Annotated in this window: 51 protein-coding genes (1 of these 51 only partly in view); 24 read left to right on the top strand and 27 right to left on the bottom strand. The window is 64.2% G+C overall.

Annotated elements, in window-relative coordinates:
- Positions 1 to 551, top strand: the 3' portion of a protein-coding gene (locus OUZ49_RS02540) for a class I SAM-dependent methyltransferase (RefSeq protein WP_323134899.1). The gene continues 115 nt to the left of window position 1, outside the view; the window shows 551 of its 666 coding nt (coding positions 116-666); the start codon falls outside the window, past its left edge; its stop codon occupies positions 549 to 551.
- A 245-nt stretch (positions 552 to 796) separates the two neighbouring features.
- Complete coding sequence (locus tag OUZ49_RS02535; RefSeq protein WP_266148359.1) at positions 797 to 2,137, top strand: DEAD/DEAH box helicase; 1,341 nt, start codon at positions 797 to 799, stop codon at positions 2,135 to 2,137.
- A 153-nt stretch (positions 2,138 to 2,290) separates the two neighbouring features.
- On the opposite strand, the gene rimJ is transcribed toward OUZ49_RS02535, so the two are convergent.
- The 3 genes from rimJ to OUZ49_RS02520 are packed head-to-tail and all read right to left on the bottom strand — an operon-like array spanning position 2,291 to position 4,482.
- Positions 2,291 to 2,842: a ribosomal protein S5-alanine N-acetyltransferase gene (gene rimJ / locus OUZ49_RS02530; protein WP_266148358.1), complete on the bottom strand. Its 552-nt coding sequence runs from the start codon at positions 2,840 to 2,842 to the stop codon at positions 2,291 to 2,293.
- A complete protein-coding gene (gene fghA / locus OUZ49_RS02525; protein ID WP_323134898.1) occupies positions 2,839 to 3,687 on the bottom strand; it encodes an S-formylglutathione hydrolase in 849 nt (282 codons plus the stop codon). Before fghA ends, rimJ begins: the two co-directional genes overlap by 4 nt.
- A gap of 45 nt (positions 3,688 to 3,732) precedes the next feature.
- Complete coding sequence (locus OUZ49_RS02520; protein WP_266148357.1) at positions 3,733 to 4,482, bottom strand: SDR family NAD(P)-dependent oxidoreductase; 750 nt, start codon at positions 4,480 to 4,482, stop codon at positions 3,733 to 3,735.
- Positions 4,483 to 4,602: 120 nt separating this feature from the next.
- On the opposite strand from OUZ49_RS02520, the gene OUZ49_RS02515 reads away from it, so the two are divergent.
- Entirely contained in the window at positions 4,603 to 6,480 is a 1,878-nt protein-coding gene (locus OUZ49_RS02515) for a DEAD/DEAH box helicase (protein ID WP_266148356.1), read from the top strand.
- Between the two features lie 153 nt (positions 6,481 to 6,633).
- Complete coding sequence (locus tag OUZ49_RS02510) at positions 6,634 to 7,443, top strand: dioxygenase family protein (RefSeq protein WP_266148355.1); 810 nt, start codon at positions 6,634 to 6,636, stop codon at positions 7,441 to 7,443.
- Here OUZ49_RS02510 and OUZ49_RS02505 read toward each other — a convergent pair.
- Both OUZ49_RS02505 and OUZ49_RS02500 read right to left on the bottom strand, forming a co-directional pair.
- Entirely contained in the window at positions 7,430 to 7,792 is a 363-nt protein-coding gene (locus tag OUZ49_RS02505) for a cupredoxin domain-containing protein (RefSeq protein ID WP_266148354.1), read from the bottom strand. The two genes, OUZ49_RS02510 and OUZ49_RS02505, sit on opposite strands and share 14 nt — an antisense overlap.
- Positions 7,789 to 8,730, bottom strand: coding sequence for a metallophosphoesterase family protein (locus OUZ49_RS02500; protein WP_266148353.1), 942 nt, complete (start codon positions 8,728 to 8,730; stop codon positions 7,789 to 7,791). The genes OUZ49_RS02505 and OUZ49_RS02500 overlap by 4 nt, the downstream gene beginning before the upstream one ends.
- A 175-nt stretch (positions 8,731 to 8,905) precedes the next feature.
- On the opposite strand from OUZ49_RS02500, the gene OUZ49_RS02495 reads away from it, so the two are divergent.
- Complete coding sequence (locus tag OUZ49_RS02495) at positions 8,906 to 9,478, top strand: sigma-70 family RNA polymerase sigma factor (protein WP_266148352.1); 573 nt, start codon at positions 8,906 to 8,908, stop codon at positions 9,476 to 9,478.
- Entirely contained in the window at positions 9,465 to 10,244 is a 780-nt protein-coding gene (locus OUZ49_RS02490; RefSeq protein ID WP_266148351.1) for an anti-sigma factor family protein, read from the top strand. The genes OUZ49_RS02495 and OUZ49_RS02490 overlap by 14 nt, the downstream gene beginning before the upstream one ends.
- 29 nt (positions 10,245 to 10,273) lie before the next feature.
- Here OUZ49_RS02490 and OUZ49_RS02485 read toward each other — a convergent pair whose 3' ends face one another.
- On the bottom strand, positions 10,274 to 10,642 hold the full coding sequence (locus OUZ49_RS02485) for a YkgJ family cysteine cluster protein (protein WP_266148350.1): 369 nt from the start codon (positions 10,640 to 10,642) through the stop codon (positions 10,274 to 10,276).
- A 103-nt stretch (positions 10,643 to 10,745) separates the two neighbouring features.
- Positions 10,746 to 11,606, bottom strand: a complete 861-nt coding sequence (gene ypfJ / locus OUZ49_RS02480) for a KPN_02809 family neutral zinc metallopeptidase (RefSeq protein WP_266148349.1) — start codon at positions 11,604 to 11,606, stop codon at positions 10,746 to 10,748.
- A gap of 116 nt (positions 11,607 to 11,722) precedes the next feature.
- On the opposite strand from ypfJ, the gene OUZ49_RS02475 reads away from it, so the two are divergent.
- The gene (locus OUZ49_RS02475; protein ID WP_266148348.1) at positions 11,723 to 12,118 is read left to right on the top strand and encodes an MAPEG family protein; all 396 of its coding nucleotides are present in this window, start codon (positions 11,723 to 11,725) and stop codon (positions 12,116 to 12,118) included.
- A gap of 712 nt (positions 12,119 to 12,830) precedes the next feature.
- Here OUZ49_RS02475 and OUZ49_RS02470 read toward each other — a convergent pair.
- Entirely contained in the window at positions 12,831 to 14,387 is a 1,557-nt protein-coding gene (locus tag OUZ49_RS02470) for a hemolysin family protein (protein ID WP_266148347.1), read from the bottom strand.
- 210 nt (positions 14,388 to 14,597) lie between these two features.
- On the opposite strand from OUZ49_RS02470, the gene OUZ49_RS02465 reads away from it, so the two are divergent.
- Complete coding sequence (locus OUZ49_RS02465; RefSeq protein WP_266148346.1) at positions 14,598 to 15,416, top strand: CPBP family intramembrane glutamic endopeptidase; 819 nt, start codon at positions 14,598 to 14,600, stop codon at positions 15,414 to 15,416.
- Here the strand turns inward: OUZ49_RS02465 and OUZ49_RS02460 are convergent.
- The 8 genes from OUZ49_RS02460 to OUZ49_RS02425 all read right to left on the bottom strand — a co-directional run bounded on the left by OUZ49_RS02460 (position 15,413) and on the right by OUZ49_RS02425 (position 21,395).
- Positions 15,413 to 15,982, bottom strand: a complete 570-nt coding sequence (locus OUZ49_RS02460; RefSeq protein ID WP_266148345.1) for a Maf family protein — start codon at positions 15,980 to 15,982, stop codon at positions 15,413 to 15,415. The genes OUZ49_RS02465 and OUZ49_RS02460 overlap by 4 nt on opposite strands.
- 32 nt (positions 15,983 to 16,014) lie before the next feature.
- A complete protein-coding gene (scpC, locus tag OUZ49_RS02455; RefSeq protein ID WP_380004871.1) occupies positions 16,015 to 17,529 on the bottom strand; it encodes a succinyl-CoA:acetate CoA-transferase ScpC in 1,515 nt (504 codons plus the stop codon).
- Between the two features lie 92 nt (positions 17,530 to 17,621).
- The gene (locus OUZ49_RS02450) at positions 17,622 to 18,071 is read right to left on the bottom strand and encodes a GNAT family N-acetyltransferase (RefSeq protein ID WP_266148344.1); all 450 of its coding nucleotides are present in this window, start codon (positions 18,069 to 18,071) and stop codon (positions 17,622 to 17,624) included.
- A gap of 63 nt (positions 18,072 to 18,134) precedes the next feature.
- On the bottom strand, positions 18,135 to 18,605 hold the full coding sequence (gene rlmH / locus OUZ49_RS02445; protein ID WP_266148343.1) for a 23S rRNA (pseudouridine(1915)-N(3))-methyltransferase RlmH: 471 nt from the start codon (positions 18,603 to 18,605) through the stop codon (positions 18,135 to 18,137).
- A gap of 85 nt (positions 18,606 to 18,690) precedes the next feature.
- The gene (gene rsfS / locus OUZ49_RS02440; protein WP_266148342.1) at positions 18,691 to 19,083 is read right to left on the bottom strand and encodes a ribosome silencing factor; all 393 of its coding nucleotides are present in this window, start codon (positions 19,081 to 19,083) and stop codon (positions 18,691 to 18,693) included.
- Between the two features lie 307 nt (positions 19,084 to 19,390).
- Positions 19,391 to 19,693, bottom strand: coding sequence for a hypothetical protein (locus OUZ49_RS02435; RefSeq protein ID WP_266148341.1), 303 nt, complete (start codon positions 19,691 to 19,693; stop codon positions 19,391 to 19,393).
- A gap of 512 nt (positions 19,694 to 20,205) precedes the next feature.
- On the bottom strand, positions 20,206 to 20,865 hold the full coding sequence (locus OUZ49_RS02430) for an NrsF family protein (protein WP_266148340.1): 660 nt from the start codon (positions 20,863 to 20,865) through the stop codon (positions 20,206 to 20,208).
- A gap of 5 nt (positions 20,866 to 20,870) precedes the next feature.
- Positions 20,871 to 21,395 (bottom strand): RNA polymerase sigma factor, encoded by a 525-nt coding sequence (locus OUZ49_RS02425; RefSeq protein ID WP_266148636.1) that lies wholly within the window; start codon positions 21,393 to 21,395, stop codon positions 20,871 to 20,873.
- 331 nt (positions 21,396 to 21,726) lie between these two features.
- Here OUZ49_RS02425 and OUZ49_RS02420 point away from each other — a divergent pair, with 331 nt between their 5' ends.
- Both OUZ49_RS02420 and msrB read left to right on the top strand, forming a co-directional pair.
- Entirely contained in the window at positions 21,727 to 23,448 is a 1,722-nt protein-coding gene (locus OUZ49_RS02420) for a cytochrome c biogenesis protein DipZ (RefSeq protein ID WP_266148339.1), read from the top strand.
- A gap of 29 nt (positions 23,449 to 23,477) precedes the next feature.
- The gene (gene msrB / locus OUZ49_RS02415) at positions 23,478 to 24,101 is read left to right on the top strand and encodes a peptide-methionine (R)-S-oxide reductase MsrB (protein WP_266148338.1); all 624 of its coding nucleotides are present in this window, start codon (positions 23,478 to 23,480) and stop codon (positions 24,099 to 24,101) included.
- Positions 24,102 to 24,187: 86 nt separating this feature from the next.
- Here the strand turns inward: msrB and nadD are convergent, their stop codons facing one another.
- The 8 genes from nadD to OUZ49_RS02375 all read right to left on the bottom strand — a co-directional run bounded on the left by nadD (position 24,188) and on the right by OUZ49_RS02375 (position 32,996).
- Positions 24,188 to 24,835 carry a nicotinate-nucleotide adenylyltransferase gene (nadD, locus tag OUZ49_RS02410; RefSeq protein WP_266148337.1) on the bottom strand — a complete coding sequence of 216 codons (648 nt, stop codon included), beginning with the start codon at positions 24,833 to 24,835 and terminating at the stop codon, positions 24,188 to 24,190.
- A 160-nt stretch (positions 24,836 to 24,995) separates the two neighbouring features.
- Positions 24,996 to 26,006, bottom strand: a complete 1,011-nt coding sequence (holA, locus tag OUZ49_RS02405) for a DNA polymerase III subunit delta (RefSeq protein ID WP_266148336.1) — start codon at positions 26,004 to 26,006, stop codon at positions 24,996 to 24,998.
- Between the two features lie 15 nt (positions 26,007 to 26,021).
- Positions 26,022 to 26,582 (bottom strand): LPS-assembly lipoprotein LptE, encoded by a 561-nt coding sequence (locus tag OUZ49_RS02400; protein ID WP_266148335.1) that lies wholly within the window; start codon positions 26,580 to 26,582, stop codon positions 26,022 to 26,024.
- 10 nt (positions 26,583 to 26,592) lie between these two features.
- On the bottom strand, positions 26,593 to 29,352 hold the full coding sequence (gene leuS, locus OUZ49_RS02395; protein WP_266148334.1) for a leucine--tRNA ligase: 2,760 nt from the start codon (positions 29,350 to 29,352) through the stop codon (positions 26,593 to 26,595).
- A gap of 84 nt (positions 29,353 to 29,436) precedes the next feature.
- On the bottom strand, positions 29,437 to 30,060 hold the full coding sequence (locus OUZ49_RS02390; protein WP_266148333.1) for a PqiC family protein: 624 nt from the start codon (positions 30,058 to 30,060) through the stop codon (positions 29,437 to 29,439).
- Entirely contained in the window at positions 30,057 to 31,742 is a 1,686-nt protein-coding gene (locus OUZ49_RS02385) for a PqiB family protein (protein WP_266148332.1), read from the bottom strand. Before OUZ49_RS02385 ends, OUZ49_RS02390 begins: the two co-directional genes overlap by 4 nt.
- Positions 31,735 to 32,358 (bottom strand): paraquat-inducible protein A, encoded by a 624-nt coding sequence (locus tag OUZ49_RS02380; protein ID WP_266148331.1) that lies wholly within the window; start codon positions 32,356 to 32,358, stop codon positions 31,735 to 31,737. The genes OUZ49_RS02385 and OUZ49_RS02380 overlap by 8 nt, the downstream gene beginning before the upstream one ends.
- Positions 32,355 to 32,996, bottom strand: a complete 642-nt coding sequence (locus OUZ49_RS02375; RefSeq protein ID WP_266148330.1) for a paraquat-inducible protein A — start codon at positions 32,994 to 32,996, stop codon at positions 32,355 to 32,357. The genes OUZ49_RS02380 and OUZ49_RS02375 overlap by 4 nt, the downstream gene beginning before the upstream one ends.
- Before the next feature lie 155 nt (positions 32,997 to 33,151).
- On the opposite strand from OUZ49_RS02375, the gene trxA reads away from it, so the two are divergent.
- Positions 33,152 to 34,024, top strand: a complete 873-nt coding sequence (trxA, locus tag OUZ49_RS02370; RefSeq protein WP_266148329.1) for a thioredoxin — start codon at positions 33,152 to 33,154, stop codon at positions 34,022 to 34,024.
- Between the two features lie 72 nt (positions 34,025 to 34,096).
- Here trxA and OUZ49_RS02365 read toward each other — a convergent pair whose 3' ends face one another.
- On the bottom strand, positions 34,097 to 36,088 hold the full coding sequence (locus OUZ49_RS02365; protein ID WP_266148328.1) for an alpha/beta hydrolase family protein: 1,992 nt from the start codon (positions 36,086 to 36,088) through the stop codon (positions 34,097 to 34,099).
- 212 nt (positions 36,089 to 36,300) lie between these two features.
- Between OUZ49_RS02365 and OUZ49_RS02360 the strand changes: the two genes are divergently transcribed.
- Complete coding sequence (locus OUZ49_RS02360) at positions 36,301 to 36,753, top strand: DUF4442 domain-containing protein (RefSeq protein WP_266148327.1); 453 nt, start codon at positions 36,301 to 36,303, stop codon at positions 36,751 to 36,753.
- Positions 36,754 to 36,771: 18 nt separating this feature from the next.
- Here the strand turns inward: OUZ49_RS02360 and OUZ49_RS02355 are convergent, their stop codons facing one another.
- Positions 36,772 to 36,927, bottom strand: coding sequence for a hypothetical protein (locus OUZ49_RS02355; RefSeq protein WP_266148326.1), 156 nt, complete (start codon positions 36,925 to 36,927; stop codon positions 36,772 to 36,774).
- Positions 36,928 to 37,219: 292 nt separating this feature from the next.
- Between OUZ49_RS02355 and OUZ49_RS02350 the strand changes: the two genes are divergently transcribed.
- From OUZ49_RS02350 to OUZ49_RS02330, 5 genes are all read left to right on the top strand, one after another.
- A complete protein-coding gene (locus OUZ49_RS02350) occupies positions 37,220 to 38,962 on the top strand; it encodes a phospholipase C (protein ID WP_266148325.1) in 1,743 nt (580 codons plus the stop codon).
- A 208-nt stretch (positions 38,963 to 39,170) separates the two neighbouring features.
- Complete coding sequence (locus OUZ49_RS02345) at positions 39,171 to 40,493, top strand: cytochrome-c peroxidase (protein WP_266148635.1); 1,323 nt, start codon at positions 39,171 to 39,173, stop codon at positions 40,491 to 40,493.
- 180 nt (positions 40,494 to 40,673) lie between these two features.
- A complete protein-coding gene (locus OUZ49_RS02340) occupies positions 40,674 to 41,351 on the top strand; it encodes a DUF502 domain-containing protein (RefSeq protein ID WP_266148324.1) in 678 nt (225 codons plus the stop codon).
- A gap of 330 nt (positions 41,352 to 41,681) precedes the next feature.
- Positions 41,682 to 42,017: a hypothetical protein gene (locus OUZ49_RS02335; RefSeq protein ID WP_266148323.1), complete on the top strand. Its 336-nt coding sequence runs from the start codon at positions 41,682 to 41,684 to the stop codon at positions 42,015 to 42,017.
- Positions 42,018 to 42,700: 683 nt separating this feature from the next.
- A complete protein-coding gene (locus OUZ49_RS02330) occupies positions 42,701 to 44,836 on the top strand; it encodes a M13 family metallopeptidase (protein WP_266148322.1) in 2,136 nt (711 codons plus the stop codon).
- A 272-nt stretch (positions 44,837 to 45,108) separates the two neighbouring features.
- On the opposite strand, the gene panE is transcribed toward OUZ49_RS02330, so the two are convergent.
- Positions 45,109 to 46,041, bottom strand: coding sequence for a 2-dehydropantoate 2-reductase (gene panE, locus OUZ49_RS02325; RefSeq protein ID WP_266148321.1), 933 nt, complete (start codon positions 46,039 to 46,041; stop codon positions 45,109 to 45,111).
- A gap of 403 nt (positions 46,042 to 46,444) precedes the next feature.
- Between panE and pilV the strand changes: the two genes are divergently transcribed.
- The 7 genes from pilV to rapA all read left to right on the top strand — a co-directional run bounded on the left by pilV (position 46,445) and on the right by rapA (position 57,499).
- Complete coding sequence (pilV, locus tag OUZ49_RS02320; protein WP_266148320.1) at positions 46,445 to 46,972, top strand: type IV pilus modification protein PilV; 528 nt, start codon at positions 46,445 to 46,447, stop codon at positions 46,970 to 46,972.
- Positions 46,969 to 48,321, top strand: coding sequence for a PilW family protein (locus OUZ49_RS02315; protein ID WP_266148319.1), 1,353 nt, complete (start codon positions 46,969 to 46,971; stop codon positions 48,319 to 48,321). Before pilV ends, OUZ49_RS02315 begins: the two co-directional genes overlap by 4 nt.
- A gap of 121 nt (positions 48,322 to 48,442) precedes the next feature.
- Complete coding sequence (locus tag OUZ49_RS02310) at positions 48,443 to 49,102, top strand: pilus assembly PilX family protein (protein WP_266148318.1); 660 nt, start codon at positions 48,443 to 48,445, stop codon at positions 49,100 to 49,102.
- A gap of 17 nt (positions 49,103 to 49,119) precedes the next feature.
- Positions 49,120 to 53,499: a pilus assembly protein gene (locus OUZ49_RS02305; RefSeq protein WP_266148317.1), complete on the top strand. Its 4,380-nt coding sequence runs from the start codon at positions 49,120 to 49,122 to the stop codon at positions 53,497 to 53,499.
- On the top strand, positions 53,496 to 53,924 hold the full coding sequence (locus OUZ49_RS02300; RefSeq protein ID WP_266148316.1) for a type IV pilin protein: 429 nt from the start codon (positions 53,496 to 53,498) through the stop codon (positions 53,922 to 53,924). The genes OUZ49_RS02305 and OUZ49_RS02300 overlap by 4 nt, the downstream gene beginning before the upstream one ends.
- A 5-nt stretch (positions 53,925 to 53,929) precedes the next feature.
- Positions 53,930 to 54,532, top strand: a complete 603-nt coding sequence (locus tag OUZ49_RS02295) for a GspH/FimT family pseudopilin (RefSeq protein ID WP_266148315.1) — start codon at positions 53,930 to 53,932, stop codon at positions 54,530 to 54,532.
- Between the two features lie 126 nt (positions 54,533 to 54,658).
- Positions 54,659 to 57,499: an RNA polymerase-associated protein RapA gene (rapA, locus tag OUZ49_RS02290; RefSeq protein WP_266148314.1), complete on the top strand. Its 2,841-nt coding sequence runs from the start codon at positions 54,659 to 54,661 to the stop codon at positions 57,497 to 57,499.
- The last annotated feature ends 172 nt before the right edge of the window (positions 57,500 to 57,671 follow it).

Below are 57,671 nucleotides of genomic sequence, written 5' to 3'. Positions count from 1 at the left end.
CCGCACTGATTGCCGAGCACCCGCTGCCGTTGCTGGACATCGGTTGCGGCATCGGGCTGCTGGGTCAGTATCTGCACGCCCAAGGCTGCGTGCCGGCGTACGTCGGCATTGATCACGACCCGCGCAAGATCGACGCCGGGCTGCGTGCGCTGCGTCGAGCCGGCCTCGATCAATCGCTGCAATTGCGCTGCGCCGACGGCACGACGGCGCAAACCCTGCGGGGACATGTCGCCTTGCTCGACGTGTTGCATTACCTGCCCGAAGAGCGCCAGCGCGCCGTGATCGAGCATGCCGTTCGCCAACTCGCCCCTGACGGCCTGTTGATCGTGCGCAGCGTGCTGCGCGAACCCAATTGGCGCTACCAGGTCACACGGGTGTCGGAATTCTTCCTGCGCATCAGCGGTTGGATGCGCGTCGGTGCGCAACACTATCCCAGCGCCGACGAACTGCGCGTGCCGTTGGAAGCCGCCGGCCTGCAGGTCACCATTCGTCCGTTACATGGCCATACCCCTTACAACAGCTATTTATTGGTCGCCCAGCGAAGGCTTTGAGGGCTGGGAAGACCTGATCGGAAGGGTGCGTAAGGCCTTCTCACCACCAGGCCCAGACACCCTCGAAGCGTTGCGCTGGCTCGCTTTCGGCCCTTGATCTCCAGCTCGCGTTGCTCGCTGTTCATGCATGCCGAGCGGCGTTCCTGCATTTCAGCTATACTTCGCAGCGCGGCGATCGCCGCCCATCCCTCACTGAATACTGCAACGCGGTTCGATAGAACGCTCCGGGTTGCTCTGGAGCTTCCATGTCTTTTGAATCGCTGGGCCTCGCGCCCGCGTTGTTGCGTGCGCTTGTTGAACAAGGCTACGCCCAACCCACCCCCATCCAGGCTGCGGCCATTCCGATCGTGCTCGAAGGCAGCGACCTGCTGGCCGCCGCGCAGACCGGCACCGGCAAGACCGCGGCGTTTGCGCTGCCGCTGCTGCAGCACATCGCCAACGGTCCGCCGGCCGGCACGCGCCGTCCGCGCGCCCTGGTGCTGACGCCGACGCGTGAACTCGCTGCACAGGTGCATGACAACCTGCGCGATTACGGCAAGCATATGCGCATCACCAGCACGACCATCTTTGGTGGCGTCAGCATGGGTCCGCAAATGCAGGCCCTGCGTCGCGGCGTCGACGTGGTCATCGCCACGCCGGGTCGCCTGATCGACCATATGCAGCAGCGCTCGCTCGACCTGTCGGGCGTCGAAGTGCTGGTGCTCGACGAAGCGGACCGCATGCTCGACATGGGCTTCCTGCCGGCGCTCAAGCGCATCCTGGCCGCCCTGCCGCGCCAGCGTCAGACCCTGCTGTTCTCGGCCACCTTCGCACCGCCGATCAAGGCGCTGGCCATGCAGTTCATGCATGAGCCGCGCGAAGTGTCGGTGACGCCGGCCAATACGGTCGCCACCACCGTGACGCATCACGTGCACCCGGTCGATGCCGCCAAGAAGCGTGATCTGTTGCTGCACGTACTGTCGCAGGACAGCCGTCGCCAGACACTGGTGTTCAGCCGCACCAAGCACGGCGCCGACAAGCTGGTGACGTATCTGGGAGTCGCCGGCCTGCGCGCTGCGGCCATTCATGGCAACAAGAGCCAGAATGCCCGTACGCGCGCACTCAGCGATTTCAAGACCGGCCGCGTCACCGTATTGGTGGCCACCGACATCGCCGCGCGCGGCATCGATATCGACCAGTTGCCGATCGTGATTAACTTCGACCTGCCGATGGTCGCCGAAGACTACGTGCACCGCATCGGCCGCACCGGCCGCGCCGGCGCCGACGGCATGGCCGTGTCGCTGGTGAGCCATGAGGAATCGGGCCTGCTGCGCGATATCCGCAAGCTGCTCAAGCAGGACATCGCCATCAGCGACGTACCCGGCTTCGAACCCTCGCACCCGCTGCGCACCGACGCCGGCGCACCGCGTCCGGTGCAGGGCGGCCAGGGCCAGCGCCCGCAGCGCCAGGGTCGTCCGCAAGGCGGCCGTCCGCAGGGCGGCGGCTATCGCCCGCACAATCCCGCGCATCCGCACGGCAGCAGCGAGCGTCCTGCCGAAGGCAACCGCAACCGCCAGCGCCGTCGTCGCCCGGCGGCGAAGGCCTGATCTAGCGCTTTGTCCCTCTCCCTTGCGGGGGAGAGGGTCGGGATACGCCCCAGTAGGAGCGCACCCAGTGCGCGAAAAGCCTACGAAGCGATGATGCGGCGCCACCGCGGAACCGGTCGCGCACTGGGTGCGCTCCTACATGAGCTTCCGGCGTTAGTCGTTGCGAACACGCGACGTGAGCACGTGGTCTTCCCACACGCCAGCGATTTGCAGGTAGCGCTTCGCATAACCTTCCTGCTCGAAGCCAAGATGCTGCAATAGCCGTGCGCTGCGCTCGTTGCGTGGCATGTAATTGGCCATGACCCGATGCAGGTCCAGCTCGCTGAAGGCCCAAGGCAGGGTCGCCTGCAACGACTCCCGCATCAGCCCCTGCCCTTGTCGACGTTCGGCGATGCTATAGCCGAGATGGCAGGCCTGGAACGCACCCCGCACGATATTGGCAAAGGTGAAGCAGCCCATGATTTCGCTGCCCGCCAGATCAAGCACGAAGAACGGATACGCGCGATCGCAACGCACCGCTTCACGTGAATCGGCCAGCGTCTGCGTGCAGTGCCCCAGCGTGTAGTACGCCGAATCGCGCAATGGCTCCCATGGCGCCAGATAATCGCGGTTCTGCACCCGGTAACGCAGCAGCAGCGATGCGTCCGCCGGCTCCACCACACGGATCAGCGTACGCGCCGTGGTGATGGGATGAAGCAGATTCACAGGCGGCCCAACGCCTCGGCGTGATGCCGCAGGTGATCTTCGATGAAACTGGTGATGAAGTAATAGCTGTGGTCGTAGCCCGCATGCCGGCGCAGCACCAGCGACTGCCCTCCTTCGGCACAGGCCTGGTCGAACAGTTCGGGCTTGAGCTGGCTGGTGAGGAAACCATCCGCCTCGCCCTGGTCGATCAGGATGGTGCCGTCGAAGGTCCGCCGCCGCACCAGCTCACACGCGTCGTAGTCGGCCCACGTGGCGGGGTCGTCGCCCAGATAGCGGGAAAACGCCTTGTGCCCCCACGGCACCTGACTCGGCGCGACGATCGGTGCGAACGCGGACACCGAACGGAATTGCTGCGGATGGCGCAGCGCCATGGTCAGCGCACCATGCCCGCCCATCGAGTGACCTGTGATGCCCGAACGCTCGGCATCCACCGGAAACCTTCGTTTGAGCAAGGCGGGTAATTCGCTGGCGATATAGTCGTGCATGCGAAAACGCGAAGCCCACGGTGACTGCGTAGCATCGACATAAAAGCCCGCACCTTCGCCGAATTCCCAATCGCCGATGGCACCGTCGATGCCTGTGTGGCGTGGGCTGGTATCCGGCATCACCAGGATCAGGCCCAATTCGGCGGCGACACGCTGCGCGCCGGCCTTGATCGTGGCGGTTTCCTCCGTGCAGGTGAGCCCCGCAAGAAAATACAACACCGGACACGCCTCGCGCGCTGCCTGCGGCGGTTGATAGACGGCGAAGCGCATCGGTCCGCCGCAGCTTTCCGAGTGATGGCGATAGAAACCCTGCACGCCGTCGTGGCAACGCTGCTCGGAGATCGTCTCGATCTCGCTCATGCTGGTTCTCCCTGTCCTGGCACGGGTCGCGATGATAGACGTGTTTTACCGCTCCTGATCAGTAGGCCGCATCAACACTTCGTTGATGTTCACGTGCGCAGGACGCGAGACGCAAAACACGATGGCGTCGGCGACATCGCTGCCCTGCAGCTGTCGCATGCCTTCGGCCCAGGCATTGGTGGCAGCCTGCACTTCGGCGTGACCGATATGCTCGCGCAGCTCGGTCGCCACCGCACCCGGCTCGATGACGGTGACGCGGATATTGTGCTGATAAGCCTCGCGACGCAGCGCCTCGGAGAAGGCCACCACGCCAAACTTGGTCGCCGCATAGCCAGCCGCATTGGGGTTGGCGACGCGACCTGCCGTGGACGAAATATTCACGATATGGCCATCACGACGGCTGCGCATGCCGGGCAAGGCGGCCTGGGTGGATGCGATCAGACTGAGCACGTTGAGTTCGAGCATGCGTCGCCAGCGGCCCAGATCGGCTTCAACGATCGGCTCCAGATACATCACGCCCGCATTGTTCACGAGAATATCCAGCCGACCGTAGTGCGCTTCGGTGTCGGCAACGACCCGCTGCGCCTCGGCTTCCGAGTTCAGGTCCGCCACCAGCACGAGTGGCTCGGCGCCCAGCGCCTCGAGCTTCGCGGCCAGGGCTTGCAGTCGATCGCGGCGCCTGGCCGCTATGGCCACGCGGGCGCCAGCCTCGGCCAAGGCCAGCGCGGTGGCCTCACCGATGCCGGAAGACGCTCCGGTGACCAGCGCGACGCGACCGTCAAGACGTTGAGACATGGGTTTTCCTTTGCTGATGGGGGGACAAAAGCCAGAAAAAGGCCGGCTTGGGCGGGGTAGCCTGCTACAATACCGCCATTCTCCCGCATGCCCGCGTGCATGCCATGTCGAGGTTCCCCCATGTCCTCCCCGTCTTCCGATTCCCAGCCGGCAGCCGCCGGCTTCGCTGCGCTTGGCCTTCATCCGGATGTGCTGCGCGTATTGACTGACGTCGGTTATGAATCGCCGTCGCCGATCCAGGCCGCCACCATTCCTCCGCTGATGGAAGGCCGCGATGTGCTCGGCCAGGCGCAGACCGGTACCGGCAAGACCGCCGCGTTTGCGCTGCCGTTGCTTTCGCGCATCGACCTCAAGCCCGGCAAGCCGCAGGCGCTGGTGCTGGCGCCGACGCGCGAGCTGGCGATCCAGGTTGCCGAAGCGTTCCAGCGTTACGCCGCGCATCTGCCCGGCCTGCAGGTGCTGCCGATCTACGGCGGCCAAAGCTATGGCCCGCAGTTGCACTCGCTCAAGCGTGGCGTGCACATCGTCGTCGGCACGCCCGGGCGCGTGATCGATCATCTGGATCGCGGCACGCTGGATTTGTCCGAGCTGAAATTCCTGGTGTTGGACGAGGCCGATGAAATGCTCCGCATGGGCTTCATCGACGACGTCGAGAAGGTGCTGGAAGCGACCCCGCCCACCCGCCAGGTGGCGCTGTTCTCGGCCACCATGCCGCCGCCGATCCGCAAGATCGCGCAGCGACACCTCAAGGAGCCGGTGGAAGTGACGATCAAGTCGTCCACCACCACGGCCGCCAATATCCGCCAGCGCTACTGGTTCGTCAGCGGCATGCACAAGCTCGACGCGATGACGCGCATCCTGGAAGCCGAGCCGTTCGACGCGATGATCATCTTCGCGCGCACCAAGCAGGCGACCGAGGAGCTGGCCGAAAAGCTGCAGGCGCGCGGCCTCGCCGCTGCCGCCATCAACGGCGACATCGCCCAGGCGCAGCGTGAGCGCGTGATCCAGCAGCTCAAGGAAGGCAAGCTGGACATCCTGGTGGCGACCGACGTGGCCGCGCGCGGCCTCGACGTCGAGCGCATCAGCCACGTGATGAACTACGACATTCCGTACGACACCGAAAGCTACGTGCATCGCATTGGCCGCACCGGTCGTGCCGGCCGCAGCGGCGAGGCGATCCTGTTCGTCACACCGCGCGAGAAGGGCATGCTGCGCGCGATCGAACGCGCCACGCGCCAGCCGATCGAGGAGATGAAGCTGCCGACGGTGGAAGCCGTCAACGACCAGCGCATCGCCAAGTTCAAGCAGCGCATCAGCGACACACTGGCCCTGGGCGAACTGGAACTGTTCCAGCAGCTGATCGAACAGTACGAGCAGGAACACGACATTCCGGCCATCGAGATTGCCGCCGCGCTCGCGCGCATCGCGCAAGGCAAGCAGCCGCTGCTGTTGACGCCGCCGCCCAAGCGCGAACACACCCCGCGCGAGCAGGGCACCCGCGAATACACTCGCGAGCACGCCAGCCACGATCGTGGCGAGCGCGAGCATCGCCCGCGCGATCGCGACAGCGGTCCACGCGAGTTCGTCGCCCGGCCGGTGCGCCCGCACCACACCGAGGAAGGCAAGCGCACCTATCGCGTCGAAGTCGGCCACGAACACGGCGTGAAGCCGGGCAACATCATTGGCGCCATCGCCAATGAAGCGGGGCTGGAAAGCGGCTTCATCGGTCGCCTGAGCATCCGCGGCGAATACAGCCTGATCGACCTGCCTGACGGCATGCCGGCGGAAGTGTTCCAGCATCTGCAAAAGGTGTGGGTGAGCCAGCAGCAGCTGCGCATCAAGGAATGGGACGGCAACGACACCGGCGCCGAAGAATCGGCTCCGCGCCGTCCTGGTGGCGGTTTCCGTCCGGGCGGCTTCAAGAAGCCCGGCGGCGGTGGTGGCAAGCCGCGCCCGCATGGCCATGGCGGCGGCAAGCCGCCGCGCCGCGCCAAGTAAACCTGCACGCTCGAGCTACCGTCATTCCGGCCCATGCCGGGATGACGGTCGGGTGGCGCGATCGTTCGAATCGCGTGACTCATTGTTCACCATAAGCACGCCGCAATTTCGCCCAGCGCCCCGTACCCTAGGGTGGTCCCCAAGGTGACCACCATGACCACCCTACCCAGCCTGTATATCTCCCACGGCTCCCCGATGACCGCGATCCAGCCGCGGCAGATCGGCGCACGCCTGGCCGAACTGGCGCGCAGCCTGCCGCGCCCCAGGGCCGTCGTCATCGCAACCGCGCACTGGCTCGCCAGGCAGCCGCACGTAGGTGGTGCCGCGCGGCCCGAAACCATCCACGACTTCGGCGGCTTCCCACGCGAACTGTTCGCCATCCAGTACCCGGCGCCAGGCGCTCCTGAACTTGCAGCGCAAGTCACCGAGCTGCTCGACAAGGCGGGACTGGCCACCACGCTCGACCCCACCCAGGGGCTCGACCATGGCGCCTGGGTGCCGATGCGCCTGCTTTATCCCGAGGCCGATATTCCGGTCGTGCCGATGTCCATCCAGCCTGCCCTGGGGCCGGCGCACCAGTACGCCGTGGGTCGCGCCCTGGCGCCGCTGCGTGAGCAAGGCGTGCTAGTGATCGGCTCGGGCAGCATCACGCATAACCTGCTCGACTTCCGCGCCGGCTATAGCGAGGAGCGCGAAGCTCCCTACGTGCGCCCGTTCATCGAATGGATCGAACGCAAACTGGCGGCAGGCGACGTCGACGCCCTGCTCGACTATCGCCGCCAGGCTCCGTTCGCCGAACGGGCCCACCCCACCGACGAACATCTATTGCCGCTGTTCGTGGCGCTCGGCGCGGCGGGTCCTCACGCCACCGCAGAGCGCATCGATGCCGGCATCGAATACGGCCTGCTGGCGATGGATATCTATCGCTTCGACGCAGTGAATAAGCCGATTACTGCACGATGATGGTTCCCACCATCATCGGATGAATCGAACAGTAGTACGCGTACGTCCCTGGCTTGGCAAAGGTGACCGCATAGCTGTCGCTGGTATCCAGCGCATTCGACGCAGCAAAGGTGCCGCCCGCGCTGGCAATCCGGTGTGGTTCGTCGTCCCGGTTCGTCCATACCACGCGGGTGCCGGCGCGCACGGTCAAGGTGCGCGGCGCAAAGGCAAAGTTCTTTATCTCGACCTGATCGGTCATCGCGCTCGCCGGGCTCGCTGCCTCGGCCGCGAGGGCGGGCCCGGCGAGGCCCGGACCGCAGCACAAGACACCCATCAGCAATGCGGTGACACCTTGGCGCTTCGCGTTCATGACATCGCCTCGTCGGTGACCGCAAGCGCGTGCCCACCCTTCACATGGCGCACCTCGCGGATGCCGAGATAGCCATGCAACGCATCCGGCGCAATATCCTTCAGCGGCCCCGGGGCCGGCCCCACGCCCGGCGCGGGTTGCGGATAGGCGGTGGAACGCGCCGTGTAGAACGTGATGTTGCCTTCCACCTTCTGCTGGATCTGGTGGATATGGCCATTGAGCACGCTGACCGAACCGAAGCGGCGCAGGTATCCCATGGCTTCGGCACTGTCGTCCGTGCCCCAGCCCCACGGCGGATACAAAGGCCACAGCGGCATATGCGCGAAGACCACCAGCGGCGTCTCGGCGGAACGACCGGCCAGATCCTTTTTCAGCCATGCCAGTTGCTCCGCGCCCAACGAGCCGAGCCCGCCTGCCTGGAGATTCAGCACATTGATCAGGCCGACAAAATGCACGCCGCGATGATCAAAGCTGTACCAGCCGCCGGACTGCTGCCGCTCGCCAAAGCGGCGGAAGAACTCGGCACCGTTGTCGCCGATCACGTCGTGTTCGCCAGGCACGTAGAACACCTTGTCGGTACGCGCCTCGCGCATGAGTTCCGCCAGCGTGTCGAACTCTTCCGGTTTCGACAAATGGGTGAGGTCGCCCGTGTGCAGCATGAATTCCGGCCGCTTCGGCTGGGCATTGACCATGCCCAGCGATGCGCGCAGGGTGGATGCCACATCCATGTTGGGCGCCTTGTGAAAGCCGATATGCGAATCGCTGATCTGCACGAAGCTGAAGCTGGCGTCGGCCGCTGCCGCAGCGCCTCCTTCGCCCAGGGGCTGGGCATGCAGCACGCCGCCTTTCATCAGCCATAGCGTGCCCGCACCTGCCCAGGCCATGCATTGGAGGAATTGGCGGCGGCCGCCGACTTGGTTGTCTTCTATGTCGCGCATGAGCGGAATCTCCAGGCTGGGTGGCCCTGCGGCCATTCGGAATGCGGGCGTCGATCCAAGGCGCCCCTCACCGTGCATTACCGGAAGACCCGAGGATCTATTCCCGTGTTTGCGCCGCTTGCGCCCCCACGACACCAACATGGAATAAAGTGGCGTCCATCGAGGTATTCCTCTTATGCCCATCGACGCGCCCGACGGACCACTCGGCCACGACCCAGCGAAAAGCGCTCGCTTCGAGTCGCTCGTGCTGCCGTACCTCGATGCTGCCTACAACCTCGCGCACTGGCTCGCCCGTGACGATGCGGATGCACAGGACGTCGTGCAGGAAGCCATGCTGCGGGCGCTGCGCTATTTCGACAGCTTCCATGGTGGCGATGCACGCGTGTGGCTGCTGGCGATCGTGCGCAATACGTTCTACACGCTGCGGGCGAAGGCACCGCAGGATGCGCTTCACGCAGCGCTGGATGACGATGCCCACCCATTGATCGACGAAGGCCCCTCGCCCGAGACGCTGACCTTGCTCGCAGTGGACGTGGGCGCGCTGCAAACTGCATTGGAGCACCTGCCACCACCGCTGCGCGAAGTGATCGTGCTGCGCGAACTGGAAGAGTGTTCGTACAAGGAGATCGCCGCGATTACCGAACAGAAGATCGGCACGGTCATGTCACGACTGGCGCGTGCCCGCGAACGGCTGAAGACCGAACTGACCTGTCGACCCAAGGAGGTACGTCGCCATGATGTGCGATGACGCCAGGCTGCTCCTACACGCGTATCTGGACGACGAACTCGACGCGGCCAACAGCGCGGCCGTCGCTCAGCACATGCAGGACTGCACCGCCTGCACGGCCCGCTACGGCACCTACGCCACCCTGCACAAGGCGCTCGCGCAACCCGCGCTGTACCGGCGTGCGCCGGAGGCATTGCGCCAGCGCTGGACTCAGGCCAGGCCTGCCGTTGCGGTGAAGGCGTCGCCAAGGCGCCGCCGCGCGCCGCTAGCCTTGGCCATGGCCGCCGGCTTCGCGGGTGCGCTGCTGCTCACCAGTCCGGCCTGGTTCCACGCGTGGCGGCAGCCCGCCCTGGGCGACGATCAGGTCGTGGCCGAGGTGATCTCGGGCCATCTCCGCTCGCTGCAGGAGCAGCATTTGATGGACGTGGTGTCGACCGATCAACATACGGTCAAGCCGTGGTTCGAGGGCAAGCTCGATTTCTCGCCACGCGTGAAGGATCTCGCCAGCGAAGGCTTCCCGCTGGTCGGCGGGCGGCTCGATGCCATCGACGGCCACGCTGTCGCGGCGCTGATCTTCAAGCGGCGCCTGCATGTCATCAACCTCTACCAGTGGCCAACGGAGGCCGCGGCGAACACGCAGGTGCAGACGCAACGACACGGCTTTACGGTGATTCGCTGGCGCGCCGATGGCATGCAGTACGTGGCCATCTCGGACGTCAATGAGAACGACTTGAAGCAGTTCGTGCTCGCCTTCCAGAACGAGGCGAGCACGCCCAGTACGCACTGACCCAGGCGGCTCAAGAGGCCCTGAGATGCCTACGCGGCGTCGGCGCCGCTTGCCTCAGGCCAGTCCGCCGGCGTCAGCACCGGCAATCCGTGCGCCACGCGGGCCTTGTCGCACTGCAGACTGATCACCCCGAACTCCCACGAGGGCTGCACCTCGCGGCAAACCGACGGCCGTTGCTCGTAGACACCGCAATGCGCTGCCTCACCCACCGTGCCCTGCAGGGCCACGCAACGTGGCTTCGACGCTTGCGTGCCACGCATCACCAAGCGGTGCGGATCAAGCGTTTCGGTCAGCTCTGGCGGAACCACGCCCCCCAGGGACGCGTCCGCCTCTGACCAGTGAAAGGCCACGCGGAAATAGGCGCAGCAGGCGCCGCAACGTAAACAGGGATGCAACATGCGGTCGTTCTAAGGCACACCCCAAGGCGTGCGGCGGTCTTATTTTAAAACGACGAAGGCCTGCAGGTGTCGGGCCTTCGCGCATCCGTGCCATGACATTCGTTCAGAGTGGGCCCGCAAACGTATTGCAGCTGGCCATGTCGCCGCTTTCGAAACCGGTACGGAACCAGTGCACGCGCTGCGCCGAGGTGCCATGGGTGAAGGAATCGGGCACCACCCGGCCTTGCGCCTGCTGCTGCAAGGCGTCATCGCCAATCTTGCTCGCCGCGTTGAGCGCCGACTCGATGTCGCCCGGCTGCAGCCATTGCAAGCGCTGCTGGCTGTGATTGGCCCAGACGCCAGCAAAACAGTCGGCCTGCAATTCCTGCCGTACCGACAAGCCGTCGGCGCCTTCCATGCGCGCGCCGCGACGGCGCGCCTGCTCCACCTGGTCGAACACGCCGATCAGGTTCTGCACGTGGTGGCCGACTTCATGCGCAATCACATAAGCCCGCGCGAAATCGCCCGAGGCATGGAAGCGGTTTTCCAGCTCCTGAAAGAACGCGACGTCCAGATATACCTTCTGGTCGCCAGGACAGTAGAACGGCCCGACTGCGGTCGACGCCGAACCGCAGGCGGTATTCACGCCGCCACTGAACAGGTCGAGCTTGGGATCGACGTATTGCTGGCCGTGCGCCGCAAAGATGTCGCCCCAGGTCTTTTCGGTGGAGCCGAGGATCGCACTGACGAAATCCTTGGTCTGCGGATCGACCTGGGCCGGCTCGCCGCTGGGCGCGGCTACCTGGCCGCCATTGTCCGCCTGGTTGAGCAGGGCCGTGGGGTCCTTGAAGAACACCACGCCCAGGATCGCCAGGATGATGATGCCGCCGATGCCCATGCCGCGGCCGCCACCAAAGCGGGGACCGCCGCCCCCGCCGCTATCGACTTCGACGTTCTGACTGCGCTCGCCCTTTTGCCAATCCATATGACGGCCCTCGGTCGCACACCGCAGCGGTGACCGGGTGACGATAGCGCCTCGCGCCCTCTCCCGCTACGTGTGCACGATGGCTACAGTGGGCCACCTTTTCACGAGAGTCCGTCATGGCCTTGCATCTACCCGCCGTCGTTGTGCTGCTCACCATCCTGCTGCAGGTCGGCACCATGTGGGCTACCGGCAAAGCGCGCGAGAAATTCGGCATCAAGGCACCGGCGATCAGCGGCCATCCGGGCTTCGAGCGGGCCTGGCGCGTGCAGATGAACACGCTGGAAGCCACCCTGATCTTCCTGCCCACGCTGTGGCTGGCCGTGCAGTACGGCTTCCCCCTGTGGGGCAGCATCGCCGGCCTGGTCTGGGTGTTTGGCCGCGTGTGGTATGCCGTGGCCTATCTGAACGACCCCGCCAAGCGTGGTCCCGGCTTCATGGTGGCTTCCGCCGGATGGGCGGTGATGCTGGTGCTGGGCATCTTCGGACTGGTCCGGGCCTTGCTCGCGGGCTAGGCGCCAGCCTTTTGCGGCCTGGCGCGCCGGCGACCCCGCTTCTGCTCCTTCTCCCCTCCGGGGAGAAGGTTGGGATGAGGGGCGGGTGCTCACGGTAGCGCGACAACTGGGCGTGGTGGCCAGGGTGCCGCTTACGCAGCGGGCGTTTCGACTGCCTGCCGGCAGCCGAGTCACTTTTCTTTGCTGGCCCAAAGAAAAGTAACCCAAAGAAATGGCCTCTAGAGCTGGTAGCACTCCGCTGGATAGAAGCGTTGGAAGGTCTAGGCGAGCAACTAGCTGCCGGCCCACGGCCGCTACACAGCGGCTACACCGCAACGCGCCAAAACGGTGAGGACTTAAAACAGGTCTTGCCGATGGTCGAAACGCTCGCAGTATCCGGAGGCACAGATGGTCAACTCGTCACCCACGCCTTAAGCCCTCTCCGCCTCGGCGCGTTGCGGTGTAGCCGCTGTGTAGCGGCCATGGGCCGCCACCTATCCGGCTGGCCTCGCCCGTCAGGCTCGCATCCCACGCAATGCTATGAGCTCTTCAGGCCATTTTCTTTGGGTTACTTTTCTTTTGGGCCAGCAAAAGAAAAGTGACCAGGACCGCGGCAGCGGTTCGGAACGCCCGCTGCGTAAGCGGCACCCTGGCGATACCGCTCGATTGTCGCGTCAAAGGCGAGCACCATCCCGACCTTCTCCCCGAAGGGGAGAAGGAGTCACAGCGACAGCTAACCGCCGACCGGCGTAACCTTCAGGCGCTCGATGCGCGCGCCGTCCATGGTCACCACTTCGAAGCGCAGGCCTTCGCTGGTGAAGCTGTCGCCCGCGCTGGGCAAGCGTCCCAATTGTTGCAGCACATAGCCTGCCAGCGTGGAAAAGCTGTCGTCGCCGCTAAGTTTGAAGCCGAGCATGTGCTCGACACGCCGCAGGTCCAGGCTCGCATCCAGCATCCAGCTGCCATCACCCGCCTGAACGAACGAGGGATCGCCGCTTTCGTCATCGGGAAATTCGCCGGCGATCACCTCGAGCACATCGGTAGGCGTCACCAGCCCAAGCACGCTGCCGTACTCGTCCACCACCAGCGCCACCTGCAAAGGCGAGCGGCGGAACTCTTCGATCAGCCGCAGCACGCTGAGTGACTCCAGCACGGTGAGCGGCTTGCGCACGACCGTATCGACGTCGATATGCCCGTGCTCGAGCAGGCTGGCCAGCAGATCTCGCGATGAGGCCACGCCGACCAACTGGTCGAGATCGTCACCCGCCACCGGCAGCCAGGCATGACTGGACGAGGTGACTTCGGCGCGCAGTTGTTCGGCGCTTTCGCGCGGATCGATCCAGTTGATCTCGGGGCGCGGCGTCATGATCGAACGCACCGGTCGGTGGGCCAGGTCCAGCACGCCCTGCACCATCGCCAGCTCGTCCTTGCCGAACATGGCCGCGCCGCCGTCCGTGGCCGTGGTAGCGGCATGCGAGGTGTCCTTCTCGTCATCGCCGGAACCGCCCAGCAGGTTAAGCACGGCCATCGCGGTGCGGTCACGCAAGGTGCGCGCGCTGCTGAACAGGCTGCGCTGGCGATTGCGGCGCATGGTCTGGTTGAACGCCTCGATCATGATCGAGAAGCCGATCGCCGCGTACAGGTAACCCTTCGGGATATGGAAGCCGAACGCCTCGGCCACCAGGCTGAAACCGATCATTAGCAGGAACGACAGGCACAGGATCACCACCGTCGGTCGCGCGTTGACGAAGTTGGTCAACGGCTTGCTCGCACTGATCATCAGGATCATCGCGATCACCACCGCCACCATCATCACCGACAGGTGGTCGACCATGCCGACGGCAGTAATCACCGAATCGAGCGAGAACACCGCGTCTAGCGCGACGATCTGCGCCACCACCAGCCAGAACCGGGCTGGCGCGCGTTTGGCGGCATCGTGGTCGTCATCTGCCTCCAGCCGTTCGTGCAGCTCCACGGTGGCCTTGAACAGCAGAAAGGCGCCACCCAGCAACAGGATGATGTCGCGCCACGAAAACGAGATGCCCTGCCAGGCGATGATCGGTGCGGTGAGTTTCACCAGCCACGACATCGCCCCCAGCAAGGCCAGGCGCATGATCAGGGCCAGCGTGAGGCCGAGCACGCGTGCCTTGTCGCGCTCCCGCGCCGGCAGCTTGTCGGCGAGGATCGCAATGAAGACGAGATTGTCGATGCCGAGCACGATCTCCAGCACCACCAGGGTGAGGAGTCCGGCCCAGGCAGTAGGGTCGGCCAGCCAGTCGAAAGCGAACATGGGTCGGCACCGAAGCGCCAGTTTCCTCCTTGGAACGTGCTGCAACTATACAGGGCGACTTTGTGAACGCTGCGCAAGCCATGCCAGACCATGCCAAAGGGCAGGATTGCGCCCATCCGGCGGCAGGGGCTAGCGTGGGGACGCCAGATGACGAGCGCGTTGCGTCCTGGCGAAAACCATCTGGACGCTCGCCCGCAGGACCCACCATCGATGGATGCGAACCATCCGAACTACGCTCCCATTTCGCCGCCGTCTCCCGCTCTTGCCACCTTGGCGCCCAGCGTCTGGTATGCCCTCGGCCTGATCGCCCTGTACTTCGCGCTGCAGCTCTCGGTTGCGGCCGTCATCGGTCTCGCGGCGGGCCTGGTGGCTCTCGCGCAGCACGGCGGCGATATCACTTCGATCATTACCAGTGGGCGCGCATGGCTGGCCCATTCGGACGCGAGCGCCATCGCCGTCATCGCCACCTTGCTGGTGGCAGCCGCCGTGATCCTGCACCTGGCGCGTCGCTGGTGGCCACAGCTTTGGGCCAAGGCCGAGCTCCCCGGCTTTGGCTTTGTCATGTCGACGCAGCCGGCCATGTATCTCCTCGCGATGGTGCTGGGACTGGCCACGCCCTTCGTCGGTGGCATGCTGACGCAGTGGGTGGCGCATGGCCACGAGGTCAGCCAGGACATCAAGCAGCTCGGCGCACACATCTCCCTGCCCTTGCGCATCCCGCTCGCCCTGCTGGTGGTGAGCATCGGCCCGCTGGTGGAAGAACTGCTGTTCCGCGGCGTGCTGCTGTCGTCGATCGCGCGCTACGTAGGAGGCGGCTGGGCGATCATGCTGACCGCCGTCATCTTCGCCTGCGTCCATCTGCCCGACCTGTCGTTTCTCTGGTACGCGCTACCCAACCTGGCCTTGCTGGGATTGCTGCTTGGCTGGCTGCGCGTGCAGTCCGGTTCGATCTGGCCGGCCGTCCTGGCACACGGCATGAACAACCTGCTCGCCGTGGTCTCGTGGTTCGTGATGACGCCTGCCAGTTAGGCCGTGATCAACGCGTGCGCACGCAGCAGGCGCGCCGTTTCGAAGATCGGCAGCCCCATCACCCCGGAGTGGCTGCCGTCGAGGTGCTCGATCAACTTCGCGCCGTGACCCTGGATCGCGTACGCACCCGCCTTGCCGAAGGCCTCGCCAGTCGCGATATAGGCCTTGATGGTGGCGGCATCCAGCTCGGGCATGCGCACGCGCGACACGCTGGTGTCGCTCCACTCCCCCTTATGGCTGATCAGCCATACGGTGGAAATCACCTCATGCACGCGCCCGGACAGTCGCCGCAGCATGGCAGCCGCATCGGCGGCGTCTGCCGGTTTGCCGAACACCTCGTCGTCAAGCACCACTTCCGTGTCGGCGCCAAGAACGACTGCGCCGGCGTCACTCAGCGCGGCTAACCCGGCCAGCGCTTTCTCGCGCGCCACCCGGCTTACGTACTCGCGTGGCGATTCCGCCAGGGCGCGCTGCTCGGGCACCTCCACGTCGACGGTGCGAAAGTCCACGCCAATCTGTTCGAGCAATTGGCGCCGGCGCGGTGACTGGGAAGCGAGATAGAGCATGGAGTGTCCGGTTCCGTTGGGAGATATGCAGCCTATTTTGGCCGCATATCTCCTGTTTCGAGAAATCGCTCGTGCCAGGCCAGGGCCTCGGCGAGCAGATGCGGCGTGTGCTTGCCGCGGCTGCTGTGCAACGCCCGCTCGAAGTAATCCTGCAACAGCGGCCGATACGTGGGATGCGCACAGTGTTCGATGACGACCTTTGCGCGCTGCCGTGGCGACAACCCACGCAGGTCGGCAAGGCCCTGTTCCGTCACCAGCACGGACACGTCGTGCTCGGTGTGGTCCACATGGCTGACCATCGGCACCAGGCAGGATATGGCGCCGTTTTTCGCGGTGCTCGGCGTGAGGAAGCAGGACAGGAAGCCGTTGCGCGCGAAGTCGCCGGAGCCACCGATGCCATTGATGATGCTGGTGCCCGCCACGTGCGTGGAATTGACGTTGCCGTAGATGTCGGCCTCGACCATGCCATTCATGGCGATGCAGCCGAGGCGTCGCACCAGCTCCGGGTGATTGGAAATTTCCTGCGTGCGCAGAATGATGCGCTTGCGGAAGAACTCGATGTCCGCCAGGAAACGCTCGATGCCGACCGGGCTGAGCGAGAACGAGGTCGCCGATGCAACGCTCACCACACCGTTGGCGAGCAGATCGAGCATGCAGTCCTGGATCACCTCGGTATACGCGGTCAAGCCGCTGAAACCGCCCTCCTGCAAACCGGCAAGCACGGCATTCGCGATATTGCCGACGCCGGACTGCAAGGGCAGCAGCTGCGGACTGAGACGTCCCTTCGCAATCTCATGGCGGAAGAACTCGATCAGATGGCCAGCAATGCGCTTCGATGTTTCATCGATAGGCGCAAACGCACTGTTGCGATCCGGCGCATGGGTTTCAACGACGGCGATGACCTTGTCAGGGTCGCAGCGCAGGTAAGGCTCGCCTATGCGGTCGTCCGGCTTGATCAAGGGTATCGGGCGACGGTGCGGCGGCAAGGCCGTGCCGTAATAGATATCGTGCATGCCGTCCATTTCGAGCGGCTGCCAGTGATTGACCTCGATGATGACCTTGTCGGCCAGGTCCAGCCAGGTCTTGTTGTTGCCCACCGACGAGGACGGCAACAGGCTGCCGTCCGGCAGGATGGCGGTGGCTTCGATGACGGCCAGGTCGAGTTTGCCGAAGAAACCAAACCACGCGTACTGCGCGACGTGGCTCAGGTGGATATCGAGATAATCCATTTCGCCGCGATTGATGCGCGCACGCAACTCGGGATCGGACTGATACGGCAAACGCATGTCGATGCCATCGGCACGAGCGAGCGCGCCGTCGAGCTCGGGTGCAGTGGAAGCACCGGTCAGCACGCGAACGCGGAATGGATCGCCGTGGCCTTGCGTCGCCATCATGCGATCGGCCAGCGCCTTCGGCACGGCCTTGGGATAACCGGCGCCGGTAAAGCCGCTCATGCCTATGGTCATGCCAGGGTCAATCAGCTCGGCGGCCTGCGCCGCCGTCATCACCCGGCTGGCAAGTCCTGCATGGCCAATACGCTTATCCATGATGGTTTCTCCTGCACTGATTCCATCCATGGTAACGCCCGGAGCGTCAAGCGATTGCCCTGCTTAGACAATGGTCTGATGTGGGAATCCACCTAAAATGTAAGGTTGTATTCACGGAAATGTTCATCGAGCTTCCAGCCCAGCGACTCGTACAGGCGCTGCGCCGGCAGGTTCGCATGCGCGGTGGACAAGGACATCCCCACCGCGCCGATGGCGCGCGCAAAGTCCGCCGCTTCGTGCAGGAGCGCGGCGGCGACGCCGTGACGGCGCGCTTGCGGTGCCACGAAAAGATCGTTCAAGAGATAGGTGCGCTCCGCTCGTACCGATGAAAACAGCGGATACAACTGAGTGAAGCCCATGCCCTGGCCCTGCTCGTCCAGCGCCAGGAACAGCACCGATTCATGATGCTGGCAGCGGTCATGCAGAAAGCGCCGCGCCAGCTCCAAGTCCGCGGGCTTGCCGTAGAACTGACGGTAAGCGTCGAACAACGGGGCAACGATATCGAGGTCGTGGATGGTTGCCTGGCGTACCTTGAAAGACATCTCGCGTTCCCTATGGCAGATGCGTGCTTGGGCCAACGATCACATCGCGCCGTTGTGCGGCTTTCAGGTGCGGTGGTAGGGGTGGCCGGACAACAGCGTAGTGGCACGATACAGCTGCTCGGCCAGCACCAGGCGCACCAGCATGTGCGGCAGTGTGAGCGGGCCCAGCGACCATTGCTGGTCCGCGCGGGCTATGACCTCGGGCGCGTGGCCATCGGGGCCACCGATGAGAAACGCCAGATCGCGTCCGGACATGCGCCACTTTTCGAGTTGCGCGGCGAGATCTTCACTGGACCAGGTCTTGCCACGCCCATCCAGTGCGACCACGTGGATGTCGCGCGGCAGCGCCGCAAGGATTGCCGTGCCCTCGTCCTGGATCGCGCGCGCGTCATCGCGCCCCTTGCCGCGCGTGCCGGGCTTCAGTTCGATCAACTCCAGCGGCAAGTCATGCGACAGCCGCTTGCGGTACTCGGCAAAGCCCTCGGCTACCCAGGCGGGCATGCGTTCACCGACGGCGATCAGGCGGGCGCGCATTGATTAGGCCAAAAAGGGAAAAAGCGAAACAGCACGCGCACGCTTAGGCAGCGGCGCGGCGCATGTACCGCCACCACGCGGACGATTAGCCCGCGCTGACGGCTTCGATATGGGTTTCGCGGTCACCCACGGTCCACAGCCTTTCCAAGCCATAGAACTCGCGGATACGCGGCAGCATGACGTGGACGATCACATCGCCCAGGTCGACCAGCACCCATTCGGCTTCCTGCTCGCCTTCCACGCCCAACGGCATCACGCCCGCCTTCTTGGCGAACTTGACGACTTCGTCGGCGATGGATTTGACATGGCGGGCCGAGGTGCCTGAGGCGATGACCAGCAGATCGGCGATGGAGGTTTTGCCGCGAACGTCGATTTCTCGAATGTCCTTGGCTTTCAGTTCGTCGAGGGCGTCGATGACGTGCTGACGAAGGACCGCCGTGGTGGCGGATTTGGCGCTGCGATGGGAAGTCGGACTCAAGTGCGGTTGCCTCGATGCGGGATCGACGCGCGGGATGGCGCGGGGGCAGTATAACGCCCTGGCCTGAAGGCCACGTCAAGCCAGGCGCATCGGCGCCTGGGCATGGACTGCCCTGGCAGCGCGCGCATGCAGCCTGGGGCACCGTCGGTAGCGTGCTCGCAGCTGACCACAGTGGCCGCGGGGCACGCGGGAACACCGGAAACAAAGAGGGCATGGTGTTCACGCCGCGACCTTCTGCAGCGTGTTGCACCATGCCCTCGACGGCACGCTCCTTACGACAGGAGAGCCGGTTCAATCACGGCCGACCTCAACCACCGTTGGCGGGCGGGGTGGCGGCGTCTTTCTTGGGAGCGCTGTGCTTCTTGTGATGGGTGCTCTTGGTCTCGGTGGCGGACTTTGTCTCATCCGCGGTGCTCTTCATCGCATCGCTGGACGATTTCATGGCGTCCGAGCTGGACTTCATCGCATCCGAACTGGATTTCATCGCGTCCTTGCTGGCGTCCGTGGCGGACTGCGTCGGGGTGGTGCTCTGCGCCATCACCGGCGACACGGCCAGGCCGAAGGCGACGGCGGTCGCGAGGGCAAGTACGGTGTAACGGGATACTTTCATGGGTACATATCTCCTGAATTGGTGGGGTAACCGTGCGACATCGCCGCACTTCCATGGAGCTACCGTTGCCGTCCATCCCGGGCGGCATCGGCGATCCGGTACCGAATTCGTCGGTTCCGGCCACGCCACATCAGCAGTCCTGCCCGATGCGAACAGTTCTTCCCTGATCCGTGATTCCACCTGCGCGGGGCGCGCACCGCCTGCACCTGCGCCCGTCTACGGGACAAGGTTATACCTGTGCGTGGCGTAGGGATGTGACCCGACGAGAGGGCTGTTCAGCGTCAATATCGACAGGCGCGAGGCTATGCGCAGGATTGCTGCGGTGCCCACCGAGATTGCGCGCATGCTCCCAGGCAGCATGCATTCGGCTCAGTCTCATGGTGCGTCAGACGCCAGCGCGTCGCCGCCGCTCGACGTTCACCGGACCCGACGATGTGCTTATGCTGCATCGCACCACCCTGGCCGGCGGCCCCGCCTGCCCATGTCGCCGGGCGTCTTGCCTGGCGCGGTGCTTATTTCAGCGCCGGCTGCAGCAAACGACCACCCATGGCCGCATTGGCGGCGACCACGATGGCCACTGCCAAGGCATGCATCATCAGGTCCGTCGCGGCGGCATCGAAGGCGTGACAGATCTCCAACAGGCTGGCCGAAGCCGCTGCACTGGCAAGGCCGATCATCACCGCCGTCAACACGGGCCTTAGCGGACAGGCTCGCCGCAGCAGCCAGATCAGCAACACCGACAGCGGTACCGAGAAGCTGATGATGAAGACGAGGCAGTCATTCGCTTCGTGCAGGCTGGCAATGTGGGTGGCCGGGGCTACCCATACACGCAGGCAACCGACGCCGCTCGCGCCGATCCACAGCAACAAGCCGGGTAGCGGAAGCCAGGCCCAGCGCGCAGGACGCCCTGGTACACCGAGCGAGAACGCCGCCCACGCCGCGCACACGGCGGTTATGACCGCCCCGATGCCGGCCAGGGCGATATCAGGCTGGCCGCTCCAGCGCTGAAGCATGTGGGTAATACCGTAGTGCGCCAGCAGCCACGCCGCGATCGCCGCCACTGCCAGCAACCAGCCGAGCGTGCGCAGCCACGGCGACGGCAGTCGCCGCACCGGCGTGAGCTGTTCGCCCAACGATTGGATCAGTGACTCGGTGAGTCGCGGTTCGGACATGGTACTCAGGGGTCTCCATGGAAACGGGTACGTAGCGCCTTCAAGGCGCGGTGCAAATTCACTTTGAGCGCACCGGGCTGGCGCCCCGTGTGCTCCGCCGCCTCGGCCAGGCTGTGTTCCTTCAGACCGAGCTGCTCGATCGCTTCGCGCTGCCCCGGCGGCAGCGTCGCAATGGCCTCGCGCAGGCGGCGCGCGTCCTGCTCGCGCTCGGTCGCGGCGGTGGCGTCGTCCACGTCGGGATGCAAATCCACCGCGCGCTCGTCATGAAGCTCGTGCCGCCCGCGGCGACCATGGCTGCGCAAGGCATCGATCGCACGGCGGCTGGCAATGGCACTGAGCCAGGCGTCATAGGAACGGCTGGGGTCATAGGTGTGACGAACGCGATGCACGGTCAACAAGGTTTCCTGCACCACGTCATCGACCTGGTCCAGCGCCACACCCTGGCGCCGTGCCGCCGTGCGTATCAACGGCACGGAACTCGCCAGCACGCGCTCGTAGGCGCCTTTATTGCCCTCCTGGGCCGCCGCCATCCACGCCGCGCGCTGCCGTTCCGGCGATTCGCTGGCAGTGGGGGTGTCGTCAGTCACGGCGGGATCGATCCTTGCCCAGGCGGGAAGGACGCTATCTAGACCTAACGCGCCGGCGATGGTCAAGCTGTGCTGCATGCATGTATCACTTGAGGGGCATGCTGGAACCTTCGCCACAGCCGCTTCAACGGTTACCTCGACTGACGCCCCGGTTGGCGAAAGCCGTTCACCGAGGGCTGGCTAACCGCAGCGGGTGCGGATCACTATCGACGACAGGTAACCGCAACCCCGCCTGCACCGAATAACCAGTCAAACCACCTGGAGCCACTGCCCCATGCTCGTGCTGATCCTCGCCTATCTCGGCGGCGTGCTGACCATACTCAGCCCGTGCATCCTGCCAGTCCTGCCCTTCGTGTTCGCACGGGCCGACCGGCCGTTCGCACGCAATGGCCTGCCGATGCTGCTGGGCATGGCGCTTACCTTTGCCCTGGTCGCCACCTTGGCGGCGGTCGGTGGCGGCTGGGCGATCCGGGCGAATCAATACGGCCGCATCATTGCCATGGTGGTGCTCGCCGTGCTCGGCCTGACCCTGCTTTCGAGCCATCTGGCCGAGTGGATCAGCCGGCCGTTCGTGGCGCTGGGCAACAAACTCACGCAACGCTCGGACGCCGAGGGTGATTCGGTCTGGTCGGCCGCAGGCTTGGGCGTCGCCACCGGCCTGCTGTGGGCACCCTGCGCGGGGCCGATCCTCGGCCTGCTGCTGACTGGCGCGGCGCTCAACGGCGCCAGCGTGCAGACCACCTTGCTCCTGCTCACCTATGCCGCTGGCGCAGCAACATCTCTGGCCCTGGCGCTGGTGATCGGCGGACGCGTGTTCGGGCTGATGAAGCGCTCGCTGGGCGCGGGCGAATGGGTACGACGCGGTCTCGGCGTACTCGTCCTGATCGGCGTGGCAGCCATTGCGCTGGGCATGGACACCGGCGTGCTGACGCGCGTCTCGCTGGCAAGCACGGGAGGCATCGAGCAGAAGCTGATCGATGCCGTGCGCCCGGCACCGGCCCCGCAGCCCATGGTGAAGGCCGGCGAGCCGCTACCCGTGGAAGGTGAGCTGCCTCCGCTGACGGGTGCCACGCAATGGCTCAACAGCCCGCCACTGACGGCTCCGTCGCTGCGCGGCAAGGTGGTGCTGGTCGATTTCTGGACGTATTCCTGCATCAACTGCATCCGCTCGCTGCCCTATGTGCGCGCCTGGGCGGACAAGTACAAGGATTACGGCCTGGTGGTGATCGGCGTGCATGCACCCGAATTCGCATTCGAGAAGGAACCGCAAAACGTCATCAAGGCGGTGAAGGATCTCGGCGTCGATTACCCGGTGGCGCTCGACAACAACTACGCGATCTGGAAGGGCTTCAGCAACGAGTACTGGCCCGCCCACTACTTCATCGACACGCGGGGCCAGATTCGCCATCACCACTTCGGCGAAGGCGAATACGAACAAAGCGAAGACGTGATCCGCCAGTTGCTGACCGAAGCCGGCCACAAGAACCTGCCGGGCGGCTATGTGCAGCCCGGTGCACAGGGCGCGGAAGCGGCCGGTTCGGGCGACGCAGAGCGTTCGCCGGAGACCTATGTCGGTTACTCCCGCGCGGAGAATTTTGCCGGTGGCCAGGTCGCCCATGACGATGCATGGAATTACCACGCACCCGCCAGCTTGATGGCGAACCAATGGGCGTTCGACGGACGCTGGACCGTGCGCGACGAAAACGCGCAGCTCGACCAGGCCAACGGCCGCATCGTCTATCGCTTCCGAGGTCGCGACCTGCATCTCGTGCTCGGCCCCGGCAGCGATGGCAAGCCGGTGCGCTTCCGCGTGCTGATCGACGGCAAGGCGCCGGGCGCCGATCACGGGATGGATACCGACGCCGACGGCAACGGCACGATCACGGCACAGCGCCTTTACCAGCTCGTGCGGCAAGCCAATGGCAGCGGCGAACGCACTTTTGAAATCACCTTCCTCGACCCCGGTGTACAGGCCTACGCCTTTACTTTCGGTTGATCCTTCCTGTTGATGTGATGGAGGCAGTCATGTCCCGCACTCGGGATATCGTGAAGCTGGAACGCCGTCGCTTTCTGCGGTCGGCGCTCACCGGGGGCGCCATCCTGGCGATCGGCGGCCCATTGCTGCCGCGACTGCTGGGCAGCGGCGCGGCGTCAGGTACCGCGATGGCGGCCACGCCCGCGGCGACGGGCAAGGACATGTTGCTCGAATGCTTCGCCGACGATGGCCACCATCTCGGGCCCTGCCATGTGCGCAAGCTGGTGCTCACCGATGCTCAATGGCATGAGCGCCTCTCTGACGATGCGTACTACGTGATGCGTCGCGCCGGTACGGAACGCGCATTCAGCGGAGCGCACGAGAAGCCGCCGGTGCCGGGTCTTTACCGCTGCCCGGCCTGCGATACGGCCCTGTTCGATGCCGCCACGCAGTTCGACTCGGGCACCGGTTGGCCCAGCTTCTGGCAGCCGATCGCCAAGGCCAACGTGATCGAGATACGCGACTCCAGCTTCGGCTGGGAACGCACCGCCATCAGCTGCGCCGGCTGCGACAGTCATCTTGGACATGTGTTCGATGATGGCCCGCGGCCGACGGGATTGCGCTATTGCATGAACTCGGTAGCGCTGCGCTTCATTCCACGCGGCAGCGCCTGACGCCTCACGTTCTTACTGTAGGAGCGCACCCTGTGCGCGATCACCGCATCACCGCTGCGTAGGCTTGTCGCGCACAGGGTGCGCTCCTACAACAGGGTCTGGTGACGATATGGCGCCAGCACGGCCGGGTCATCGAACAGGCCGCAGGGCAGCAGATAACGCGGATCGCGGCCGGCCGCCAGCAGTTCGCGGATGCGCGTGGCCGAAATCTCCAGCGGCGTCACGGCCAACTCGATGACCTTGCCGGCTGGCCATGCGCGCAATACGGCCGCATCGGTGACCAGGCGCGCGGCCACTTCCGCCTCTAGCTCCGCAGGCAAGGCAGCGTCCACGCCGGGTCGGCTGAGTACGCCGATGTGCGCGACCTCGAACAGCTCGCGCCAGCGGTGCCAGGTCGGCAAACCGGCAAAGGCATCGGCGCCGATCAGCAAGACCAGCGGACGATCACCCTGCTCTGCGCGCAACTCGGCCAGCGTGTCGATGGTGTAGGACGGGCCGCTGCGTTCCAGCTCGCGCGTGTCCAGGGTGAGGCGCGACTGCTCCTGCAATGCGGCGCGCAACATCGCCGCGCGTTGCGACGGATTGGCGATGGGCGCGGGTCGGTGCGGCGGCACGCTGGCCGGCATCAAGCGCACCTCGGCATCGAGCAGTTCGGCGGCTTCCCATGCGACGCTGAGATGGCCCAGGTGCACGGGATCGAAGGTACCGCCGAAGATGGCGAGGGGGCGAGTCATAGACCCCCTCTCCCCGCTGGGGAGAGGGTTGGGGTGAGGGGGCACGCTGCGTCACGGTTTCCTATCAGGAGAATCCCTCGGATAGGTGGAGCGCTCGCGAGCACCCTCCCCTCACCCCGGCCCTCTCCCCGAAGGGGAGAGGGAGAAGTGAGATGCCGCTTCATGACAATGCCTGCGCCGCGCGAGGCTCGGCGATCGCAGCAATCAGGCGTTCGGCTTCCAGCCATGGATTGCCCTGCTCACGGCCCTTGGCCATGCGGTCGATGCGCGCGGCGCGGGCCAGGCATTGCAGCCAATGCTCGCGCGGGGCGCGGCGCAGTGCCTTGCGGAACAGTTGTTCGCGTGCCGACCACAGGCGCTCGGCGCGGGCTTGCGCGGCGAAGTCGCGTGCGTTCGCCAAGCGCAGGGCAAGCTGCAGCTGATTGACCAGCCAGCCCATCAGGGCGATCAGTTCGTCGCCTTCGGCATGCAGGCCGGCGAGGATGCGCAGCGCACGGCCACCCTCGCCTGCGAATGCCGCGTCGGTCAGCTTGAAGGCGTCGTAGCGCGCGCTGTCGGCGACGAGGTTTTCCATCTCCTGCGCATCGATCTTGCCCTGGCCATGCAGCACCACCAGCTTGTCGATCTCCTGCGCGGCCGCCAGCAGGTTGCCTTCCACGCGCTCCGCCAGCAGCGCGGCGGCATCCGGCGTGGCGGAAAGACCGCGTGAAGCCAGCCGCGCGCCGATCCAGGCACCCCATTCGTTTGGACGGGGTGCATTGAACACCACCAGGGCGCCAGCAGCGTCCAGGTTCTTGGTCCAGGCGCCTTCGTGCTTGTTGCTCCAGTCGGTCGCGGTGATCAGCAGGGTGACGTCCGGCGGCGGATCGGCGCAGAACGCGTTGATGGCCTTGGCGCCCTCGGTGCCGGGCCGCCCGGTCGGCAGGCGCAGGTCCAGCAGGCGCCGCGTGGCGAACAGCGACATGCCCGCCGCCGCGCGCGCCAGGTCGTCCCAGTCGAAATGATTGCCGACGTCGAGCACTTCGCGCTCGGCATAGCCGAGTTTGCGCGCCTGGGCGCGCAGCGCGTCCGCCGCTTCCAGTACCAACAATTCCTCGCCGGCCAGCAGATAGACCGGACGCAGACTGTCCGCCGCCAGCGACTTCTGCCATTGAGCGGCATTGAGCGGCATATCAGGCAGGCCCGCTTAGTTCGTACTGGACGCCGACGCCGGCGCGGCCGCATCGGCGGCGACCTGGCCCGGGTGCTTGGTGGCGGCCTGCAGTCGGAACAGGATGGCCTGCACCATGTCGTCGTTGAGGCTGTCCTGGATCGCCTGCACCTGGGCGGTGGTACCGATGGTATTGGTCGCGTCGTAGCTGAATTCGCGCTGCATATCGATGCGCTGGCGCGGCACGAGCGGCTGGCCGGTGCCGTCGTGCACCTCAAACTCGACGTGGTAGCGCACGGTGTACTCGGTGACTCGCGCCAGGCCGCTGACCGTCAGCGTATCGGTGCTGAACGATGCCACCGGTATGTTCAGCTCGGCGATGCCGGTACCCGGCTTGTCCAGCACGGTAACGCCGGAGCCCTCAAGGGCACGCGTCATGTTCAAGCGCAGATTGCCGCCGCCATTGACCGTCAAATGGAGCTGCTGCATCGATGGCGGCAGCGCCGCGCTCTGGCGCAGATGGAACCCGCACGCTGCCAGGGAAACGGTGAACATCAACAGCAGCGAAGCTTTGAACAGGCGGGTCACTGATCTCATTGGGACGTTCTCATCCTGCGACGATGTTGACGATCTTGCCGGGAACCACGATCACTTTGCGAACGGTCTGGCCTTCCAGGAACGCGACCACCTGGGGGTGGGCACGGGCCAGTGCCTCGGCCTCTTCCTTCGAGGCATGGGCCGCCACCTCGATGGTAGCGCGCAATTTGCCATTGACCTGCACGGCCAGGGTCAGCGAGTCGCGCACCAGGGCGGCGCTGTCGGCCTGCGGCCAGGGCTGGTCTTCCAGCACCGACTCGGCATGTCCCAGCACCTGCCACAGCGTATGGCTGACATGCGGCACTACCGGGTTGAGCAACAGCACCATCGTTTCCAGCGCTTCATGGCGCACGGCGCGGCCCTGCTCGCTCTGGTCGCTGAACTTGTTCAGCGCGTTGAGCAGTTCCATCAGGGCGGCGATGGCGGTGTTGAACGAGTGACGGCGACCCAGGTCGTCGGTGACTTTCTGGATGGTCTCGTGCAGCTGGCGGCGCAGCGTCTTCTGGCCGGCATCCAGCTGCGACGGATCGACCACCGGGTGGTCTGGCATCGACGCATGCGTGGTCACCTCGCGCCAGAAGCGGCGCAGGAAGCGCGCCATGCCTTCGACACCGGCCTCGCTCCACTCCAGCGACTGTTCCGGCGGCGCCGCGAACATGGAGAACAGGCGCACCGTATCGGCACCGAACTTGTCCACCATTGCCTGCGGGTCGATGCCGTTGTTCTTGGACTTGGACATCTTCTCGGTGCCGCCGATCTTCACCGGCTGGCCGTCGCTCTTCAGCACGGCGCCGATCACGCGCGCCTTTTCGTCGCGCTGGATCTCCACGTCGGCCGGATTCAGCCAATCCTTGGAACCGTCGGCGTTGTCCCGATAGAACGTCTCCGCGATCACCATGCCCTGGCACAGCAGGTTGGTGGCCGGTTCGTCCGCTTTCACCAGACCCGCGTCGCGCATGAGCTTGTGATAGAAGCGGAAGTACAACAGGTGCAGGATGGCGTGCTCGATGCCGCCGATGTACTGGTCGACCGGCAGCCAGTAGTTGGCGCGCTCATCGACCTGATCGCTGGCACCCGGGCTGGTGTAGCGCGCGTAGTACCAGCTCGACTCCATGAAGGTGTCGAAGGTGTCGGTCTCGCGCTCGGCCGGGCCGCCGCATTGCGGGCAGCTGGTCTTGCGCCACTCGGGGTCGGCCTTGATCGGCGACTGCATGCCGGAAAACGCGACGTCCTCGGGCAGCACCACCGGCAGCTGGTCTTCCGGCACCGGCACCGCGTCGCACTTGGGGCAGTAAATCACCGGGATCGGGCAACCCCAGTAGCGCTGGCGGCTCACGCCCCAGTCGCGTAGACGCCAGTTGACGCGACGCAGGCCCGTGCCTTCGCGCTCGAAGCGCGCGGCCATGGCCTCGAAGGCCTGGGCGTAATCCATGCCGTCGAACTCGCCGGAGTTCACCAGGTAGCCGCGCTCCGTGAACGCGCTGTCCTGCTGCACGCTGGCTTCGAAATCCGCGATCAACTGCACCGCCGCCGAGGTTTCATAGGCATCGACACTGCCGCCACCCAAGGCCGCGCGCACGGGATCGGCGCCCACGCCCTTGGACAAGTCATGCTGGATGGCCGCCACGGCATCGAGCACCGCGCGGTCCACCACCACCATCTTGATCGGCAAGCTGTACTTCCGGGCGAATTCCCAGTCGCGCTGGTCGTGGCCAGGCACGGCCATCACCGCGCCGGTGCCGTAGCCCATCAGCACGAAGTTGGCCACCCACACCGGGATCTTCTCGCCGCTGATCGGATGGATCGCGCACAGGCCGGTATCCATGCCGCGCTTTTCCTGCGTCTCCAGCTCGGCTTCGGACACGCCGCCGTGCTTGAGCTCTTCCAGAAAGGACGCCAGCTTCGCGTTGCCCTTGGCCGCCTTCAGCGCCAGCGGGTGCTCACCGGCAATGGAGACGAAGGTGACGCCCAGCAAGGTGTCCGGACGCGTAGTGAACACGGTCAACGGCTCGGCGGCGTCTTCCAGCTCGAAGTGGATCTCCAGGCCTTCGCTGCGGCCGATCCAGTTGCGCTGCATGGTCTTCACCGCATCGGGCCAGCCCGGCAGCGTGTCCAGGCCGTCCAGCAGCTCCTGCGCATAATCGGTGATCTTGAGGAACCACTGCGGGATCTCGCGCTTTTCCACCAGCGCGCCGGAGCGCCAGCCGCGGCCGTCGACCACCTGCTCATTGGCCAGCACCGTCTGGTCGACCGGATCCCAGTTCACCACCGCGTTCTTGCGGTAGGCCATGCCCTTCTTCATCAGCCGGGTGAACATCAACTGTTCCCAGCGGTAGTAGTCCGGGCGGCAGGTGGCGAACTCGCGGGTCCAGTCATAGGCAAAACCCATGCGCTGCAGCTGGCCGCGCATGTGTTCGATGTTCTGGTAGGTCCACTTGGCCGGCGCGGTCTTGTTCTTGATCGCGGCGTTTTCGGCGGGCAGGCCGAACGCGTCCCAGCCCATCGGCTGCAGCACGTTCTTGCCGTTCATGCGCTGGTAGCGGCTGATCACGTCGCCGATCGTGTAGTTGCGCACATGCCCCATGTGCAGCGCGCCCGAGGGGTACGGCAGCATGGAAAGGCAGTAGAACTTGGGCCGCGAGGCGTCTTCCTTTACCTCGTAGGCGCGCTGTTCGCGCCAGTACCGCTGCGCGGCAGTTTCCACTGCCTGCGGCTGGTAACCCTGTTCGTTGCCCTGATCGTGGGAACCCTGATCTTGAATGTCCTGCATGTTTCCGGCGCCGTGTGCTTTGCTGGCAGGACCGGCCCTGGCCGATCACTGCGGGGGAACGCGGCAGACTAGCAGAATGCGGCCTCAGCCGGGCGGGCAAACCGCCTTGTTGCCAGCCGCCAGCGCCCCCGCGGCGGCGCCAATCTGGCCAGCCAAACGGGCAATCGCCCGCTGATGGCCCTGCACCAGGGCGTCGAAGCCGCTACCCACCGGCTCGCTGATATGGCTGGTGCAGGCCAGTGGATCGCCACCCTTGAGCGGGCGCACGCTCCAGGCGGCGTCGATCAGGGCATAGCTCCCCGGCATCGAGTCGAACCGGCGCACGTCCAGCTTGATCCGCACGACCGACTTGCCGCCGGAAGGCAGGCCGCTCACATCCTGCGCGTTGAAGTCGCGCGTCAGGTCTGCCGACAACGCGCTGCGCACTTCGTCGCCCAGCGGCGCGATCCAGCGTTCGCCCTGAAGCACCGCCACGCCCTGCTCGCCCTGGCGCACCACCAAGGGCGGCTGGTCGACCTGGGCCGGCACCGACACCGGCAGCAGTTCAAACTGGAACGCCGCGCCCGCGGGGCCACCCGCAGGAGCGACCTCGGTGGAGGCCGGTGCCACCAGGGTGTAGAAACGCGTGGCCGGCGCCGAGCGGCAGGCGGCAAGCGCCATGGCCAGCATGGCGACCGCCGCCAGCTGCCGATATCCCAAACGAATCATGGCTTGCTCCCTTGTGTCGGTGCGCTGGGCGGTGCGGCCTGGGCCGGCTGCGCCTGCAGCGGCTGGTCCGCACGACGGCCGCGCAACAGTGCATCCGGATGGTCGCCCAGGTAGTCGGTCAGCACGCGCAGCGAGCGCGCGGCGCGTTGCAGCTCCTGCATGCTGCCGCCCAGGTTCTGCTGCAGCTGCGAGTCAGGCGCGAACATGTTGTTCGCGTTGCCCAGGGTCTGTTGTGCCCCCTGCAAGGTGGTCTTCACCTCCGGCAGCACGCTGGTGTTGACCTGCTTGAGCGTCTGGCTGAGCTCACCCAGTGACTGGTCCAGGTTCTTGCCGATGCTGTCGAACGGGATCTTGTGGATCTTGTCCACGATTTCCGCCAGCTGCTCCTGCAACTTGTCGAAACTGCCCGGCGTGGTGGGAATCTCCAGCGGCCGGGTGGTCGGGTCGTAGGCCACCTTGGGCGCGTTCGGCAGGAAGTCCATGGCAATGTAAAGCTGCCCGGTCAACAGGTTGCCGGTGCGCGCCTGGGCGCGCAGGCCGTGCTCGATCAGCCGCCCCATCATCTGCGACATCTGTTCGTCGTCGCCGCGCGCCTTGGCCAACGCCACCAGCTTGTCATGCGCGCGCCCAAGGCGCTGCGGATAAACCACGGCGCCCACGATGGTGGGGAAGGTCTGGGTCTTTTCGTCGAAGTCGAGATTGATCGACACCACGCGGCCGAACGGCACGCCCAGGAATTCCACCGGTGCGTCCACTACCAGCCCACGTAGCGACTGGCTGAAGCGCATGCGGATGTATTTCGGCTCGCCATCCGGCGGCGCCATGGCGGTAGCGCGGTCATTGAACAAGCGATAGGTAGTGTTCTCATCGGCTGCGGTCGCGTCGTGCGGGCCTGCCGGATCCTGGAACGCCACGCCACCGGCCAGTACGGTCGCCAGCGATTGCGTATTGACCTTGAGGCCGTCGGCGCCCAGCGACACGTCGATACCACTCGCGTTCCAGAAGCGCGTCGACTTGGTCACGAACTGGTCGTTCGGCTTCTCCACGAAGATCTGCAAGGTCACGCCCTTGCCATCCTCGTCCAGATGATAGGAAGACACGCGCCCCACCTGGATGCGGCGGTAGTAGATCGGCGAGCCGATATCCAGCGAGCCCAGGTCGTCCGCCTGCAGGTCAAAGGTCTTGCCCTGGGCGCCATGTGTCACCGGCGGCGGCGACTCCAGGCCGGTGAAATCGTCCTTGTACTCCTGCGACTCGCCCACATCGGCGCCAATGAACGACCCGGACAGCAACGTATCGATACCCGACACGCCACCCAGCCCAATGCGCGGGCGCACGACCCAGAAACGGGTGTCAGCCGTGGCAAAGCCCTGCGCGCTCTTTTCCAGCGCGATCTTGGCGACCACATGGGTGCGGTCCTGGCTGAGGCGCACATTGGTGACGCGCCCGATGGTCACGTTCTTGTACTTCACCGGCGTCTTGCCGGGGTCCAGGCCTTCCGCGCTCTGGAAGCTGACGTTGATGGTCGGACCGGCCTGGGTCCAGGCGTGGATCACCAGGGACAGGCCGACCAACGCAGCCAATACGGGCACCAGCCATACCAGCGAGGCGTTGATGCGCGGTCGCTGTACCACGGGCTCGGGCAGGTCGTCGCCGGGAACCGGCTTGTTTTCATCAGTCATCGAATTCCCTGCCATCCCAGATCAACCGCGGGTCAAAACTCATGGAAGCCAACATGGTGATCACCACCGTGAGGCCAAAGAACACCACGCCAGGCAGCGGTTCCACCTGGCTGAAAAAACCAAACTGCACGAGCGCGGTGAGTAGCGCCACCACGAACACATCGAGCATCGACCAGTAGCCGATGAACTCCACCAGCCGGAACAGCTTCGCCCGCTGCCGCTGCGCCCACTGGCTGCGGCGACGCGAACTGATCAACAGCAGGCCCAGGGCGAAGAACTTCAGCACGGGCACCACGATACTGGCGGTGAAGACGATCACGGCAAGGTACGGCGAACCCTTCACCCACAGTTCGACGACACCGGTGAGTATGGTGTTGTCGTCCACATCGCCCAGGCTCACGGTGCGCGTGATCGGCAATAGATTTGCGGGCAAGTAAACCAGAAACGCCGCGATCAGCAGGGCCCAGGTCTTCGAATAGCTGGCCGACTTGCGCCTGTGCAAGGCCGAGCCGCAGCGCGGGCACGCGGCATCGGGGGCACGGATGTCCCGGCACACCAGGCCGCACACATGGCAACCGATCAGGCCCAGCTCGCTGGCGCGTGGCAGCGTGCTCATGCCGGGCGCTCCTCGGTGAGGTCCCACAACCGGCGCACGTCGATGCTGGAGAACGCGGTGATGATCAGCATCAGCACGCCATAGGCAAAGATGCCCGCGTCCGGAATCACGTCGAAATACATGTTCGCCTTGACGATGGCCACCAGGGTGCCGAGCACAAACACCTCACTCATGGTCCATGGCCCAATGCGATACAAGGTCACCATGGCCAGGCGAAAACCCGGTGCGCGCCTGCCCGTGCGGGCATACAGCAGCACCCAGCCGAGCAGCAGCATCTTGCCGATGGGAACGAAAAACAGCGTGCACGCGACGATGACGGCCACCACCTGGGTGTGCTCTCGCCACATCATCACGATACAGCCCCACAGCGTCGTGCTGATCATCTGTCCATTGAGCCCGAGGGTGACAATGGGCCAGATATTGGCCTGCACGAACGCGATCATCGCCGTCAGCACCAGCGCCAGCATGCCCCGCACGCCGATGCTGTGATGCCTGGCCAGGATGGCGTCGCAACGGGCACACCGCGCCACTTCGCCACAGGCAAGCTCGCGCCGGTGGTAAACCGTGTCGCAGTGCTCGCAGATCCACAGCGTGGGCGGAGCGATCTTGGGTTTGACGCCTTGCACTGGCATGGTCATCCGGCCATTTTCGCAAATATCGCTGCCCAGCGCAGATCGGGTTGCACCTGCCTTATGGCCTGGCAGGAGCCCCATTGGGCCGCCGGCAGCCTCCGTACCCTTGATATGCTGGGCGACGCCCTGATCTGTGGGCGATCCGTCAACGGGAGTTCCCAGTGAGTGCCACGACCGCCCAGGCGCATACCTTCGAGGTACGCGAGGACAATTTCGAAGCCGAGGTGCTGCAAGCCTCGCTGACCACGCCGATCCTGGTGGACTTCTGGGCAACCTGGTGCGGCCCGTGCAAGACGCTCGGACCCATGCTGGAGAAGCTCGCTGCCGAGTACAACGGCGCGTTCCGGCTGGGCAAGGTGGACGTGGACAAGTCCCAGCAGCTGGCGGGCATGTTCGGCATCCGCAGCATTCCCACCGTCATGCTGGTGAAGGACGGACAGATTCTCGACGGCTTCGCCGGCGCCCTGCCGGAAGGCCAGCTGCGTGAATTCCTCTCGCGCCACCAGGTCCTGCCGCTGGACGGCGCCGCGCTGGAAGACTCGACGGAAGCGCAGGCCCCGGAATCGCCGGAAGAAACCATCAACCGGCTCCAGCAGGCCATCGCCGCTGCGCCGGACCAGGCCGAGCTGAAGCTCGATCTCGCGCTGGCCCTGATGCGCGCCGGCCAGGCCGATGCCGCCCAGGCCGAACTCACCTCGCTACCCGCCAACCTGGCCACCGATGGGCGCGCCGTACGCCTGCGCAGCCAGCTCGACCTCGCCCGCGCGCTCCAAGGCGCCCCTTCCCTGCCCGAGCTGCAGCAGCGCGTGCAGGCCGACGGCACCGACTGGGCCGCCCGCGACCTGCTCGGCGTGCGCCTGTTGCTGGAAGACGATGCCGCCGCTGGCCTGGACCAGTTCCTGGCGATCCTGGAACGTGCGCGCGACTGGAACGAGGGCCAGGCCAAGAAGCGCCTGCTCGCGGCATTCGCCACGCTGGATGATGCGGAGCTGGTGGGGCGCTACCGGCGCCGGATGGCGTCGCTGGTGTTCTGAACTTGCAGCGCCAGCACGGCACCACCAGAACCTGGTGGTGCCGTGCTGAATCATCGGCTCATGGCTGGATGATCAGGGCGAGCCGACGGCCGATCCCGAACCCTGCCCGATATTGCGGTCGAGGAACTGCCTCACGCGATCGAACAGCTCGGTGACATTCGCCTCGTCATAAAACCCATGCGCTTCATTTGGCTTATAAAGCCATTCATGCGCAATGCCACGACTCTGCAATGCCGCATGCAGGCTCTGACCATGGACAGGCGGCACGCGCTCGTCCTGGCCACCTACGATGAGCATCACGTTGGCCTTGAGCTTGTCCAGCTGATTGACGGGCGAATGCGCCGCTAGTACAGCCTGGTCGTCACCCAGCGCAGCATGCAGATAGCTCTTGCCGACGACACGGTCCGAGATGTCGCCATGCGTGTACATCAAGCCGAGGTCGTAAACGCCAACGTAGCCAATCGCGCAGCGATAGAGATCCGGCTCCTTGACCGCGCCTTCAAGCGCCGCATAACCACCGTAACTGCCACCAAAAATGCAGATGTGACCCGCCGTGGTGATGCCCTGCTGGATGGCCCACTTCGTGGCGTCGGTCAGATCGTCCTGCATCTTGCCGCCCCACTCCCGGTAGCCGGCATGCATGAACGCGTTGCCATAGCCGCCCGAACCGCGGTAATTGACCTGCAGCACCGCATAGCCGTGGGTTGCCAGCATCTGTATATAGGAGTCGAACTGCCATCTGTCGCGGGGTCCAAACGGACCACCGTGCACGAACACCACCATGGGAAGATGCTTGGCCTGCTCCTTTCCGGGCGGCATGCTGAGGTAGCCGTGCAGAGTCAGTCCATCACGCGCCTTGAACTCCACCGGCTGCATCGCCGCCATCAGATCAGGCTTGATCCAGGAAGCGCGCTCCAGCAGCACCGATGCTTTGCCCGTTGAGGCGTCCCACAGGTAGAACGTGCCGGGATCCATATCCGATGAGGCCAACGCAACGGACTTGCTGCCATCGTTGGTGCTTGAAACGATACGAATGCTCTCGCCAGGGAGTTGGTGAGACATAGCCCCTATCGCCTTGATAGCGTCGGCATCGGGAACGATCGCCTCAGCGGCCGGGAAACCAGGCATTGAGTAAACGCCCACGACGTCGCGCCGATCCAGGCTTTCCACCAAGCCATCCATGCCCACGGTGGCGCTGCTCCAGACCGGCGCCTGCATGGTCTTGGTCGCTACATCCCATGGACATAGTGCGGAGACCTTGCCCGGCGCGTCGCACGACATATAAACGTGACTATCGTCGCGGCTGAACACCTGCGGATAGGGAATTTCGCGCTCCAGCGAACCTTCGAACAACAGTGTCCATGGTTTGCCGTCCGCCTCGCGGTAATACACCTGAGGGTAGAAATGGCTATCCACGCCAAAGGCAAAGCGCACCACGCCATGATGGTCGACGACAAACCCCGCATTGCGGATAGGCGCCGTCGTTACCTGGTGTTTGCTGCCATCGCGCACATCCATCAACTGGACCGACGTGAAAGCACCATCGGCTCCACTGTCCCAGGGTGTAACGCCAATCAATACATGGTTTTCGTCGTCGCGCAGGGTGGCGATGATTTCGCCGCTGGCGCGCTCGGGCTCGCGGTGCTGCACACGGGTACCACCATAATTGCCACCCGCGCGATAGCCGAACAACAATTCGGCGCCACTGCCGTCCGCATTCACGCCGAATATCTCGCCCGTTGAAAACGGTCGGTCGAAGCCGGAAACGGTAGTGCCTTCCGAATACAGCACACGGTGGTCGTTAACCCACCAGAAATCGACGACCTGGTTTCCCTCTCGCGGGCGGATCATCACACCCTTCTGATTGACCAAGTCGACCAGCGCCAACAACGGCTTGCCTTTGACTACCGTGGTCGCGGCAAGGAATTTGCCGTCTGGTGAAATCTTCACCTTGTCGTACTGGGCGTGACGCGCCAAATCCGCCGACGACACGGTGGCTGCGAATGCCGGCCATACCAACAGACAAAACACGCAGCCCACTGCGCGCCTGAGTAGCTTCTTCATGACCCCTCCCCTGTTGCCGGTGGCGCCTCATGCACCGCCGCCGGCGAGTATAGGCGCAAAGTTTTCCGGTCGTGGTGGCGCCCTTTGGCCAATCCAGGGGCACCGGCCAGGCAGCACGATGGCTGCTGCTCCACCCTCTTCGCGCGCACGGCCAATCCATACGCAAGCGTATGTTTGAGGTATGATTACGGTCCCCCCTCAACCGTCTGCTCATGCGCGCCCCCACATTTCGTCGACTGCTAAACCTGTGGCCTCCTTTTCTGTTCAACAGCATCCGGGTGCAGCAGGTTGCCGAAGATTGGTCCGAGGCAAGCGTGGTGCTGAAGCTGCGGCCCTGGAACCGCAACTACGTGCGCACCCAGTTCGGCGGCAACCTGTTCGCCATGACCGATCCGTTCTGGATGCTGCTGGCCATGCACCAGCTGGGCGACGCCTACTACGTATGGGACAAGGCGGGCGCCATCGAGTTTGTGGCGCCGGGCAAGGAGGACGTGTACGCCCATTTCAGGCTGGACCCCGCCGTGGTGGACGAATTGCGCATCGCTGCCGCCGGGGGCGAGAAAGTGCTCCGCTGGTTTGAAGTAGACGTCACTACCGCCAGCGGTGAAGTTGTGGCACGGGTACGCAAGCAGCTCTATGTCCGCTTGAAGCCCAAGGCGCGCTGAGCCAACCGGCGCTGAAGCTCAATCCCGCTCGAAGCGGGCGATCTCCTCCAGCGCCGCCTCTGCCTTCTGCACGCTTCGGCCGGCAAAGTGGTTTTCCAGCCGGGGCAACCGACCAGCGCGACGCAGCAAGGCATACACCAGCCCGACCAACACCAGCGAGACGATTCCGCTCACCCGTCGAGTCGCCCAGGCGCTGGAGGGTGCTGGATGTGGGCCCGCGTTGCGGGCGCCTCGCTCAAAGCTGAATTCCCACGCGTCACCCCGTGACCGGATCGTCGAGCGCGGCTTCTTGCGATGTCCGCGCGCACGTTCGTGCTGACCCAGAACGTTCATATATGAATGGTTCAATTCTGAGCATGCCAAGGACTGCGCCATCAGTGCGGCCCGTGGCCTGTTGTAAGGGGGAATCCGCAGAAATGGGTGCTGTACCACCCTGTGTCGTCGTACCCACTCCAGGAGTGTCCACATGTTCCGTCTTCGCACGTTCCGCCGGGCCATCTTGCCTGCGTCAATCGCCTTGATGGCATTCACGCTCGCCCATGCCCAGGTCGATCAAAGCTCGAATCAGCACGACGATTCCTCTGCGCAGTCCCCATGGCACGACGGTGGACGCTCGCCACAAGATCGGCTCCCCACGGCGACGCCGATCAAGCATCTCGTGGTGATCTTTGACGAAAACCGATCGTTCGATCACTACTTCGGCACCTATCCGGTGGCGGCGAATCCTCCGGGCGAGCCCGCGTTCAAGGCCAAGCCCTTCACGCCCCAGGTGGACGGCCTCACGCCGGCACTGCTCAACGCCAATCCGAACAAGTTCAACCCCATCAACGGCGTCAATGCGGTGAATCCATTCCGCCTGGATCGCACCCAGGCCAACACCGAAGGCCAGAACCACAGTTACACGCCGGAACAGCTCGCCTACGACAACGGCGCAGCCGACCGTTTCCCCGCCTACACGGGTAACAACACGGTGACGACCACCGGCGCGTTCGGCACCCATGGTCTCGTGATGGGTTACTACGACGGCAACACCGTGACGGCGTTTTGGAATTACGCGCAGCACTTCGCCATGAGCGACAACGCCTATACCGACACCTACGGTCCCTCGACACCGGGTGCGATTGCCGTGGTATCGGGCACGAACAACGGCGCCAAGGTGGTGCTTGGCTCGGCTTCGACCGTACCGGACAACCAGGGTGGCCTGAGCCTGATCGGCGATACCGATCCGGGTTACGACCTGTGCTCCTCAACCACCAACACGATGATGATGACATCGAAAAACATCGGCGACCTGCTCAATGCCCACCACATCACCTGGGGCGGGTTCATGGGCGGATTCGACCTGACGGCCGTGAACGAAAATGGTACGACCGGTTGCAAGCGCAGCACCTACTCGAGCGTGCTGGGAGGTGCCTCGACCGACTACTCGCCGCACCACAACTGGTTCCAGTATTACGCCAGCACCGCGAACGCGGCACACACGCGTCCTACCTCGACGGCCGAGGTCGGCTATACGGACGACAAGGACAGCACCTCCACGCCCGTGCACCACGAATACGACGTGAATGATTTCTTCAATGCCGTTTCGTCGGGCAACTACCCGTCGGTCAGCTATATCAAGGCGCCTGCAGTGGGCGATGCGCATCCGGGCAATTCCGATCCGTTGGATGAACAAGCCTTCGTGGTGAATGTGCTCAACTTCCTGCAGAAGCAGCCCGATTGGGACAGCACGGCGGTGATCATCACCTATGATGACTCGGACGGCTGGTACGACCATCGCTATGCCTCGCCCACCACCTCGTCCTTCGACTCGACCACGAAGGAAGGATCGGTTATCGGCGCCGACCAACTCAATGCTCCGGGCGTCTGCAATGCGCCGGGCGCCACGCCGGGCGTGGGTGTGAATGGTGGCAACGTTAACGGCCGCTGCGGTCCGGGTACGCGTGTGCCGTTCCTGGTGATCTCGCCATATGCGCGCGTCAACTATGTGGATCGCTCGCAAATCACGCAGGCTTCGGTGGTGCGCTTCATCGAGGACAACTGGCTGCAGGGGGAACGCATCGGCCAGGGCTCAAACGATGCCACCACCGGCAGCATCATGAAGATGTTCGACTTCGACCGTCGCCACGAAGACCAGGCACCGCGGTTGTTTCTCGATCCGAATGAGGGCACGCCGGTCAAGGACAAGCGCGACCCCTGGCATTCCTGATCGCAGGCTCGGCGGTGGATCACCACCCGATTCCGGCCTAGTTCATGGCGAATGACGCCCATCCCTGCGCCGCGACATGTCGCGGCGCAGGGATACTTACTAGAGTCGCGCCGCCTTCCATTACGCTATGGCCTTGGACATTCCTTTGACCGCGGATTCCCCTCGATCACGCAGGCAAGCACAGCGTAAGCCGTTTCGTTTGTTTCAGATGCTGCTTGGCGTGGCTTGTGCGTGCAGCTGTCTCACCAGCTACGCGTTTCTCAACCAAGCCACCAGGCCGCAAAGCGAAGCAGCTGACGACAGCGGCATTAATCCACATCCGGTCCATCTGAAATTGCCGCAGGCAAACCCGCTGAGCGCGGTTGCTCAACTGGGCAAATCATTGTTCTTCGATCCGATGCTGTCGGGCTCCGGACGGCAATCGTGCGCCTCTTGCCATAGCCCCGCCTACGGCTACAACCCGCCCAATGCACTGACCGTACAAAAGGGCGGAAAGGATCTGCACCAGGCCGGCTATCGGCCGCCGCTCTCGCTGGCGTATCTCTATCGGCAACTGCCTTTCAGCATTGGGCCGGATGCAGCCGACAACGACGTGGCACCCGACCTCAATGCGATCGCCTCATCTGTGCGCGGTGATTCGCGTGCCACCAAGCAAGCCGGCGTGGCGCCTGCCGCACCTGCCATGGTGGCGCAAGGCGGTCTGTTCTGGGATGGCCGCGCCGATTCGCTGCAGCGGCAGGCTTATTTGCCTCTGCTCAATCCCGTGGAAATGGCCAACAGCAGCATCGATGAAGTGGCACACAAACTGGCAAATAGCCGCTATCGCCCATCGTTCACCCAGTTGTTCGGACCTGGCATTGTCAATGATCCGGAGCAGCTGGTTTCCGAGGCCATGTTCGCCATCGGCCGCTTCCAGATAGAAGACCCGTCTTTTCATCCGTTCACCAGCAAGTACGACGCATGGTTGCAGGGGCAGGCGCAACTGACGCCAGCGGAACTGCGCGGACTGCGCGTTTTCAACGACCCGAAGAAAGGCAATTGTGCCGGTTGCCATATCAGTCAGCCAAGTCGTGATGGCCTGCCTCCACTTTTCACCGACACGCAGTACGAAGCACTGGGCGTACCCCGCAACGCGACATTGGTGCTCAACCGGGATCCGCATTACTACGATCTTGGCATCTGCGGCCCCTTCCGCAAGGATCTGGCACAGCAGACGCAATACTGCGGCATGTTCCTCACACCCACCCTGCGCAACGTGGACAAGCGCGCGGTGTTCTTTCACAACGGCGCCTACCACACGCTGAAGCAGGTGCTGGATTTCTACAACTTGCGCAGCGTCGCGCCGGCGAAGATTTACCCGCACGACGCCAACGGCAAGGTGGATATCTATAACGACGTACCTGCCGCCTATCAAAGCAATGTGGACACCACTGACGCGCCTTTCGACCGCCACGTTGGCGATCCGCCACCGCTCACTAGTCAGGATATCCAAGACATCATCACCTTCCTCCACACGCTGGACGATGGCTAGACACCCATCCTGGGTGACCGGGCGCGGCCGTACTACTAGCATCGGATGGCGGCCTAACCGCCGCTTTCGATGTGGGTGCATTTGTGCTGTCAGACAACGCCAATTGCATTTTCCAGTTCGCCGAATACGAAGACCAGCGTCTCGCCTACAATGCCGGCTTCCCTCCCCGGTACCCGCCCCATGCCCCGCCTGCGCTTCAAACGCTATCTGTTTACTGGCCTGCTCACCTTCATCCCCTTGTGGGTGACCTTCGTCGTGTTCAAGTTCGTGCTGGGCATGCTGGCCGATATCGGTGCACCGCTGGTCTCGGCCCTGCTCGCCTCGTATTCGTCCACCTCGCCCGAGGCGGCCGCCGCGCTCAACAGCAGCTGGATCACCTCGGTGCTGGCCCTGCTGTTGACCCTGGCCGTGCTGTACCTGCTCGGCTGGCTGGCCAACCGCATGATCGGCAAGCGTCTGCTCGACGGCTTCGACGGCCTGCTCGCACGCATTCCGCTGGTGCAGACGATTTATGGCGGCACCAAGAAGTTGATGGCCGTGCTGCAGCAGAAGCCGTCGGGCGTACAGCGCGTGGTGCTGGTCGACTTTCCCCGCCGCGGCATGAAGGTGGTCGGCTTCGTGACCCGCGTGATGGTGGAGGAAGGCACCGGCCGCGAGATGGCCGCGGTGTATATCCCCACCACGCCCAACCCCACGGGCGGCTATCTGGAAGTGGTGGCTCTCGACGAACTCACCCCGACCGACTGGACCATGGACCAGGCCATGGCCTTCATCATCTCCGGTGGCGCGGTTGCGCCCGATACCTTGCCGGCTTCGCCCGTCGCCAAGCTACGCGACGGCAACGCGGACACCGAATGAACGGTGCGCTGTTGCGGCCATTGACGCTGGTAGCCGGGTCGCCCGTCGGCGTCTTGTCGCCGTTGTTGAGGAAGTTGCCGAGTTTCTTTTAGCTCGCGCCATGGCCGAAGCGGCCGCGACCCGCTTTCGGTGTCGCGCGAACGGATGCGCCGCAACGGCGATCCCTGACAGGCGGCAACGTTTGCCTTTGCTACTTTCGGCGCGTCACTCGCGGCGTTCTCTGGTATGGGGCAACGCGAGTGACCATGGCAGCAATGTCATGAGGCGCGGGCCGCAGGTGCTAGAACACCTACGACCCGCTAACCATCACCAACTAACCGAGAGTTGATCATGGCTGTCCACGATCATACGGCACCCGCACGCCTGTCTTTTTCCTCCTCAGGTGACCCGTTCGCCGCCTCGCCCGCCGCCGATCCCCTGGCGCAAAGCCACCAGGCCCACTCGCCACGCCACGCTACCCTCGACGAAGTTGCACAAGCGCACCACGCGCTTGCGCAACTGTGGTTTGACGACGAGCGGTATCGCGTGGCTAAGGCTAGGTGTTTGCCGCGCCAAGCCCATACATGGCCACTTCCACCGCTGTTCAAGGAGGGAGTGTCCCTGGCGATCCGGTGCCTGGAGCAGTACGCCAAACAGCTCGGCGACAAGCAAGCGATGAACGGGTAAGCGGGTCCTTGTGATCGTCCCCGCGGTGCATCGGCCGGTTCGGCGATGCACCGCACCTTGGTGACGGCTTACTCCCGAATAGGCTTTGACCTACACAGATTGGCGACAACGCTTATCTGTCGTTTCGCCATGCCTTACGCATATTTTCCTGCCTGAATCGCGCGTGCTATCGCGCAGAGAAAACGGGGCGGCAGTCGCATGAGCACGAAGAAACGTCTGACTAACCCGTCATTCCAGCGGCTCTCAACAGCCGAATGGCTGGTCAAGCTGGAATCCGTCGCCTTCATTAGTTTTCAAAGACACTGGATCCCAGCATTCGCTGGGATGACGAACAAAGGCTTATTCAGACCTTCCCCTAAAGCGCGGCGTCCACGAACCACAGGCGGACAAGGTGACAGATCTATAACAGGCGCTTTACCGCGATAACTTGCAGGTGATCCCGCGCACAGAACGCGCCGCAGCCAGGGATCGGGGCTGGCCGCAGCCTGCCGCGGCGCCGCGCCTGTCGCCAGCGCCCCGGGCATGCCCGGGGAGGATCGCCCCCCTGACCTTTGACACTGTCTAGGCCCCAGTTCGCGCCCTAGCCTGAAGGGTCATGAGCGCGCTGGCCGGTTGCTGGAGCCTGGCGATCTCTTGTCACCGTCGACCGCCCTAGCGGGCACCGCACAACCAGAGGGAATCCTATGACCAAGCCGTATATGAAGCCCATGGCGCTCGCCGTGAGCCTGGCCCTGTCGCTCACCGCCTGCGGCAAGCACGAGCAGGCGGAGCAGGCCGCTCCCGCCGCCGCCAGCACCGCGCCCGCTACCGCCAGCACGGCCGTTGCCGCTGCCGCTCCCGCCGCGCCCAAGAGCGTGTTCGACGTGAGCGAACTGGGCGACAACGCCAAGGCTTGCCAGGACTTCAACGACTTCGTCAACAGCAAGTGGGTCGCCGCCAACCCGATTCCGAACGACCGCACCCGCTGGGGCGCGTTCGACAAGCTGGCCGACGACAGCCTGAACACCCAGCACGACATCGTCGATGCGGCGGCCAAGGGCGCTGCCAGCGCCAAGGCCGGCTCGATCGAGCAGAAGATCGGCTACCTGTACGCCTCGGGCATGGATGAAGCGGCCATCGACAAGGCCGGCTTCGAGCCGATCCAGCCGAAGCTCGACGCCATCGCTGCCCTCAAGAGTGGCAAGGATGTCGCCAGCTACATCACCAACAGCTTCACCCAGGGCGACATGCAGGTGTTCCAGTTCGGCTCCGGCGCCGACTTCAAGAACGCCAAGATGCAGATCGCCTACACCCAGGAAGCCGGCCTGGGCCTGCCGACGAAGGACTACTACCTCGATCCGAAGTACAAGGACATCCGCGACGCCTACGTCGCGTATATCGCCAAGGCCCTCACGCTGACCGGCGTGGCCGATGCCGACGCGAAGAAGCAGGCCGACCAGGTGCTGGCCTTCGAGACCCAGCTGGCCAAGGCGTCGCTGTCGCCGGTGGAACTGCGCGACCCCGCAAACGAATACCATTTCGTCAGCATCCAGGAAGCCAACAAGATCACCCCGCACTTCAACTGGGATGACTTCTTCAAGGCGCAGGGCGTGACCATCGACAAGGGCTTCTCGCTGTCGCAGCCGAAGTTCATGGCCGAGTTCGACAAGCTGCTGGCCAGTGCGCCGGTCGAGCAGTGGCAGGCCTACCTGCGCTTCCACACCATCGATGACTCCTCGTCCTACCTGAGCAAGGCTTTCCAGGACAACAAGTTCGATTTCTACGGCAAGACCCTCGCCGGCCAGCCGGAGCAGAAGCCGCGCTGGAAGCGTGTGCTCGGCGGCGTCAACGAGTCGATGGGCGAAGCACTGGGCCAGCTCTACGTGGCCAAGGTGTTCACGCCGGAAGCCAAGGAGCGTTCGAAGGAGTTGGTCGACAACGTGCGCAACGCGCTCAAGGCCCGCATCGAAAACCTGGACTGGATGAGCGACGAGACCAAGGCCAAGGCGATCGCCAAGTGGGATAAGTTCCTGCCCAAGATCGGCTACCCGGACAAGTGGCGTGACTGGTCGGGCCTGGACATCAAGCAGGGCGACTACTACGGCAACGTGATGGCCGCGGCGAAGTTCAACTACCAGTATGACCTGGCCAAGATCGGCAAGCCGACCGACCGCCTCGAGTGGGGCATGACGCCGCAGACGGTCAACGCGTATTACAACCCGACCGACAACACCATCAACTTCCCGGCCGCGATCCTGCAGCCGCCGTTCTTCTATGCCGACGGCGACGATGCGATCAATTACGGCGGCATTGGCGCCGTGATCGGTCACGAGGCCAGCCACGGCTTCGACGACCAAGGCAGCCAGTTCGACGGCGACGGCAACAACTTCAACTGGTGGACCGCGGCTGACAGCAAGCAGTTCAAGTCGCGTACCGACAAACTGGTGCAGCAGTTCGACGCCTATGCGCCGGTGCCGGGCAAGCCCGACATCCACGTCAACGGCAAGCTGACCCTGGGCGAGAACATCGGCGACCTCGGTGGCCTCAACGCCGCCTATGACGCGCTGCAGGCGGCCTTGAAGAAGAACCCGCAGGAAGCTGGCGAGAAGATCGACGGCTACACCCAGGACCAGCGTTTCTTCCTGAACTGGGCCCGCGTGTGGCGTGGCAACATCCGCGACAAGCAGCTCGTCCTGCAGATCAACACCAATGAGCACGCACCGGCCTCGCTGCGCGCCATCGGTGCGCCGTCGAACATGGAAGCGTTTGCCGCCGCGTTCCTGTGCAAGCCGGGCGACGCCATGGTCCGCCCTGCCGACAAGCAGGTGAAGATCTGGTAAGCAACGCACGGCTGCGACATCTGTCGTAACCGTTCCCGAAAGCAAAAAGGCGTCGCGCGAAAGCGCGGCGCCTTTTTCTTTTCTCCCTCTCCCCTCCGGGGAGAGGGCCGGGGTGAGGGGCCAATCTTGCGATGGACCACAGCTAAATCGGGCTTTGTAGAGACCCTACCGCGAGCACCCACCCCTCACCTCAATCCTCTCCTCGCTCCCCAAAGCCGGCGCCATCCATGGCGCCTCTCCGCGTGCCCCGAAGGGGAGAGGAAGTTGGCGCCTCAGGACTTCACCCGCGATCGCCTCGCCTCATAAGCCTTCAAATGCGCATACGCCACGCGCAGCATGGGCGACGCCTCTTCGGATGCTTCCCCACGCGCCAATAGATCGCCCACCACATGGTCGGCCTCAATAAGACCACCCTGCTCCAGATCACGCATCATCGAAGCACTCAGCGCGGAGCCCTTTTCGGTAAGCATCGAATGCGCACGCGCGAGCACGGCATCGGTAGGGGCGTGGCCGTTGCGTGCCGCGACACTTCGACAGTCGTCCAACAACTGCAACGTCGCCTGTAATCCACCTGGCGCAGCCACAATGTCGCCCACCGGCGCGCGCATCAAACACGTGATACCCGCCAGCGTCGCCAGGAACACCCACTTGTCCCACATGTCCTGCAGAATGCTGGTGCTGAGGCGCGGCTCGAATCGCGCATTCGCCATGCTCTGGGCGACCCGCTCGACGCGCTCCGAGCGTGTGCCGTCACGCTCACCGAAGGTGAGGCCATGCGACTGATTCAGATGCCGCACCGCTCCTTCCGCATCCAGCGTCGCCGCGATGACGCACTGCCCGCCCAGCACGCGATCCGCGCCGAAACGCGCATCCAGCAGATCGAGGTGCCGCATGCCGTTGAGCAAGGGCAGGATCATGCTTTGCGGCCCGACAGCCTGGGCCATGTCCTCGATCACCTGCGGCAAGTGATAGGCCTTGCAGCTCAACAGGATCAAGTCGAATGTTTCGCGCAACTCGCCCGCCTGAAGCGACGGCGGTGACGGCAGCACCGCGTCGCCAACGCCGCTGCGGATCACCAGGCCGTGCCGGGCCAGTTGCTCGGCGCGCTTCGCGCGCACCAGAAAGGTGACGTCCTGCCCGCTCTCAAGCAACCGGCCACCGAAATAGCCCCCAGTCGCGCCCGCACCAATCACCAGAATGCGCATGTCGCCGTCCTCCTGAAATCCACGCGTCCAAGGCTAGCGCAAGCCTGACCAATCAAGCGGCCGGTGCTTGTCAGATCTTTCTACGAGCCCGAAACCTGACTCCAACGCGAGGGAAGTGGCCGGTGTCCCGGCATCACGGCAATGACGCATCACACATCGCAAGAATTTGCGCCATTTTCTTTGAACTCAATCACCTAGTTGTGACGGAAGGCGGCATTTCCCCGACGGACGGCAGTCGAAATCCGACGCCTCTAGTACGAGAATTTAGCCATCCATCGGTTACACGAACGGCCGGTGGCAACGCTCGTATTGCTTGATCGCCTATGCCCCGCCAGCTCACCGAGAGTTGCAACGCGTAGGCGCCATCATTCAATCAAGGGCTCGGGGAACAGGGGAATACGCTATGCAAGTCTTGTCGCGTCAGCGAGGCGTCTCGCTGATCGAAGTGCTGATGGCCGTACTGATCTTCAGCGTCAGCCTGATTGGCATGGCTGGCCTGCTGATGATGGCCACGCGCTCGAATCAGGCCGCCTACCTGCGCACCCAGGTTGCCTTCCTGGCCGGCAATATGGCCGATCGCATGCGCGCCAACCCGGCCGCGGTATGGGATGGCAGCTACAACCAGACCATTCCATTCAGCGGCACCCAGAATTGCCAGACCGCCAGTTGCACGCCGGATCAGCTGGCGACAGCCGACCTTGCCGCATGGAACAGCCAGCTGGCAGCGTTCCTGCCTAAGCCAGGCGCAACGATCGCCTGCTCGCAGACCGGGATCACCTACACCCCCTCGGCCAACCAGGTCTCGATGCGCCCTCCCTATGGCGGCAACTGCACCATGACGATTACCTGGAGCGAGCGCCAGACAGGCGACACCGTCGGCACCGATAGCTCGGCCATAACTCAACAGTTTGTCTGGGAGTTCCAGCCATGACTTTGCAAAGGCGCTCCCGTCACCAAGGCGGCTTCTCCCTGATCGAGCTCATGATCGCCATGGTGCTCGGCCTGCTCGTCGCCGCCGGCATCGTTTCCATCTTCATCTCCACCTCCAGCAGCAACCGCGTGCAGACCCAGCTGGCGCGCCTGCAGGAACAAGGTCGCTATGCGATCACGCGCATCAGCAGCGATATTTCTTCCGCGAACGGGCAGTACTGCAACAACAGCGCCGGTCCAGCGACGCTCGGCGCGGGCGGCGTCTACGTCGATGGCCTGCGCGCACCAACCGTCTACGTCCCCGGCACCACGCTGACCAGCGCGATGAGCGACGTCACCACCCTCTGGGGTACTGGCAGTTATCCGGCGTCGCCGACGGCGACGGCGTATCCGCTACCTTCGTTCCTGTCGATGCGCGGCTATGACTGTCCGGCCACTGGCACCTGCACGCCAGTGGAACCGAGCGTGTCGGCGACGACCATTCCAGCACCAGGTGTGGGCGTGGGCAGTCGAGTCGTGGGCACCTCCGTACTCACCATGCGCTATGTCAATCCCAGTGCTGGCTGGACCCTCTACCCGACCGGCAGCGCCACCGGCAGCACCCTGACGACCAATGCGGCCGGCGCCATCACCCAGATCAATTTGGCCCCGACTGGCAGCGAACCTGCGATCACCAACATTCACGCAAACGACTTGATGCTGGTGGCCAATTGTTCAGCGGGGCAGATTTTTGGCGTCTCGGGACAGGGTTCAGCAACGCTCACTCCGCTTGCTTCCAACTTCTCCCAGATCCTGGGGCAGCAAGGCATGGCCGCCCCCATGCTGTTCGATCTCAATACGGACTTTCAAACGGTCACTTATTACCTCCAAGTGGTGGACAACCATGACGGCACCACCACCGGCGCGCTGATGCGTTCCGTCAACAGCAACAACCCGGCCAATCAACCCGCCGAAGTGGTGCGCGGCATCGAACGCCTCGACTTCAAATACGGCGTGGAATACCCCGACGGCACCACGCAATTTCTCAGCGCAGCGACGGTGGATGCAAGCACCGTCGCGACCACCGGCTGCGTCCCGATGCTGCCCGCTCCGCTCGACCCCGCCGACCGGGGTTGCTTGTGGCGTGCGGTCAAGAGCATTGAGGTGGACTTGCTGATGAATGGTCAGGTGCCGCTTTACACGCTGTCCGCGGATGAGCAGCAGTACACCTACCAGACTGATGGCATCACGACGCCGGCAGCGCCGGGTGCCGCCGGACGCAAGGTGACCCCGGCCCAGCAGAACTTTGTCAACCCACTGCTGCGTCGCGAATTCACCGCGCTGATCTCACTGCGCAACTTCAACCCATGACCACGCCTCCACGTGCGCGCCAGTTCACGCGGAGACTTGATTTTTACCTACCGATCCATGTCGGGCGGGCCCTTCTGACTTACGGCAGCGCCACACTGGATCGAGCAGAGCGGAGTTCACCATGAAGCAGTCACGATCACCGAAAGACCAGCCATCACGTCGCGGCCAACGTGGTGCCGTGCTTATCGTGGCGCTCATCTTCATGCTGCTGCTGACCATCCTGGCCATCGGGGCATCCGGTCGCTCACTGCTGCAGGAACGCATGGCCGGCAGTCTGCGTAATGCCCAACAGGCGCAGATGAGTGCAGAAACGGCACTGCGCGGCGCAGAGTGGAAGCTCTGGACCAGCACCAGCAATGTCGGCGGCCATCTCGACTGTCTTAACGGCGTCATCTCGAGTGACGACGGCTGCGTCGTCTACAACCCGAGTAACCCGCCGTATGGCACGGGCGGCTCCGTCACCACCTTCCGCACCAGCCAGGGATGGATCCCCACCATTGGCCACACCTACATGGGCCCGGGTGGTTCGATCGACTACACCGCCAGCAGCCTGCTCACCGCTCAACTGTCCAACAACCCGATGTACATCATCGAGGACATGGGACCGGAGCTGCCGCCAGGCGGCGGCACCGCGAGGGAATCGGGCGATACCGGCCCCAACAACGGCGGTCCCGGCCAGCTCAATACGCATGTCTTCCGTATCACCGCGCGAGCCACGGGTGGCAATCCCAACGCCGTGCGAGTGGTGCAAAGCACTTTTGACGCCCAGGCAAACAATTGAGCCGGAGCATCCAGACCATGTCGACTCGCCTTTCTTCCCAGCGCCTGCGCCTCGGCATTTCAGCCGTGCTGCTGACACTCCTCAGTGGCTTCGCCGCGCCGTTTACGCCCGTAGCCCAGGCAGCAAGCACGTCGCTCGGCACGACGGAGCTGAGCCCGACGCCACCGAATCAAACGCAGGCCGTCGCGCCGAATATCGTCATGACGTTCGACGACTCGGGATCGATGCAGTCGAACCGCCTCAATGACGCACCGCCCTACACCACCAATAACAGCGGCGGCCTGCTCAATTCGGGCTGGGACTGGAGCGGCGGCCCTTGGCGCTGTGCGGGCCTGATCGATGCCGATCACTTGACCGGCAGCGATGCTGCAGTTCGCGGTCTCACCATGAACGGCGTGTATTACAACCCCAACATCACCTACAGCCCGCCGATGTATACCGACGGCACATCGTTCCCCGTTGCTGACAAAAGCCTGAAAGCAGTCTGGGTTGATGGCATCGTGATCAATCGCCCGCTGGGCGCGGCCGCCGCCGTGGCGGCCGCCTATAACAATAATCCAGACCTCGACCTGCCAAGCCTAGGGGCGCGTACCGACTTTACCGGCGTGGTGGCCAGCATTCCGACGGTTTACTCCGCCAGCTTCAGCGCATGTCCCAGCAGCGCCGATGCCGGTTCGTGCACAACCAATACGTCGAGCGCGAAGACGTCAAAGGGAAAAACGACCTATACGTTCTATACCTGGACTGCCAATGGTCGTTTGAACTGGGGAACCACCTGCCCCAGTGGCCAGACCTGCACGACGAATTCGAGCACAGCGAGCACTGCCGCCAGCTACTACAGCTGGTCCACGTCCACCACAGACAACCGCTGGCAATGCGGCACCGGCTCCGCAGCGGGTGGCGGCGGTGGTGACATGTACACGGGCGCGAGCCCGATGGACGGGGCATCGCATACGCTCAGCGACGGCACCACGGCCACCTATCCCAACTGGGGACCGTACTACTACCGGCTGAAGACTGGTGTCACCGTCAATGTCGACCAATACGGTGTACCCGACGCCACGGTGCTGTATAACGCCAGCAACTGGGAGGCCGTGCCCGTACCCAGCAGCCAATACCAGAACTTTGCCAACTGGTATGCCTATTACCGCACACGCAATCAGATGGCACGTACCTCGCTCTCCCTGGTATTTGGCCAGCTTGGCGCGACGACCCAGAGTGGCGGATTTGGCAGCAATATCCGTATGGCCTGGCAGAACCTCAACAACGGTACTTACCTACTACCCAGTACCGCGATCATCAGTGAACTGCTCGATGCGTCGACCTGCGCCACGCTGGTCGCAAGCGATCCCAGCAAGGACCCTAGCAAGGCCCAAACTCCAGCCACGACCGCGACGCCGCCAAGCTGTTATCGCAGCGCCTTCTTCAACTGGCTATTCCAGGTACCCGCCGGCAGTGGCACGCCCACGCGCAGCGCTGTGAACCGCGCCGGCACGTTCTTTATGCGTGGAGCAAACAACACCGGGGCCACCGGCAATCTGTTGGATCCTTATTGGGAGCCACCGGCAAACGGGGCCACCACCGGCAACGAACTCTACTGCCGCCAGAACTTCCATATGCTGGTGACCGACGGTTTGTGGAACGGTGACTCTGCCAGCAACGGCGATGGTCCGCAAACAACAGGGCTGACCTTGCCGGCAAGCACTCTCACCTTGCCGGATGGCACGGCGTTCCCTGATCCCACCACCGCCGGCGTCACGTCAATCTTCAACCCGGTGGACGACGCAGGTAAGTCTGGTTACGCGTCTCTGTCCGACATCGCCTTCCACTATTGGGCGACGAATCTGCGCCCCGATCTTTATGCCGCGGCGAGCAACATGATCGTGCCGGCCTACCTGCCCGACCTGACCAAGGGCGTTGTGACGTCGACCACGACTACCGCCTCGTCGGTACCGACCACGCAGCTGAACAACGAGATCTACTTCAATCCGAAGAACGATCCGGCCACCTGGCCGCATATGTCCGAATACCTGGTCGGCCTCGGCGTTAACGGCCAGCTCAACTTCTCCACCGATACGGACTGCACGAACACAGCACCCGACACGAGTGACGCCTGCTTGCTGCGCACGGGTGCCACGAACTCGTCCGGCGCCGTGGGCTGGCCTGCTCCCAACGGCCAGGGCGGCGGTATCGCCGCAAACGTTGACGACACGTGGCATGCGGCGCTCGCCGGCCGCGGCCAGTTCTTCAACGCCCGCAATCCGCAGCTGCTGATCACTCAGCTGACCAGCATCCTTACCAATATTGCGGCCCGTTCAGCGCAACCGACGGTCAGCGCGGTCAATGCAACGGTGCTCACGCTGGGTGCCGTGACCTATAACACCGGCTATAGCTCCATCGACTGGAGCGGTGTGTTGCAGGCGCTGACTTTGAACACCGACGGCACGACCGGTGCAGTCAAGTGGGACGCCGGTGTGACGTTGTCGAATGGCACCACCACGCCGCCTGCGAGCCGCAAAATTCTCACTGCCAATATGAGCAGCACGGGTACCATCACGGGCATGCCGTTCGAGAGCACGTCCGCGTTCGATGCCAGTGAGATCAGTGGGCTCACTACGCCCGCCTCCAACGACAGTACCAATGATACCCTGGCCACCCGGGTGAACTATCTGCGCGGCGACCGCACCGAGGAGACCAATGGTGTCATGCGCACGCGCAACAGCCTTCTTGGCGCCATCATCGATGCGCAGCCGATCTACGTCAGCTATCCCGCCAGCGGCTACAACAACAACTGGCCAGCTGGCGCGCCGGAAGCCGCCAGTACGGCCCAGTCCTATGACACGTTCGTCAGCAACAATATCAACCGGGCCGGCACGCTATACGTGGCGGCCAATGACGGCATGTTGCACGCGTTCGACGCCTCACTGATATGCAACCCGCCCAGCTCCGGGACCGGCTGCGCCAGCTACGGCCCGGCCCAGAGCGCCACGGCCGGACAGGAGCGCTGGGCCTATGTGCCGCGTGCGGTCTACGGCAACCTGGGCAATCTGACCAGCAAGAGCAGTTTCACGTTTGCCCCCACCGTGAACAGCACGCCCGTCACGCGCGACGTGTTCTTCTCGGACAACAAGTGGCACACCATCCTGGTCGGTGGCTTGCGCCTGGGTGGACGCGGTGTCTACGCACTGGACATCACCAATCCGACCTCGGTGACGGAAGGGACGGCCGCCAGCACGGTGCTGTGGGAATTCGACGCTGACCAGCCCTCCACGACGGCCGGCAACCCTGCCAATCTTGGCTACACCTACGGCCAGCCCAATATCGGCCGCCTTGCCACTGGCAAGTGGGTGGTACTGGTACCTGGCGGCTACTTCCCAGACTGCAGCCAGAACGACAAGCCTGCCAACTGCACGAACATTGCCGCTGCAGCCAATGGCTATAGCTCGCTGTTCGTGCTGGATGCGGAGACCGGCGCACTCATCCAGGAGCTGAAGACGCGCACCGACATCACCGGTGTGAGCAGCTATGGCCTGTCCTCGCCCGTGCTCGGCGACTACAACAACGATCAGATCGATGACGTGGCCTTTGCCGGTGACCTAGCCGGCAATCTTTGGCGCTATGACCTGACCAGTACCACGCCCTCCCAGTGGAAGGTCACCCTGGCCTTCCAGCCTGCGACCCAGGGCGCCCAGCCCATTACCGTGATGCCTCGCCTGTTCCCTGATCCGACGACCAACCGATTCATCGTGTTGTTCGGCACCGGCAAATACCTGGGCGCCGGCGACAACTCCAGCACCACGCTGCAAACCATGTATGGCATCCGTGACGAGGTAGATTCCGGCGGCGCGTCCATCACCATCACGCCTGCGATGTTGCAGGCGCAGACCCTATCCGAAACCACCATCACCAACACCGCCGACCCGAACTACGGTGCCACCTATCGCAGCCTTACCAACAATAGCGTGAGCGCCAGCCAGGGCGGCTGGTACTTCGACCTGAAAACCATGAGCGGCACGACCCAGACCGACGCCGGTGAACGTGTGGTGGTGACGCCAGGCGCCATCTTCAACACCAACACGGCGGTGATCAGCACCTTGATTCCGAGCAGTTCCGATCCCTGCAGTCCTGCCGTACTCGGTGCCGTGATGCTGGTGAATGCCACGACAGGTTCGGCCGGCTCCGCGGTCGCCTCCGTGGGTGGCATTGCCTACATCGGCGCCCGTGTCAACAACGTGCGCACCTCCGGTACGGTCCCCGTCACCACCACGGTCGGCGGTGGCAAGGGCTTGCTGCCCGGCATGACGATTACCAACAACCTCAATCCCAATGCGAGCCAACCACTCCAATTCACCACATCCATCTGGCGCCGCCGTTCCTGGTCGGAGATCAATCCATGAAGCCACGTAACTGGAACTCGTTGAAGCAATCGCGGGGCTTCTCCCTGATCGAACTACTGATCGTGGTGGCCATCATTGCGGTGCTGGCCTCCATCGCCATCCCGGCGTACCAGCGCTATTCGTTTCGGGCCCGGCGCACAGAAGGCCAGCAGCTGCTGCAAAGCATCGCGATCGCCGAGGAGCGTTACTACGCCACGCATAACCAATACGACACCTTGACCAAGATCGGCTTCCAGAACACCACGTCGCAGAATGGTTTCTACATCGCCGACATCCCCGCAAGCGCATCCACATCTACCCAGGCATTCACGGTGGAGGCGGTGCCGCAGACTTCGCAGAGCAAAGACGCCTGCCTGACGTTGACGATCAATAACGCCGGCCTGAAGTCGATGACCGGCACCACGGCCAACGGCAACTGCTGGTGATCGCCATGAAGCGGATATCGTCACATGCCAAAGGCGTCACCCTGATCGAGCTGATGGTCACGCTCGCCATCATGGCGATACTGGCGGTCTTCGCCGTGCCGGCCTTTCGCGACTCGATCCGCCGCAACCAGGTCGCCTCGAGCAGTAACGCCTTGCTGGCCGATCTGAGCTACGCCAGAACCGAGGCAGCGAGTCGAGGCCTGGTCGTGTCCGTCTGCCCAAGCACGGATGGCCAGACTTGCCAGGCGACGAAGACGTACGACACTGGTTGGATGGTCTACACCTACACGCCCGGTAGCGCGGTAGCCAATACCGCCTTCAGTGGCGCATCGGCCACCAACCTTCTGCTGCGCTACACCCAGGCCCGCCAGGGTGTCTCGATGCAGTCGAACTACACGGCGAACAACGACGTCGTCAGTTTCGATGCGCAGGGCCAGCAACTGCCCACCAAGACTGCCACTGCACTGAAATTCGTCACCTGCTATCGCGACAACGGCACAGGTACCGGCACCAGCACGGCGACCGTTCAGGGCATCGAACTCGACCTCAGCACCTCGGGAAGCACCAGCACGCAGCCTTGGGCGGTAGGGGCGGCCTGCACGCCGTAACACGATGCCGGCCCGGGTCGAGAACCCGAGTCGGCAAGCCATCGCGCGTCATCGAGGCCATTTTCTCTAGGCATCCACAACCACTGGGCGGATAATCGGCGGTCCTAGCTGCTTGTGGTCCCCCTGATGTTCGTACCCGGTCAACGATGGATTTCCACCGCCGAGCCAGAGCTCGGCCTCGGCACCGTGCTGCGCGTCGAAGGACGTGGGGTGCAGGTGCTGTTCGCCAAGGCGGGCGTGCTGCGCCCTTATGCAGTCGACTCGGCGCCACTGGTGCGCGCGGAGTTTCGCCCCGGTCAGCGCGTGGCTGGCAAGGGCATTGCCTTCCTGGTTGAACGCGTGGAGGTCCGTGAAGAGCTGCTGGTCTATCGTGGTGAAGGCCGCGAGCTGGAAGAAGGCCAGCTCGACGATGAACAAAGCGTCAGCCAGGCCGATGACCGCCTGATCGGTGGCCGCACCGATCCCGTTTCACATTTTGAACTACGCCTGGAAGGCCTGAAGCGTCGCGCCAATGCCCGTCGTTCACCGGCCTGGGGCCTGGGCGCAGCCCGTATCGGCCTGGTGCCGCACCAGCTGCGCGTGGCCGGCATTGCCTCGGCGCGCCGCCCTCCCCGCGTGCTGCTGGCCGATGAAGTGGGCCTGGGCAAGACCATCGAAGCGGGCATGATCATTGCTCGCCAGCTGGCCACCGGGCGCGCCGAGCGCGTGCTGGTGCTGCTGCCGGACACGCTGGTCTACCAGTGGTTCGTGGAATTGCTGCGCCGCTTTAACCTCAGCTTTGCCATCTACGACGAAGAGCGCTGCGAAGCGCTGGAACAGTCGGACGGCAGCCGCAATCCGTTCGAAGACGAGCAGTTGGTCATTGCCGACTTCACCTTCCTCGAACAATCGCCCAAGCGCGCCCAGCAACTGCGCGATGCGTCCTGGGATCTGTTGGTGGTCGACGAAGCGCACCATCTGTCGTGGACGCCCGAGGCCGCCAGCCCGCGTTACACCCTGGTGGACCAACTCGCCGCGGCCACGCCCGGCGTGATCCTGCTGACCGCCACGCCGGAACAGCTCGGCCGCAGCGGCCATTTCGCCCGCCTGCGCCTGCTTGACCCGCAGCGCTATCACGATCTGGACGTCTATCTGGCCGAGTCGGACAAGTTCCAGAACCTGTCGAGGATTGCCGATCGCCTGCTCGATGGCCAGCCGTTGGACGACGCGCAGCGGGCCACCCTGCGCGAAGCCTTCCTCGGCGACGAATCACTGCAATCACGGCTCGCCGACACCAGCAAGCCCGAGCATGCGCGCGACATCCTCGCTGCGCTGATCGATCGCCACGGCACCGGCCGCGCGATGTTCCGCAACCGTCGCGCCAGCATCGGCGGTTTCCCCAAGCGCTTGCCGATTTGGCACCTGCTTGATGGCGACACGCTCAGCGATGATGGACGCCAGGCCTTGCTGGCCGAGTTCCATGCCGATATCCAGCAACCCTCGCCGGCCATCGAGCTCGATTACACCAGCGATCCGCGCATCGACACGCTGGTCTCCTTGCTTGAAGCACACCCGCAGGACAAGTTCCTGCTGATCTGCCGCAGCCAGGCCAAGGTATCGGCGCTGGAAGAAGCGCTGCGCACGAAGAGTGGCGTCGGCCTGGCGCGCTTCCACGAAGGCCTGGGCATCGTGCAGCGTGACCGCAATGCGGCGTATTTCGCACAACCGGACGGAGCGCGCCTGCTGCTGTGCTCGGAGATCGGCTCCGAAGGTCGCAACTTCCAGTTCGCCCATCGGCTGATCCTGTGGGATCTGCCGCTGGATCCGGATCTGCTCGAGCAACGCATCGGCCGCCTGGATCGCATTGGGCAGAAACACGATATCAGCATCCATATCCTTGCCGTGGCCGACAGCGCTCAGCATGTGCTGGCCCGCTGGTACGACGAAGGTGTGGATGCGTTCCGCACCAGTCCTGCCGATGGCCGCGAACTGCTGCGCCGCTTTGGCGAATCGCTGGCGCGACTGGCCGACCAGCATGCGCGCGGTGACGACAACCGCGACCAGGAACTCGATGTGCTGCTGGCCGAAACGCTGGCCAGCCATGAGGAGATGGCCGAGCTGATTCGCAGCGGCCGCGATCACCTGCTCGAACTCGCCGCCAGTCGCGACCTTCATGCGGATGAATTGCAGCAGGCCTTCACCCGCGAAGACAACGATCCCACGCGTGACGCCTTCATCCAGGGCCTGCTGGAACGTTTCGGCATTCATGCCGAAGAGCTGGGCGGCAAGGTACTACTGCTCGATCCGCAATACCTTTCCACCGACGCCCTGCCCGGCTTCGCCGAGGGCCCCCAGGCGGTCACGTTTGCACGTGAAGTCGCACTGGCACGCGAAGAACTGCCGCTGTTGCGCCTGGATCATCCGATCGTGTTGGGCGCACTGGATCTCGCCCTGTCCAGTGAGCAGGGCAATGCTGCGTTCCTGGTGGATGACGGGCTGGCGCCGCGCAGCGCGCTGCTGCAGGCCGTCTACCTGCTGGAATGCGTAGCCGATCGCAAGCTCGATGCCGAACGCTTCCTGCCCACGCAACCGGTGGTCGTTACGGTCGACACGCGGCTTGCCGAACGCGCCGACTTCCGCCCCAGCGACATCGCCTTGCGCAAGGCCGCCGACCGCACCATCGAGGTGCCGCGTTACCGCAAGTTCCTCACCAAGCTGGTGCCGCCCATGCTGGAAAAGGCCGAGTCGCTGGCCAGCGAGCGGGCACAGGCCAGCGTCAGCGACGCTCTCGCTTACGCGACCGAAGCACTCGACGCCGAGCTTTCGCGCCTGCTTGCGATGCGCGCGGTCAATCCGGCGATCAGCGATAGCGAGATTGCCGCCGTGGCCGATGAACGCACGGCCGTATTGGCGGCGCTACCGCAAGCGCGACTGCGACTGGATGCCGTGCGTTTTATCGTCAGCCCGGATTTCCTGGCGCTGCGCTGAGGCCGTTTTGACTCGTCGGGAGTCGTCGCGGGAGCTGCGAGGGCTCCCGCTCGTCTGTTCCTGGAACTACCCAAAAGTAGTTTCAGGTGGCATGACGGGACTCGCCCTAGCGCGACAACTGAGCGTTATCGCCAGCTTGCCGCTTACGCAGCGGGCGTTTCGACTGCCTGCC

The organism is Dyella halodurans, assembly GCF_026283925.1.
Lineage (GTDB): Bacteria > Pseudomonadota > Gammaproteobacteria > Xanthomonadales > Rhodanobacteraceae > Dyella > Dyella halodurans.
Note: the sequence above shows the minus strand (reverse complement) of the source record. Positions and strands in the feature narration are given on the sequence as shown.

Coding starts and splice junctions, on each gene's coding strand:
- OUZ49_RS02535 (WP_266148359.1), top strand. CDS start 797: ATGTCTTTTGAATCGCTGGGCCTCGCGCCCGCGTTGTTGCGTGCGCTT.
- fghA (WP_323134898.1), bottom strand. CDS start 3,687: ATGAGCGAGATCGAGACGATCTCCGAGCAGCGTTGCCACGACGGCGTG.
- OUZ49_RS02520 (WP_266148357.1), bottom strand. CDS start 4,482: ATGTCTCAACGTCTTGACGGTCGCGTCGCGCTGGTCACCGGAGCGTCT.
- OUZ49_RS02515 (WP_266148356.1), top strand. CDS start 4,603: ATGTCCTCCCCGTCTTCCGATTCCCAGCCGGCAGCCGCCGGCTTCGCT.
- OUZ49_RS02510 (WP_266148355.1), top strand. CDS start 6,634: ATGACCACCCTACCCAGCCTGTATATCTCCCACGGCTCCCCGATGACC.
- OUZ49_RS02505 (WP_266148354.1), bottom strand. CDS start 7,792: ATGAACGCGAAGCGCCAAGGTGTCACCGCATTGCTGATGGGTGTCTTG.
- OUZ49_RS02500 (WP_266148353.1), bottom strand. CDS start 8,730: ATGCGCGACATAGAAGACAACCAAGTCGGCGGCCGCCGCCAATTCCTC.
- OUZ49_RS02495 (WP_266148352.1), top strand. CDS start 8,906: ATGCCCATCGACGCGCCCGACGGACCACTCGGCCACGACCCAGCGAAA.
- OUZ49_RS02490 (WP_266148351.1), top strand. CDS start 9,465: ATGATGTGCGATGACGCCAGGCTGCTCCTACACGCGTATCTGGACGAC.
- OUZ49_RS02485 (WP_266148350.1), bottom strand. CDS start 10,642: ATGTTGCATCCCTGTTTACGTTGCGGCGCCTGCTGCGCCTATTTCCGC.
- ypfJ (WP_266148349.1), bottom strand. CDS start 11,606: ATGGATTGGCAAAAGGGCGAGCGCAGTCAGAACGTCGAAGTCGATAGC.
- OUZ49_RS02475 (WP_266148348.1), top strand. CDS start 11,723: ATGGCCTTGCATCTACCCGCCGTCGTTGTGCTGCTCACCATCCTGCTG.
- OUZ49_RS02470 (WP_266148347.1), bottom strand. CDS start 14,387: ATGTTCGCTTTCGACTGGCTGGCCGACCCTACTGCCTGGGCCGGACTC.
- OUZ49_RS02465 (WP_266148346.1), top strand. CDS start 14,598: ATGGATGCGAACCATCCGAACTACGCTCCCATTTCGCCGCCGTCTCCC.
- OUZ49_RS02460 (WP_266148345.1), bottom strand. CDS start 15,982: ATGCTCTATCTCGCTTCCCAGTCACCGCGCCGGCGCCAATTGCTCGAA.
- scpC (WP_380004871.1), bottom strand. CDS start 17,529: ATGGATAAGCGTATTGGCCATGCAGGACTTGCCAGCCGGGTGATGACG.
- OUZ49_RS02450 (WP_266148344.1), bottom strand. CDS start 18,071: ATGTCTTTCAAGGTACGCCAGGCAACCATCCACGACCTCGATATCGTT.
- rlmH (WP_266148343.1), bottom strand. CDS start 18,605: ATGCGCGCCCGCCTGATCGCCGTCGGTGAACGCATGCCCGCCTGGGTA.
- OUZ49_RS02435 (WP_266148341.1), bottom strand. CDS start 19,693: ATGAAAGTATCCCGTTACACCGTACTTGCCCTCGCGACCGCCGTCGCC.
- OUZ49_RS02430 (WP_266148340.1), bottom strand. CDS start 20,865: ATGTCCGAACCGCGACTCACCGAGTCACTGATCCAATCGTTGGGCGAA.
- OUZ49_RS02425 (WP_266148636.1), bottom strand. CDS start 21,395: ATGGCGGCGGCCCAGGAGGGCAATAAAGGCGCCTACGAGCGCGTGCTG.
- OUZ49_RS02420 (WP_266148339.1), top strand. CDS start 21,727: ATGCTCGTGCTGATCCTCGCCTATCTCGGCGGCGTGCTGACCATACTC.
- msrB (WP_266148338.1), top strand. CDS start 23,478: ATGTCCCGCACTCGGGATATCGTGAAGCTGGAACGCCGTCGCTTTCTG.
- nadD (WP_266148337.1), bottom strand. CDS start 24,835: ATGACTCGCCCCCTCGCCATCTTCGGCGGTACCTTCGATCCCGTGCAC.
- holA (WP_266148336.1), bottom strand. CDS start 26,006: ATGCCGCTCAATGCCGCTCAATGGCAGAAGTCGCTGGCGGCGGACAGT.
- OUZ49_RS02400 (WP_266148335.1), bottom strand. CDS start 26,582: ATGAGATCAGTGACCCGCCTGTTCAAAGCTTCGCTGCTGTTGATGTTC.
- leuS (WP_266148334.1), bottom strand. CDS start 29,352: ATGCAGGACATTCAAGATCAGGGTTCCCACGATCAGGGCAACGAACAG.
- OUZ49_RS02390 (WP_266148333.1), bottom strand. CDS start 30,060: ATGATTCGTTTGGGATATCGGCAGCTGGCGGCGGTCGCCATGCTGGCC.
- OUZ49_RS02385 (WP_266148332.1), bottom strand. CDS start 31,742: ATGACTGATGAAAACAAGCCGGTTCCCGGCGACGACCTGCCCGAGCCC.
- OUZ49_RS02380 (WP_266148331.1), bottom strand. CDS start 32,358: ATGAGCACGCTGCCACGCGCCAGCGAGCTGGGCCTGATCGGTTGCCAT.
- OUZ49_RS02375 (WP_266148330.1), bottom strand. CDS start 32,996: ATGACCATGCCAGTGCAAGGCGTCAAACCCAAGATCGCTCCGCCCACG.
- OUZ49_RS02365 (WP_266148328.1), bottom strand. CDS start 36,088: ATGAAGAAGCTACTCAGGCGCGCAGTGGGCTGCGTGTTTTGTCTGTTG.
- OUZ49_RS02360 (WP_266148327.1), top strand. CDS start 36,301: ATGCGCGCCCCCACATTTCGTCGACTGCTAAACCTGTGGCCTCCTTTT.
- OUZ49_RS02350 (WP_266148325.1), top strand. CDS start 37,220: ATGTTCCGTCTTCGCACGTTCCGCCGGGCCATCTTGCCTGCGTCAATC.
- OUZ49_RS02345 (WP_266148635.1), top strand. CDS start 39,171: ATGCTGCTTGGCGTGGCTTGTGCGTGCAGCTGTCTCACCAGCTACGCG.
- OUZ49_RS02340 (WP_266148324.1), top strand. CDS start 40,674: ATGCCCCGCCTGCGCTTCAAACGCTATCTGTTTACTGGCCTGCTCACC.
- OUZ49_RS02335 (WP_266148323.1), top strand. CDS start 41,682: ATGGCTGTCCACGATCATACGGCACCCGCACGCCTGTCTTTTTCCTCC.
- OUZ49_RS02330 (WP_266148322.1), top strand. CDS start 42,701: ATGACCAAGCCGTATATGAAGCCCATGGCGCTCGCCGTGAGCCTGGCC.
- panE (WP_266148321.1), bottom strand. CDS start 46,041: ATGCGCATTCTGGTGATTGGTGCGGGCGCGACTGGGGGCTATTTCGGT.
- pilV (WP_266148320.1), top strand. CDS start 46,445: ATGCAAGTCTTGTCGCGTCAGCGAGGCGTCTCGCTGATCGAAGTGCTG.
- OUZ49_RS02315 (WP_266148319.1), top strand. CDS start 46,969: ATGACTTTGCAAAGGCGCTCCCGTCACCAAGGCGGCTTCTCCCTGATC.
- OUZ49_RS02310 (WP_266148318.1), top strand. CDS start 48,443: ATGAAGCAGTCACGATCACCGAAAGACCAGCCATCACGTCGCGGCCAA.
- OUZ49_RS02305 (WP_266148317.1), top strand. CDS start 49,120: ATGTCGACTCGCCTTTCTTCCCAGCGCCTGCGCCTCGGCATTTCAGCC.
- OUZ49_RS02300 (WP_266148316.1), top strand. CDS start 53,496: ATGAAGCCACGTAACTGGAACTCGTTGAAGCAATCGCGGGGCTTCTCC.
- OUZ49_RS02295 (WP_266148315.1), top strand. CDS start 53,930: ATGAAGCGGATATCGTCACATGCCAAAGGCGTCACCCTGATCGAGCTG.
- rapA (WP_266148314.1), top strand. CDS start 54,659: ATGTTCGTACCCGGTCAACGATGGATTTCCACCGCCGAGCCAGAGCTC.